41 protein-coding genes are annotated in these 45,430 nt (G+C 65.2%); 31 read left to right on the top strand and 10 right to left on the bottom strand.

Features of this window, described 5'->3' with window-relative positions:
• Positions 1-166: 166 nt before the first annotated feature.
• Genes GY937_01200 through GY937_01190 form a run of 3 tightly spaced genes read right to left on the bottom strand, consistent with a single transcriptional unit; the run spans position 167 to position 4,946 of the window.
• The gene (locus GY937_01200; protein ID MCP5055322.1) at positions 167-2,425 is read right to left on the bottom strand and encodes a hypothetical protein; all 2,259 of its coding nucleotides are present in this window, start codon (positions 2,423-2,425) and stop codon (positions 167-169) included.
• The gene (locus tag GY937_01195) at positions 2,422-3,372 is read right to left on the bottom strand and encodes a hypothetical protein (protein ID MCP5055321.1); all 951 of its coding nucleotides are present in this window, start codon (positions 3,370-3,372) and stop codon (positions 2,422-2,424) included. The genes GY937_01200 and GY937_01195 overlap by 4 nt, the downstream gene beginning before the upstream one ends.
• Positions 3,369-4,946, bottom strand: a complete 1,578-nt coding sequence (locus GY937_01190; GenBank protein MCP5055320.1) for a 2-isopropylmalate synthase — start codon at positions 4,944-4,946, stop codon at positions 3,369-3,371. Before GY937_01190 ends, GY937_01195 begins: the two co-directional genes overlap by 4 nt.
• A gap of 35 nt (positions 4,947-4,981) precedes the next feature.
• On the opposite strand from GY937_01190, the gene GY937_01185 reads away from it, so the two are divergent.
• Positions 4,982-5,926 (top strand): RluA family pseudouridine synthase, encoded by a 945-nt coding sequence (locus GY937_01185; protein ID MCP5055319.1) that lies wholly within the window; start codon positions 4,982-4,984, stop codon positions 5,924-5,926.
• 6 nt (positions 5,927-5,932) lie between these two features.
• Positions 5,933-6,469, top strand: a complete 537-nt coding sequence (locus GY937_01180; protein ID MCP5055318.1) for a hypothetical protein — start codon at positions 5,933-5,935, stop codon at positions 6,467-6,469.
• A 9-nt stretch (positions 6,470-6,478) separates the two neighbouring features.
• Here the strand turns inward: GY937_01180 and GY937_01175 are convergent, their stop codons facing one another.
• Positions 6,479-7,153, bottom strand: coding sequence for an O-methyltransferase (locus GY937_01175; protein ID MCP5055317.1), 675 nt, complete (start codon positions 7,151-7,153; stop codon positions 6,479-6,481).
• A gap of 11 nt (positions 7,154-7,164) precedes the next feature.
• Positions 7,165-7,494, bottom strand: a complete 330-nt coding sequence (locus GY937_01170; protein MCP5055316.1) for a tetratricopeptide repeat protein — start codon at positions 7,492-7,494, stop codon at positions 7,165-7,167.
• Between the two features lie 110 nt (positions 7,495-7,604).
• Here GY937_01170 and GY937_01165 point away from each other — a divergent pair, with 110 nt between their 5' ends.
• A complete protein-coding gene (locus tag GY937_01165) occupies positions 7,605-8,807 on the top strand; it encodes a metallophosphoesterase (GenBank protein ID MCP5055315.1) in 1,203 nt (400 codons plus the stop codon).
• A gap of 80 nt (positions 8,808-8,887) precedes the next feature.
• On the opposite strand, the gene GY937_01160 is transcribed toward GY937_01165, so the two are convergent.
• Positions 8,888-10,465 (bottom strand): hypothetical protein, encoded by a 1,578-nt coding sequence (locus GY937_01160; GenBank protein MCP5055314.1) that lies wholly within the window; start codon positions 10,463-10,465, stop codon positions 8,888-8,890.
• 71 nt (positions 10,466-10,536) lie between these two features.
• Here GY937_01160 and sppA point away from each other — a divergent pair, with 71 nt between their 5' ends.
• The 6 genes from sppA to GY937_01130 all read left to right on the top strand — a co-directional run bounded on the left by sppA (position 10,537) and on the right by GY937_01130 (position 15,394).
• A complete protein-coding gene (gene sppA / locus GY937_01155; protein ID MCP5055313.1) occupies positions 10,537-12,246 on the top strand; it encodes a signal peptide peptidase SppA in 1,710 nt (569 codons plus the stop codon).
• A gap of 17 nt (positions 12,247-12,263) precedes the next feature.
• On the top strand, positions 12,264-13,091 hold the full coding sequence (locus GY937_01150) for an alpha/beta fold hydrolase (GenBank protein MCP5055312.1): 828 nt from the start codon (positions 12,264-12,266) through the stop codon (positions 13,089-13,091).
• 77 nt (positions 13,092-13,168) lie between these two features.
• The gene (locus tag GY937_01145; GenBank protein MCP5055311.1) at positions 13,169-13,786 is read left to right on the top strand and encodes a sigma-70 family RNA polymerase sigma factor; all 618 of its coding nucleotides are present in this window, start codon (positions 13,169-13,171) and stop codon (positions 13,784-13,786) included.
• On the top strand, positions 13,783-14,418 hold the full coding sequence (locus tag GY937_01140; GenBank protein ID MCP5055310.1) for a hypothetical protein: 636 nt from the start codon (positions 13,783-13,785) through the stop codon (positions 14,416-14,418). The genes GY937_01145 and GY937_01140 overlap by 4 nt, the downstream gene beginning before the upstream one ends.
• On the top strand, positions 14,415-14,990 hold the full coding sequence (locus GY937_01135; protein ID MCP5055309.1) for a DUF3106 domain-containing protein: 576 nt from the start codon (positions 14,415-14,417) through the stop codon (positions 14,988-14,990). Before GY937_01140 ends, GY937_01135 begins: the two co-directional genes overlap by 4 nt.
• 20 nt (positions 14,991-15,010) lie before the next feature.
• Entirely contained in the window at positions 15,011-15,394 is a 384-nt protein-coding gene (locus GY937_01130) for a hypothetical protein (GenBank protein ID MCP5055308.1), read from the top strand.
• Between the two features lie 609 nt (positions 15,395-16,003).
• Here the strand turns inward: GY937_01130 and GY937_01125 are convergent.
• Positions 16,004-16,399 carry a PaaI family thioesterase gene (locus tag GY937_01125; protein MCP5055307.1) on the bottom strand — a complete coding sequence of 132 codons (396 nt, stop codon included), beginning with the start codon at positions 16,397-16,399 and terminating at the stop codon, positions 16,004-16,006.
• Entirely contained in the window at positions 16,396-17,880 is a 1,485-nt protein-coding gene (thiI, locus tag GY937_01120) for a tRNA 4-thiouridine(8) synthase ThiI (protein ID MCP5055306.1), read from the bottom strand. Before thiI ends, GY937_01125 begins: the two co-directional genes overlap by 4 nt.
• A 97-nt stretch (positions 17,881-17,977) precedes the next feature.
• On the opposite strand from thiI, the gene GY937_01115 reads away from it, so the two are divergent.
• The 3 genes from GY937_01115 to GY937_01105 all read left to right on the top strand — a co-directional run bounded on the left by GY937_01115 (position 17,978) and on the right by GY937_01105 (position 20,069).
• The gene (locus tag GY937_01115) at positions 17,978-18,556 is read left to right on the top strand and encodes a TetR/AcrR family transcriptional regulator (GenBank protein ID MCP5055305.1); all 579 of its coding nucleotides are present in this window, start codon (positions 17,978-17,980) and stop codon (positions 18,554-18,556) included.
• A 21-nt stretch (positions 18,557-18,577) separates the two neighbouring features.
• Positions 18,578-19,348, top strand: a complete 771-nt coding sequence (locus tag GY937_01110) for a glutathione S-transferase family protein (protein ID MCP5055304.1) — start codon at positions 18,578-18,580, stop codon at positions 19,346-19,348.
• 82 nt (positions 19,349-19,430) lie between these two features.
• On the top strand, positions 19,431-20,069 hold the full coding sequence (locus GY937_01105; GenBank protein ID MCP5055303.1) for a hypothetical protein: 639 nt from the start codon (positions 19,431-19,433) through the stop codon (positions 20,067-20,069).
• Here GY937_01105 and GY937_01100 read toward each other — a convergent pair.
• Positions 20,066-21,640 carry a gamma-glutamyltransferase family protein gene (locus GY937_01100; GenBank protein MCP5055302.1) on the bottom strand — a complete coding sequence of 525 codons (1,575 nt, stop codon included), beginning with the start codon at positions 21,638-21,640 and terminating at the stop codon, positions 20,066-20,068. The two genes, GY937_01105 and GY937_01100, sit on opposite strands and share 4 nt — an antisense overlap.
• 130 nt (positions 21,641-21,770) lie before the next feature.
• Between GY937_01100 and GY937_01095 the strand changes: the two genes are divergently transcribed.
• The 15 genes from GY937_01095 to map all read left to right on the top strand — a co-directional run bounded on the left by GY937_01095 (position 21,771) and on the right by map (position 41,494).
• Positions 21,771-22,556, top strand: coding sequence for an enoyl-CoA hydratase (locus GY937_01095; GenBank protein ID MCP5055301.1), 786 nt, complete (start codon positions 21,771-21,773; stop codon positions 22,554-22,556).
• Positions 22,557-22,798: 242 nt separating this feature from the next.
• Positions 22,799-23,350 (top strand): OmpA family protein, encoded by a 552-nt coding sequence (locus tag GY937_01090; GenBank protein MCP5055300.1) that lies wholly within the window; start codon positions 22,799-22,801, stop codon positions 23,348-23,350.
• 140 nt (positions 23,351-23,490) lie between these two features.
• Positions 23,491-25,137: a hypothetical protein gene (locus GY937_01085; protein ID MCP5055299.1), complete on the top strand. Its 1,647-nt coding sequence runs from the start codon at positions 23,491-23,493 to the stop codon at positions 25,135-25,137.
• A 29-nt stretch (positions 25,138-25,166) separates the two neighbouring features.
• Positions 25,167-27,944 carry a hypothetical protein gene (locus tag GY937_01080; GenBank protein MCP5055298.1) on the top strand — a complete coding sequence of 926 codons (2,778 nt, stop codon included), beginning with the start codon at positions 25,167-25,169 and terminating at the stop codon, positions 27,942-27,944.
• A 26-nt stretch (positions 27,945-27,970) separates the two neighbouring features.
• Complete coding sequence (locus tag GY937_01075; protein MCP5055297.1) at positions 27,971-28,741, top strand: SDR family oxidoreductase; 771 nt, start codon at positions 27,971-27,973, stop codon at positions 28,739-28,741.
• Positions 28,742-29,008: 267 nt separating this feature from the next.
• Positions 29,009-29,965 (top strand): SDR family oxidoreductase, encoded by a 957-nt coding sequence (locus GY937_01070; protein ID MCP5055296.1) that lies wholly within the window; start codon positions 29,009-29,011, stop codon positions 29,963-29,965.
• Positions 29,962-30,966 carry a ketoacyl-ACP synthase III gene (locus tag GY937_01065; GenBank protein ID MCP5055295.1) on the top strand — a complete coding sequence of 335 codons (1,005 nt, stop codon included), beginning with the start codon at positions 29,962-29,964 and terminating at the stop codon, positions 30,964-30,966. The genes GY937_01070 and GY937_01065 overlap by 4 nt, the downstream gene beginning before the upstream one ends.
• Entirely contained in the window at positions 30,963-31,694 is a 732-nt protein-coding gene (locus GY937_01060; GenBank protein ID MCP5055294.1) for a 3-oxoacyl-ACP reductase FabG, read from the top strand. The genes GY937_01065 and GY937_01060 overlap by 4 nt, the downstream gene beginning before the upstream one ends.
• Positions 31,684-32,148 carry a beta-hydroxyacyl-ACP dehydratase gene (locus tag GY937_01055; GenBank protein ID MCP5055293.1) on the top strand — a complete coding sequence of 155 codons (465 nt, stop codon included), beginning with the start codon at positions 31,684-31,686 and terminating at the stop codon, positions 32,146-32,148. The genes GY937_01060 and GY937_01055 overlap by 11 nt, the downstream gene beginning before the upstream one ends.
• The gene (locus tag GY937_01050) at positions 32,145-33,428 is read left to right on the top strand and encodes a beta-ketoacyl-[acyl-carrier-protein] synthase family protein (protein ID MCP5055292.1); all 1,284 of its coding nucleotides are present in this window, start codon (positions 32,145-32,147) and stop codon (positions 33,426-33,428) included. The genes GY937_01055 and GY937_01050 overlap by 4 nt, the downstream gene beginning before the upstream one ends.
• Positions 33,429-33,458: 30 nt before the next feature.
• Positions 33,459-33,704 (top strand): acyl carrier protein, encoded by a 246-nt coding sequence (locus GY937_01045; GenBank protein ID MCP5055291.1) that lies wholly within the window; start codon positions 33,459-33,461, stop codon positions 33,702-33,704.
• A gap of 11 nt (positions 33,705-33,715) precedes the next feature.
• On the top strand, positions 33,716-34,468 hold the full coding sequence (locus tag GY937_01040) for a 1-acyl-sn-glycerol-3-phosphate acyltransferase (protein MCP5055290.1): 753 nt from the start codon (positions 33,716-33,718) through the stop codon (positions 34,466-34,468).
• Entirely contained in the window at positions 34,455-35,072 is a 618-nt protein-coding gene (locus GY937_01035; protein MCP5055289.1) for a 4-phosphopantetheinyl transferase family protein, read from the top strand. Before GY937_01040 ends, GY937_01035 begins: the two co-directional genes overlap by 14 nt.
• Positions 35,048-40,636 (top strand): ATP-grasp domain-containing protein, encoded by a 5,589-nt coding sequence (locus GY937_01030; protein ID MCP5055288.1) that lies wholly within the window; start codon positions 35,048-35,050, stop codon positions 40,634-40,636. Before GY937_01035 ends, GY937_01030 begins: the two co-directional genes overlap by 25 nt.
• Positions 40,637-40,678: 42 nt before the next feature.
• Positions 40,679-41,494 carry a type I methionyl aminopeptidase gene (map, locus tag GY937_01025; protein MCP5055287.1) on the top strand — a complete coding sequence of 272 codons (816 nt, stop codon included), beginning with the start codon at positions 40,679-40,681 and terminating at the stop codon, positions 41,492-41,494.
• On the opposite strand, the gene GY937_01020 is transcribed toward map, so the two are convergent.
• The gene (locus GY937_01020) at positions 41,488-42,672 is read right to left on the bottom strand and encodes an aminotransferase class III-fold pyridoxal phosphate-dependent enzyme (GenBank protein MCP5055286.1); all 1,185 of its coding nucleotides are present in this window, start codon (positions 42,670-42,672) and stop codon (positions 41,488-41,490) included. The two genes, map and GY937_01020, sit on opposite strands and share 7 nt — an antisense overlap.
• Positions 42,673-42,740: 68 nt before the next feature.
• Between GY937_01020 and folB the strand changes: the two genes are divergently transcribed.
• From folB to GY937_01000, 4 genes are all read left to right on the top strand, one after another.
• Complete coding sequence (folB, locus tag GY937_01015; protein MCP5055285.1) at positions 42,741-43,109, top strand: dihydroneopterin aldolase; 369 nt, start codon at positions 42,741-42,743, stop codon at positions 43,107-43,109.
• Positions 43,106-43,546: a GNAT family N-acetyltransferase gene (locus tag GY937_01010; protein ID MCP5055284.1), complete on the top strand. Its 441-nt coding sequence runs from the start codon at positions 43,106-43,108 to the stop codon at positions 43,544-43,546. The genes folB and GY937_01010 overlap by 4 nt, the downstream gene beginning before the upstream one ends.
• Positions 43,547-43,665: 119 nt before the next feature.
• Complete coding sequence (locus tag GY937_01005; protein ID MCP5055283.1) at positions 43,666-44,247, top strand: ferritin-like domain-containing protein; 582 nt, start codon at positions 43,666-43,668, stop codon at positions 44,245-44,247.
• Positions 44,244-45,215 carry a lysophospholipid acyltransferase family protein gene (locus GY937_01000; protein MCP5055282.1) on the top strand — a complete coding sequence of 324 codons (972 nt, stop codon included), beginning with the start codon at positions 44,244-44,246 and terminating at the stop codon, positions 45,213-45,215. Before GY937_01005 ends, GY937_01000 begins: the two co-directional genes overlap by 4 nt.
• The last annotated feature ends 215 nt before the right edge of the window (positions 45,216-45,430 follow it).

The following is a 45,430-nucleotide window of genomic DNA, read 5'->3' as shown; positions in this document are numbered from 1 at the left end:
CCAGAGCCTGGAACCCGAAGAGAGAAACGAAAGTCGGAGACGAGGGAGGAACGACGCGCCCAAGAAACAACGCTGCTCCAAGAGGGCAGGCGTCAGGGGACGTCACTGCCTGTTGACAACCGGGGGCCTGATAGGTGTTAGGGGCTGGAACGCTTCCGCATCGTCTCTACCGATCCTTGTACAAGAACGCGTCCGGCGTCGTCTTTGGCATGCGCATCCGCGGGAAGGCGCCGAGGGCGAAGTCTTCGAAGCTGCCCTGGAGCACGAGTTGGACGGGGAGGATCGACTCGCGGCCACGCACCAGGCCGTAGCGTTCGCGCATGCCCAGGAAGGTGTAGTTGGACTGTGCATGGGAGCGGCCGTCGGCGCGTTCCAGGCTGTGGAGGCGGGCGCGTTCGAAGTAGAGATCCCGATCCGCGTCGTGTTCGACCCGGGCGTCCCGGTCGGTGAGGAGGGTATGCAGGGTCGCTTCTTCCAATTGCGCGACCAACCGGGCCATGCGCTCTTCCGAGACGCGTCGGCGCTTCCGTTGCGGTGGCTGGCTGGGGCGTCCGTCGAGAAGGGCGATCTCGAGGACACGTTCGCCGAGGAGGGTGACGCCCGCGGGATGGAGTTCGCCGTTGCTGGGTTCGTCGTCCAGCAAGGTGGGGCGAAGGGCGAGACCCTCGGGCCCGGCTACGGCTGGGTTTTCGAGCAGGAAGCCGCGGCTGATGCGGATGTTCTGGCTGGTGGCGGTTCGCAGCTCTTCGCGCGCGGCCTCCCCCGCTTTCTGCCCACCTTCCGTGCCTGCGAAACGCTGAGCGGCATCCTGGAGCAGGCGGATGCGGACGTCACGGCGCTTCTCTTGCAGGGAGGCCTCGTAGGCCTGCGTTCCGGCGGCGTCGAGTAGCTCCGCCATCTCCTCGGGGCTGCTGCCTGGCGCGGTTTCGAGCAGCGCCAAAGCTCCCACCGCGTTGCCCCGGCGGCGTTCGTAGTCGACGAGCCAACGCCGGGCTTCCTCGGTGTGGGCACCCGCGGGCTCGCGCTCCAGGGTGCGCCTGGCCAGGACGGCCGGCACGCCTAGCGGCGAAAGCTCGAACGGTGCCTGGAGCAGCCGCATCGGAAGTCCGATCAGGACGGTCACGGTCGTCGGGATCTCCACGACGTACTCGAGCCAGCGTGGCAGGTGTCGCTCCCGTGGTCCGTCCTTCAGTGGGCCGAGCAGCGCCGTCCGGATCTTTTCGCTGCGTACCTGGTCGAGCGCCACCTTGAAGCCGCGATAGGGGTTCGTCTCGAAACTCTCCCATTCTGTTCGAGCGAATCGGGCCATCGTCGAGTTCGAGTCGTCCTCGGCCGCGAGCTGCTCGATGCGCTCCCAACGTTCGCCCTCTACGCCGCGAGCACCCGCGGCTAGCGCAAGGACATAACGTGCCTCGCTAGCCAGGGGCGCATCTGGCCCTTCGGCCAGGATTTCCCGAGCCAGCGTCGCCGCGTGCGATAGTTTCCCATCCGACGGTGCGAGAAGTGCCCGGGCGATGGCGGCCTGTCGACTCTGTTGAGCGAGTGCGTCGGGTGCAGCCGTCTCGGCCCGGGAACGTTCGGCGCGCCATGCAACTACCCGCTCCGTTGCAATCGCCCCCAGCTCCGTCGCCTCGGGATCTTCCGGTGCGTGGCGCAGGGCCCTCTTGGCATAGGCCGATGCCAGGAGGGGTACACCAGCGTCGAGCGCATTCCATCCCTTCTGGAGGGCCAGGTCGCGTTGGGTCCTTCCCCAGCGCAGCTGGGCTGCGTTGATCCTGTCCAGCAGTTCTCGCGCCTCGGGTGCCTGGGGGTTCTCCCGGACGAAGCGCTTCCAATGGTCCAGGGCCTGACGTTCCCCGGTCGTCAGCTCGTCTTCCATATGCTCGGCAAGCGCGATGTTGATCACCGATTGCGCAAGCCGGTAGGGCAACAACACGCCGCCGACCGAGCGCCCCACCGATTCCATCATCTCGTTCGCCACCCTGCCGTAGCGAACGATGAAACGATCCCGCAGTCGTCGACTCGCCAGCGCCAGGGGGTCGTCTTCGACTTCTTCCTGGATGCGCTTGTGCAAGGCGGCCGGCACATCCGAGCGTTCGAGCAGGGCCCCGCTCGCCATGCGGCGAATGCGCGGGTTGGTGATGGTGGCATTCCGTGCGTCGAGCGCGTAGGGAAGCAATCCACTCGTTGCTTCGCCAGCGGTCGTCCGATCTTCGTCCAAGGAAGCGAGTCGGCCGAGCTCGCGCTCGAGGTCCGCGTCATCGCCTAGCAAGACCGCGGTCGCCAGATCCCGCGAACAGCGGTCGAGTTCGTCGGGAACATACGGGGCGAGGAGAGGCAACGGCTCGAGCGGATCGACCGACGGCGTGAGCGTCGAGCAACCCGCAAGCGTCAGGAGGAGAGGTGCAAGGAGGAAGAGCTTCACGGGGAGAACCGATCCCGGTCGATCTTCAGCATGAACGCCAGGAACGCTTCGAGCCGTCGGGCGGCCTCGATCTTCTCTGCTGCGCCGTCTTGGTTCGAGACCGCTTCGTACATTCTCGCCGCCGCCTCCACCAGCTCCTCGAAGTGGGGTGGATCGAAACTCAGGCTCTCGGGCGGATGATCCTGGACGTACTCGATGGCCAACTCGGCGTACAAGTCGCCGAGGGCGAGCAAGTGACTGTTGGTGTTCTTGCTTTCCCGGTGAGTGACGACGAGCTGTTGGATTGCGGCAAGCGCTCGGACATCGCCATCCGGATACAGGCGCCTCACATCTGCAAGGAAACGTGCTCGGGCCAGATCCGTGCGCTCGATTTCCTCCTGGATCACGGCGGCGTAGTGGCTGCTTCCGATATCTGCGAGCACCACTTCGAGCAGGGCTCGGCGGCTCTCGAAAGCGGCGAGCGCCACCTCCCGGCTTATCGCGGCCTCGGTGCTCGGGGGCTCGAGTTGAGTGGCTTCGTCAAGGGTCTCGCAGATGGCGGCGCTGCGGAGGGAGTCTTCCCGAAGCGAAGGATCGCTTTCTCTCGCCTGACGGTAGCTCACTGCGGCCAGGTCGAAAGCGCGGATCCGCTCGAGCGCACGCCCCTTCGCGAAGGCGATCACATCGTCCAAGGTGCCCGCACGCAGGGCATCCGCATGAGCCGCCTCGAGGTTTTCGAGACGCAGAAGGGATGCCCTGTAGACGTTTCGACCCGTGAAATCCCGCGCAGGAGCGAAGCGATAGGTGTCATCGGGGATGTGGCGCCGCAGGACGGCCACGACCTCGAGCACGCTCTGGCTCGGCAGGTAACGAGGGTCGGGTTCCGGTGTTCCGGCACAGCCTGTCATGAAGACGCCTGACAAGAGCCCCGCCGCGATCTTCAGGAGCGTCCCGCTCGCGCCTCTCACGTCTCCTGGCTTCGTGCGGCGACAACGTTGAGCATCTTCTCGGTGGCGATCACGGCGGCCGCCAGCTGGTCCGAATCCACGGCCAGCGTCGAAAAGGACTCTTCTCCTGGGCGCCCCTGCCAGGTGATCAGGGTTTCGACCAGGGCGCTGGTGCGTCCGCCAGGCGGAATACGCACACGGAAATCCTGCAGCTTCGGAACGACGAGTCCGAATTTTCGTGCAGCCTTCTTGAGCGCATTCATGAACGCGTCGTATCCGCCATCACCGCTGGCCTTGGCGGATACCGTGTCGCCTCGGAAGGCCAGTTCGACGCTCGCCTCGGGAGAACGATCGCTTCCGACGGAGACATCGTAGTGTTCGATTCGTAGCAGATGCTCCCTTGGCGTCTTGAGCACGTCCGCAATGATGAAGCGCAGGTCTTCCGGCACGACCGTGTGCTTCTTGTCGCCGAGGCTGACGATTCGCGCGAGCACGAGATCGCGCTCCTTCTCTTCGAGTTCGATGCCGAGCTGGGCCAGGTTCTGATCGAGGGAAGCCTTGCCCGAGAGCTTGCCGAGCGCATAGCGACGTTTTCGCCCGAAGCGTGCAGGGACGAGCCGGCTCTCGTAGAGGTCTCCCTTGGCGTCGCCGTCCGCGTGGATCCCGGCCGTCTGGGTGAACACGTCTTGCCCGACGATCGGAGTATTCGTCGCCACTTCTTTTCCGCTGAAGATTTCCACGAGACGGGAGACACCTACGAGCCGTGATTCGTTCACGCCGGTGATGAAGGGCCCATGATCGTGTAAGGCGGCGACGGATTCGGAGAGCCGCGCGTTGCCTGCCCGCTCGCCGAGGCCATTCACGCTGGTGTGGACGCCGCGCGCGCCCGTTTCCACCGCAGCCAGGACGTTCGCCGTCGAGAATCCGTAGTCGTTGTGGCAATGGTATTCGAAGTGCACATCGGGGAAGCTCGCAACCATCAGGTCGATTCCCCGCCGAACATCTCGTGGCGCCTGGGTGCCGAGTGTATCCGCAAGGAACACCCGATCCACCCGGTGTTCGCCGAGCGCGCGCAGCATGGCGAAGACGTAATCCGGGCTATCCACGACGCCGCTCGACCAATCTTCCAGGTAGACGTTCGTGCGTACGCGACGCTTCCGCGCGTAGACGAGGGTTTCGGCGACCTTCTTGCGATGCTGCTCCGGCGCCATTCGCAGCTGGGTCGCGCAATGATGCTCGGAGCCCTTGACCAGCAGGTTGAGTACACGCCCGCCGGTCTCGTGGAGCCAATCGACGCTCTTGTTGCCGTCGCAGTAGCCGAGCATCTCGATCCGACGCAGCATGCCGGCGCGTTTCGCCCAGCGGCAGATCTTCCGGGCTGCCTCGCGTTCGCCCTCCGAAACCCGGGTGCCCGCGATCTCGATGCGATCCACGCCCACATCGGCCAGCAGGGCCCGGGCGAGTTGGAGCTTTTCCTCCGGGGTGTATGCGACTTCCGGAGTCTGCTCGCCGTCCCGCAGGGTGGTATCCATCACCTCGACACGCCGTCGGTCAGCATGCCGGTTGTCGGTCTGGCGGCTCGGCGGCTCGCTCATTCGGTTGGATCCTCCGCGAACGGTAGACTCTACCCATGTCAGAAGACTCCCGCCCCGCGCCGGGCGGCTTCGAAGGTGTGGTGGGCCCGGACGAGGATGGCTGGCGGCTGGACGCGTTCCTGGCGGCCTCCCTGGGGATTTCCCGGGCAGGCGCACGGCGGGCCCTCTCCCGCGGCACGGTCACCTGGCGCGAGCGCCCCGTTGGGCTCGATGCCAAGGGTGCACCGATCGCCGAGGGCGATCGGATCCACGTGGTGCGGGAGCCGGATCCCAGCGAGGCCCCGCCCCGCGCCGAGCCCGATCTCCCGCTCGAGATCGTGGCTTCGGGTGACGGTTGGCTCGCGCTCGACAAGCCCGCCGGCACGCCCGTGCACCCCCTCCAGGTCGACGAGGGTGGCTCGCTGGCCAACGCGCTCGTGGCACGACATCCGGAAGTCGTCGGGGTAGGCGAAGGGGGCTTGCGCAGTGGGGTCGTGCATCGTCTGGATGTCGATACGTCGGGTGTCCTGTTGTTCGCCGTCCAGGAAGAGGCATGGCAGCGGCTTCGCGAGGCGTTCAGGAGTCACAAAGTCGAGAAGACCTATCTGGCGATCGTGGCGGGCCGGCTCGAGGGCGAGTTGGCCCTGCAGTTGAGTGTGGGGCGTCACCGGCCTGCGAAGGTTCGCGTGCTCTCGGAAGATGACGCTCGGCCTGGCCGCGGCCGTCCGACCCGAACGCGTTGGCGCTCGCTCCTGGCCACCGATGAAGCCAGCTTGGTCGAGGCTCGCCCGACCACCGGCTTCTTGCACCAGATCCGTGCCAGCCTGGCGCATCTGGGCCACCCGATCCTGGGCGACCCTCGCTACGGCGGGCCGGAGCACGAACTGGCGCCTCGTCAAATGCTCCACGCTCAGCGGGTTCGGTGGAAAGAAGTGGAGGCCAGTTGCGAGCCGCCGGCTGATTTTTCTGCCGCGTTGAACGGGCTCGGATTGGAGAGCTGAGCTGCGATGCAACCGACGAGTGTCCTGATCGTCGTCGCCTCCGAGACGGGCCGCACCCTGCGCATGGCGGAATCCCTCGCTGACGGCGCACGGGAGATCAGCGAGAGTGTGACCCTCACGAGTGCCGCGGAGGCAAGGAACGAGCAGCTGCTTGCGGCCGATGCGATCGTCCTCGGCAGTGGCGTGCATATGGCGGGCATGGAGTCGTCGATGCGCGGGTTTCTGGAGCGGACCGCACCGCTCTGGATGCAGGGCAAGCTGAAGGGAAAGCTGGGAGCGGTATTCGCCAGTGCAGGAGCGGGCGGGCGGGGTGGCGGCGAGCTCACCCTGATTTCGTTGCTGGCGACGTTGGCCGAGCATGGCTTGCTGCTCGTGCCGATGCACAACCGCCTGGATCAGTTCGCAGCCGCGGGCTGCCATTGGGGGCCCCTGGCCGAGACGAGTCCCAGCAAGACGGGCTCTGGGCCAACCGAGACGCAGTTGGCCTCCGCTCGGGCCCATGGGCGCTGGATCGCCGAATGTGCCGATCGGTGGAGTTCGTAGCGCAGGTTCTCAGCGCTTCGCCGGTTCTCGTTTTCGAATCAGTGTAAGGCCGTCGAAGCGGCCTAACATCGTTGCGTCCAGTCGTGGATCGGCTGCAACCTGGTCGTTGAACGACCGGATGGCTTCGGTGTCTGGGTCCACCCGCGCTGGATCGATGACGGCCCCGCTCCAGAGGACGTTGTCGACCAGGATCACGCCTCCCGTCCGCATCCGCGGAAGGAGATGCTCCAGGTAGCTGGCGTAGCTCGTCTTGTCCGCGTCGATGAAGGCGAGATCGAAGCTCTCTTCCATGGGCAGGGCTTCCAGGGTTTCGTTCGCCGGGGCGAGGCGAAGCTCGATCCGCTTGCTGAGCCCCGCTCTCTCCCAGTAGCGACGGGCGATACTCGTCCATTCCTCGCTCACATCGAGGCATAGGAGCGCACCATCCTCGGGCAGGCCGCGGGCGATGCATAGGGACGAGTAGCCGGTGAAGGTTCCGACCTCGATCGCCCGACGCACGCCGAATGCCCGCGTAAGCCATGTGAGCAGGGCGCCCTGCTCGGCGTCGATCTGCATCGCCGCGAGCAATCCGATCTCCGCCGTTTCTTCCTGGAGCGCCCGGAGCACACCATCCGGAGGCTCGCTTCCGTGGGCGACGACGTAGTCGTAGATCTCGGCGCTCTGGCCCAGGGATTTGGTGCCCAACGACGATCTCCCTACTTCTTTTTCAGCGCCGCCATCTGAAGACGCATCGCGATGGCCTTCTCCTCTTCCGCCTCGGGGATCATGCCCTTCTGCTGATAGAAGATGGAAAGGCTGGTGTGGCTGAGAGGCTCGTCGGGCTCGAGCTCGACGAGCTTCTTGCCTGCTTCGATGGCGGCATCGAGCTGCCCCAGCTTTTCGAGGCTCATGGCGAGCCCGTTCCAGGCCCGTGCGTGGCCGGGGTCGGCCTCTACACAGCGGCGGTAGGCCTCGATCGCCGGCTCGAGGCGCTCGTTCAGGTAGTGGTCGAAGGCTTCCTTGTAGTGGGCCACGGCATCACTCATCCGGGTAGAGTGGCCGAAGCGCGTGGAGGTCTGCAAGTCTGTCAGGATCAGCACCAGATTCTGGCGTGTCAGATGTAGGTTGTGAACGGGGTGGGTCCTTCGGAAGATCGATGAGTTTCTTGCGCACGTTCTTCATGGCGGAGGTCTTTCGTACCCTGGCGTTCCTGCTCGGGGCGATGCAGGCCCTCATCCTCCATTGGCTGTGGGTCGTGGTGCTAGGCCACCCGGTCCCCCCGTGGCCGATCGCCTTCGGAATCCTTGCGCTTCTGGTCGGCCTGAACGTGGCTTCATACGCACCCCTGCGCCGCGCCCGGCGCCGCGAAGGAACGATCGGTGTGGTTGCACGGAGCTATATGACGGCCGGGGTGGCGACGCTCCTGCTCGGCATGGCGGTGGTCGCGTTGTGGGCGTTTGCGCTGCCGACCCGGTTGGTGCTCGGCGCCGTCGGCATTGCGCCGAAGACCCAATGGGAGTGGCTTCAGCTCGGAGGCAACACGGCACTGCTGGCGGCTGCAGGCGTGATCCTCTGGGGCGCCACCCTCGGCCAGGCACGCTATGACCGGACCAACACCCGGCTGCCGCTTCCGGGCCTCGACCCATCGTTGGAAGGTCTTCGTGTCGTCCAGATCTCGGATCTTCATATTGGCAACAAGATGGAAAGCGAACGTCTGGATCGGCTCGTGGACGATGTCAACGCCATGCAGCCGGATCTGTTGGTACTGACGGGCGACCTCTTCGATTTCGATCCGGCGTTCGTCGAGGCCGGAGCGCAGGGGCTCTCCCGCTTGCGAGCGCGTTTCGGCGTGTTCGCCGTGCTGGGCAATCACGATATGTACACCGGTGCGACGGCGGTCGCCGAGGGTCTTGCGGCTCATGCACCCAACGTTCGATTGCTTCGCGAGGAGATCGTGCGTTTGTCAACGGATGCGCCCCTCTATCTTGCGGGCATCGATGACCCCGGGCGCTTGTGGACCGATCCGGAGCTGATCCTCGATGAACTGGAAGAGCTTGGGACGCATTTGCCCGACGATGGACCCACGATCCTCCTGAGTCATCGTCCCGATGCCGTGACCCAGGCAGCACGACTGGGCTTCGCGGCGGTACTCGCGGGCCATACCCACGGCGGCCAGATCGCATTGCCCGGCATGGCCGTCCGCGTGAACCTGGCCCGGCTGATTTCTCGCTATCCGCGAGGCCTGTTCCGGGTCGGAGAGACCAGCCTCTACGTGAACCGCGGCGCAGGTGTGGCCGGGCCGGCGATCCGCATCGCGGCGTCCCGTGAGATCGCGACCCTCGAACTCACATCCGCCTGACACGTCGCCCCTCGCGGGATGTCCATCGGGAGCGTATTCGTGGGAACACGGCGGCGGTTGCGCATGCCCTCGGGCACCGCTCAGCTCAGCGCGGCCCGAATCCGTGTGAAGAGCTGGCCGATACCGCCCCTGTCCCGATCCAGCTGGAAGTAGTGATCGCCGTCATCCTTGACGAGCAGGCGTACCCTTTGCCCGGCGAGAGCACCCTCGGGCAGCTCCTCCCCGGCCAGGTGATCGAGTCGGGCGAAGACCCGCGTGCCGTCGAGACTGACGACCGCAACATGAACCGGGCCTTCCTGGGGGCCCGCAGTGATGTGGATGGTCGTGGCTGCTTCCACCACCGCCCGGGCACCATCGAGTTGGGCCGGATCCGGTGTGGGTCGGGGCGCGCACGCTTCGAAATGCAGTCGCGGTTCAGGTACGGCCTCCGGCAGGCGAAGCGACTCGCTGCTCTCGAGGACGGTGACGAATACGTTGTTTCCCGGTCCGCCGATCGAATGCGCGATGCCGATCGTGGCCCCGTGCACCTGAGCGCGCGGATTGGGAAACCGACCCTGCAATTGGAGTGCACATTCAGCGATCTGGAACAGGCCGGTGCCGCCGACCGGGTGGCCTCGCGCCTTGAGGCCGCCCGATAGATTGGCCGGCACTCTCCCTGCGATTCCGGTCACCGGGTTCGCGATCGGATCTCCCGGGGTGCCATTCGTGTCGCCTACGAGCGCTTCGACGACTTCGTCGTCGCGCAGCAAGCCGAGATCCACCAGACCGATCGGGAGCAGGCTGTTGAAGGCGTCGTGGGCTTCGACGACGAGGCCGGCGAGGTGCCGCGGATCGCGGATGCCAGCGCGGTAGTAGGCGACACGGGCGGCTTGCCGGGTCGCGTCCAGATGATCGAGCGCATCGCGGTCGAGCACCGAGGAACTCTCCGTGGCGGAGCCCAGGCCGGCGACGCGTAGCCCGGCCGGTCGCGAGGTCAGGATCATCGCGGCTGCGCCATCGCAGATCGGCGAGCAATCCTTTCGCATCAGCGGCGTTGCGACGGGAAAGTTCTGGTCCGCGTCGAAGTAGGCTTCGAGTTTTTCTGGTTTGCCGTAGAATGCCGCCAGCGGATTCTCTGCGCCCAGGGCGTGAGCCCGCATCATCAACCGGGCCAGGGTCGCACGGGCTTCTTCATGGGAGATGCCTGCCTTGCCGAGCCAGGCCTGGGTGACCAGCGCGATCAAACCGGGCATGGTGAAGCCGAAGCGTCGCTCTTCCGGGTCGACGGTCTTCGACATGATGTGGGTCGCTACCTGGGTGGTCACCGTCTTCATGCGTTCGCCTGCCAACACGAGCACGCTCTCGCATTGGCCGGAGGCGATCTTGTGGTAGGCCTCGTGGAAGGCAGCCGCCCCCGTGGAGGATGCGGTTTCGCTGCGGACGGCGGGAACCCCACGAAGGCCCAACCGGTCGACCACCTTGGCAGCGATATTGGCCCGATTCTCGAATTCCTCGCTGTCCATGATGCCGATCTGCACGGCGTCGAAGCTTCGGACTCGCGAATCCTGGAGCGCCCGGGCGAACGCCTGCGCGAAGAGGTCGAAGATGCTGCCGAATACCCTACCGGTGAGATCCACCTTGGTGAGTCCGACGCCGGCGATATAGACGGGCTTGGGCATGGCTTGCTGAACGTTACCTTCGTCCCGCGCTGTCTCCCGCTGTAGGGGACAACCCACGAGGGACGAAGAACATGAGTCGAGCGAAAGGTTGGATTCTCGGTGTTCTGCTGGTGGCGGTACTCGCGGCCTTCTGGTTCGAGACCCGGCCGATGGGCGTCGAGCCTGGCAGCGTGGTGGTGATCCAACTCCAAGGCAGCTACGCGGACGCTCCGGCAAATCCGCTTCTGGCGCGGCTCACCGGCGGAGGTGAAGGCTCATTGACGTCGCTGCTCGGTGAGCTGGCGAAGCTGGAGCGGGACGACCGGGTGGATACGGTCGTGTTCCGCATTCGCAGTCTGGCGCTCGGCTGGGGCCGGGTGGAGGAGATCCGCGATGCCATCGCACGGCTTGCCGACGCCGGTCGCAAGACCGTCGCATACCTCGAGGTCGAAGGCTTCGGCAACGGGTCCTACGTGGTTGCGACCGGCGCCCAGCACATCGTGGCAGCGCCGGGCCATCGCAACCCCTTCGTCGGGCTTGCCGGTGAGTACCTCTTCCTGGGCGGCCTGTTCGAGAAGCTGGGCGTCGAGATCGAGTACGAGCGCATCGGGCGCTACAAGAGCGCAGTCGAGAGCTACGCCGCGAAGGAGATGTCGGGCCCTGCCCGCGAGATGCAGGAGGCCCTGGTCGATTCGATCCAGGAGCGCTTCCTCGCAGTCGTTGCAGAAGGCCGCGGGCTCGAGACCAGCGCCGTCGAGAAGGCGATCGATCAGGCACCCACCGGCGGCGGGCCGATGATTCAGCTCGGCCTGATCGACGAGGTCCAGACCTGGACGGCACTCATGGAGGGCTTCGCAGACCAGCCGATCGTCGAAGCTTCCGACTACGCCCAGGTCGGTCTGGACGCGCTCGATTTCGAGCCCGAGGCCACCTTTGCCCTGGTGCACGGCTCGGGCCCGGTGTTGATCGGCAAGGGCCAGTACGCCGCCGGCGGCTCGCCGGTGCTGGCATCGGATACGGTGGCGAAGGCTCTTCGCGAAGCCTCCGAGGATCCGGAAGTCCAGGCGATCATCTTTCGGATCAACAGCCCGGGCGGCTCGGCTCTGGCCTCGGATATCGTCTGGCAGGCCGTGCAGGACGTGCGCAAGACCGGGAAACCCGTGATTGCCTCGATGTCCGACATGGCTGCTTCCGGTGGCTACTACGTCGCGGCTGGCGCGGACAAGATCGTCTCCCACCATACGACCTATACGGGTTCGATCGGCGTGTTCGTGCTTCGCCCGGTGATCGGTGGCTTGCTCGAGAAACTCGGCGTGGGTGTCGAGACGATCACCCGCGGCCCCCACGCAGGCCTGCTGCTCGGATCGGAGCCACTCTCGGAGGAGACTCGTGCCGTGCTGCGGGACGATGTCGAAGGCGTCTACGAGCTCTTCCTGGAACGCGTGGCGGAAGGGCGCGACCTGGAACGGGACGCGGTCGATGCCATTGCTCAGGGTCGGGTCTGGACGGGCGCTCAGGCATTGGAGATCGGTCTGGTCGATTCGCTAGGCGGGCTACGTGACGCCGTGGTCGAGGGCAAACGACTCGTCGACCTGGAAGACGATGCGCCCGTGGTGCTCGTGCAGTACCCCCGCCCGCGTCCCCTTGCCGAGGAGCTGATGGAGCTCTTTGGTGGGATCCAGAGCGCTGTCACTCCCGAGCTGCCGCTACCGGGTACACTCGCCTCCCTGGTCCAGTTGATTCGCGTGCTTCCGGCGGGTGCACCGCTACTCGTGCCGCCGGGCCTGATGGAGGTTCACTAGATGCAAGCCAGGCCAACGTGGCGGAAGTAATCGCGAGCGACGGCGTGCGCCTCTACGCGGAGGCGACAGGCGTCGGGACGCCGCTCGTGCTCTCGCCCGGCTATTGCCAGACCCACGAGAATTTTCGTCCTCAGGTCGAGCCCTTCGTGGCGGCTGGCTACCGCGTCGTCTTGTGGGACTACCGTGGCCATGGCAAGAGCGAGGTACCCGAGAACGAGGCCGCCTACTCGATGGAGCAGGTGGTGGACGATCTCGGTCGGGTGCTGGCGTGGGCAGCACCCAACGAACCGGCGGTCGTGGGCGGGCTTTCGTTCGGTGGTCTCGCTTCGCAGCATCTTGCCCTGGCCCATCCGGAACGGGTGCGTGCGCTGTTGTTGATCGCCAGCGGGCCCGGTTTCAAGAAGCCCAAGGCCCAGGCCGGCTGGGAGGCTCAGGTGGACCGGATCGCCGGCCGTCTCAAACGCGTGGGCTTCGGGGGCTATACGAGCGGACGCGCCGCACCCAACTCGATCGGTCTCCGCCCGGAACTGCCCGCCGCCCAGTCCGCGGGCCGCGCGATCGAAGCCCAGGATCCTGTCGGTGTGGCGCACTTCGGCCGTGGAGTGGCCGGTCCGGCGACCTCGACCCTGGATCGACTCGCGGATATCCAGATTCCCGCATTGATCCTGGTAGGGAGCCTCGACGCTGCCTACCAGGCTGCAGCCGAGGTGATGACGGCCAAGCTCCCGCGCTCGAAGCACGTCGTCATCCCGGACGCCGGCCACTGCGTCAACATCGAGGAGACCGAAGCCTTCAACGCCGCGGTCCTCGCTTTCCTGGATGATCCCCCGGGGGCGAATGATTGAGTCGGGAGCCAAGCCGCCCACTTCACTGCGCAACTCGGAGGGTCGAGGCGGGTTGTAGACCTGGAGTGGAGACGAGCTTGCCGGAGGCGGTGGATGAGGATGTCCAGCTGATGCTGGCTTTCGCAGGTGGCGACGAAGCCGCCTTCGATGCCCTGTTCGATCGCTGGGCCGGGCGCCTGCTCCGCTTTCTGGAACGCATGGTGAAGGATTCCGCCGTGGCCGAGGAGCTGCTTCAAGAAAGCTTCTTGCGCGTGCATCGCGCGAAGGAGCGCTACCGCCCGGAGGCGCGTTTCTCGACCTGGCTGTATACGATCGCGGGCAACGTGGCACGCAACGAGCTGCGTCGGCCTTTCAGACGGAGTCACCATGAGAGCACCGGGGAGGATGCGGAGGGTGACTTCGCTCCGCTCGTGTTGGTGAGCACCGCGCCCGCAACGGATGATGTCGTCGAGGCGCGGCGCCAGGGCGACGCGGTCGAGGTGGCCCTGGCCGAGCTCCCCGAGCGCCAGCGCGCGGCCCTGTGGCTCGCGTCCGTCGAAGGCATGTCCTACGCCGAGGTTGCGGAGGCTCTGGGAACGAGTGAGAAATCGGTGAAGGCATTGGTGCACCGGGGTCGCACGACGTTGGTGCGCCGGTTGAGCAGTGCGGCCTCCGGGCAAGTCGGGCCGGGCGAAACCAAGGGAGGCGTGGCATGAACGCCGAATTCGAAGCTCAGCTCTCCGCCTATCTCGACGGTGAGCTGTCGGCCGAGGACGAGGCCCGCATGCGCGAGGCCATCGCTGCATCTCCCGAGCTGGCGCGCAGGCTCGCCGAACTCGAGAGCGTGGACGCAGCCCTGGCTGCGGTGCCCACTCCTGCCGTTCCTGCGGGAGCGCAGGCTCGCTTGCGGGAGCGGATCGCGACCGATGTGGCGTCGCCACGTGCGCAGACCGTTGGAGCCGCCGCCGCGCCCGGAGTTCGTGCACCGCGCCGCCGAAGCCGTGTTCTGGCGATGGCGGCGGCAGTCGCTGCTGCGGCCCTCCTGGCTTGGCTGATCCTTCCCCGCGCTGGAGAGGAATCCTCTCTCGTTGCCGAGCAACCGGCGCCTGTGGCACCGGCTCCTTCCCCGTCGACCACGGTGGAGCCTGATCCTGCCAGCGACCGCCAGGTGGCAGATGGGTCGATTCACGAGGCCGCCCCGGAGGAAGATCTTCCGGATCTTCTGGCTCCCGAGGAGATTGGCGAGGACTTCGACGGCGAACTCGATCCGGAAGATGTCGCCGTCGTCGAGGTGCTCGAGTGGCTGGCCGCGCTTGAAGCGCTCGAGCCGGACGAAGGCCGCGGGTGAAACGGGCGACGCGCAGCTTGCTTGCTTCGGCGGTCTGCGGGCTGCTCCTGCTGGCGTCTCCGGCGCGTGCCGAAGAGCCCCATCGCCCGACGCCCGAAGAAGTGCGCCGTGACGCGCCGCTGTCATTGCGTTCGTGGATCGCCGGTCTTCCAGAAGAGCAGCGTCGCGGTGCGATTCGACGCCTGCGCAACATGCCGCCCCGTCGGCGTGCGGAATTCTTCGAACGCTGGAAGGGGATGAGTGAAGGTGAGCGAACGGCGTTCACCCAGCGCATGGAGCGCCGGATCCGCCGGAACGATGCCAGAGCAGATGGCCAGCATCGCCGAGCGATGCGCGAACGCATGGCAGAGATGTCACCGCCCCGGCGGCGCCAGTTCCGACGCCAGCTGAAGCAATGGCAGGGGCTCGAAAGATCGGAGCAGGACAAGCTGCGTCGCCGCCTCCATCACTTCCGCAAGCTCACCGCCGAGGAGCAGAAGGCCCTGGTCGAAGAACAATTCTCCTCCCGGTCCACGGAGGAGCGCGCCGGAATTCTCGAAGGGCTGCGCGCCGCGTCGTCGGCCCTCGACTGAATTCCGGCTACGCTCCGCTCGTGACCCCCGAAGCGAGCCAGGTTCTGGCGCAAGACCTGTGTCGGATCTTCCTCGGCTGGAAGCTGCGCGACGATTACGAGGCGTTGCTCGCGATCGGCGAGGGCTCCCTTCGCCTGGATCTTCGAACGGGCGAGGCATGGTGCGACGGCGATCCGCTGCCCTCGCTCTTCATCGGCGAGGAACTACGCCGGGAAATCGAGAAGGCCACCGGCATCAGCAAGGCAATCGAAAAAGCAGAACTCGACGCGGAGTTCCAGACCCGCGGTCTCTGGCGCCGCGGCGAGCAGGTCCCCTCCCTGGAGATCGCCTGCCGCGTCCGCCTGCGCGTAGCAGGCCGAGAAGTAAGCGCAGAAGCGAGCACACAAGCGTCTTCGGAGCCTTGAGCCGCTTCGCTTTTCGTGCGTAGCGCGGAGCCGCCGGGGCTGGGCACAGGTCGGGCGGAATGGCTCGGCCGGGGGTCGGGTGGCCGCGTAGGGAGGTGGACGGGGTGTTGCCCTTCGCGGCTTTCGCCGCGGGCAACCTACGCGCACGCTTGGCCGCGCCTATGCCTGCGCTTGATTTCCGCCCGACCTGTGCCCAACCCCGGCGAAGCGGTTCTCATGAGGAAGGTCGCCGAACCCAGGAGGCACGGGCAGAGCAAGAGCCCGGTTCCTTGCTGAAACGGTGAAGCCAACGCGTGGCCCCTCCTTCGGCTGAAGCGCCCTAACGCCTCCACCCAAAATTCCCTGTTAGCGACGCGGTATCGTGTCACCTCCCACGCAAGATCGCGGGGCGGGGGGCGGTCAGCGCGGAAATAAAGCGCAGGCATCTCGTCGCGTGAGCGTGCGCAAGTTCGCTAGCGGCAAAGCCGCGTAAGCGAACCCGCGGCCAAGTCGAAAGCGGCCCCCCGATCCCCAGCCGAGCCATTCCGCGATGGCCGCCCCCCGCCCCGCGATCCACCACGAGAAGCGAAGCGGCCCCCGCCACGGTCAGCGACGTACCAGGGCCCGACGCTAGACCCGTTCTCGCTCGGATTGCTGCAGCGTATCGGTGAGCATGAAGGTCCCGGTCGATTTGGCGACGACGCGATCTTCTCCGTCGATCAGGCTTGCTTCGGCGTAAGCCGTGCGGCGGGAGACGTAGACACAGCGGGCTTCGGCGCGAAGGCTTCCCTTCTGTACGGGACGGAAGAAGTTGATCTTCGCCTCGATCGTTGCGCAGCCCCGTCCCTCGGGAAGATGGGAGATCACCGCGCGGCCCATGGCCGTGTCGAGCAGGGTGAAGAAGACACCGCCGTGGACTCGTTCCGCCGTGCTCATGTGGAACTCATCGACGACCATCTCGATGTGGCACTCGCCGTCGACGGCGCGCACGGTATGCATTCCCAATCGTTGGGTGAAGTCGTTCACGGCGCTTCCCGGATTCCCTTCTCTTCGGCCCAACGCCGCAGCGCGCGGGTGCCGCCGCGAAAATGCAGCGCCCGGTGGCCGGCGGAGCGCATCATTTCGGCCAGATGCGCGCTCTTCAGGCCGTACTCGCAATACAGAACGTACGGTTGGTCCTTGGCGAAGGAAGCGTATGCGTCGAGGGCCCGTGAGAAGTCGAGCTGAAGGGCACCCGGATAGTGCCAGCTCTCGTATTCGTGGCGGACACGCAGATCCACCACGCAAGCGCCCTCGGGAACCCGGTCGGTCTCGATCTCGGGCATCCCGCAGGCCTCGGGATCGAGGCTGCGAAGCGCGAGGATTTCGCGTTCCTCGATGGCGCGCTCGAGGACGGCAGTGTCCATTTCCTTCTCTTGCTCCAGGATGACATCGAGCTTCGCCGCCGTCGCAGGCCGCCTCGGGACAAGCGCGCAGTACTCGCCGACCACCGCCGAGAGTTCCGCCGTGCCGATCTGTTCCGCCCGCCGGATGATCTCGTCCTTGTTGCTGCCGATCAGCGGCCGCAGGATCGGAAAATCGGTGGCCTCGCTGATCGTACGCAGGTTGACGAGGGTCTGGGAGGAGACCTGGCCGACGGCTTCACCCGTGATGATGGCATGGGCACCGGCCTGCTCGGCCACTGCGTCCGCGGCGCGCAGCATCAATCGTTTCAGGATCACCTGCCAGTAGCGCGGCTCGGCGACCCGCTGGAGTTCTTGCGTGACCGCGCTGAAATCGATGGCGTGAAGCCTGGGTCGGGTGCCGAAGGACCAGTTCTGGGCCAGCACCTGCATCACACGCAAGGTTCCGAGCTGGTGGCTGAAGCCGCCGAGGTTGCAGAAGACGTAGTCGAGATTCACGCCGCGCCGAAGCATCTGCCAGGAGGCGACGGCGGAATCGAAGCCGCCGGAGACCAACGAAATCGCGCGATCGCCCGTGCCGAGCGGGAGGCCACCGGGGCAGGGCAGGTTCTCCCGGAAGAAATAGGCGGCGTTCCCGTAGAGCTCGATGCGAGCGGTCACCTCCGGAGCGCTCAGATCGACCCTCGCGGCTCGCGGCAAGAGCCGCGCACCCAGCGCCATCTCGACGTCGTGACCACGTACACCCGGTACCGCGTCCGTTCCGACGGTGCGTGCACGTACGGCGAATCGTCGTCCCTCCACGGCTTCGCCAAAGAGCCGTTCGCCGTGCTCGACGATCTCGTCGAGGGTGTGCACCTCGTGGCGTTCCGCAGGAGCCAGGGATTGCAGGCCGAAGAGTCGTTCAAGCCGCGGCAGATCAGAGGCATCTTTCAACTCGACGAGGATTCGCTCGTATCGCCGCTCGACGTGGTAGCCATGGCCGGTCTCATCGAGGGCATCGCGGAGGTTGCGCAGCAGGCGGGTGACGAATTGGCGGCGCGTGGCCTTGGCCTTCGTCGAAAGTTCGCCGGAGAGGCGCAGCAAGATGAGGGCGGGCTCGGGCATCCGGCGCAGAATAGCGCGCTGGGTTCTTACCGAGCGAGTCGGACTTGGCATGTCGATCGACATGGGATGTGCAAGGATCGCGTCCGAGGAGATCGTCATGCGCTACCCGCCCGAGCACAAGCAACGCACCCGGCAGAAGATCATCCGAAAGGCCGGGCGGCTCTTCAAGCGCAAAGGCTATGCCGGGGTCGGCATCGACACGATCATGGATGCGGCGGGGCTCACGCGTGGTGGCTTCTACGGATACTTCCGCTCGAAGGGCGATCTCTTCGCACAGGTCCTGGCGGGCGGTGAGAACGATTTCATCGCCAAGCTTCGCAATCGGCCTGGGCCGGATTCGGAGGCGTTGAACGAGCAGGCGATGGAAATCGTGACGGGCTACCTCGCCTACGAGAATCGCGACACGGTGGGCAAAGGCTGCAATCTGGCCTCGCTCTCGGTGGACGCCGCGCGAGCGGATCGTGGATCACGCCGCGCCTACACGGCCCACGTGAAGGATTGGGTGTGTGAATTCCAGCGCGGCCTGGAGCCCGGAAGCGAAGAGCAGGCACTTCGGGCCCTGGCACTCTGCGTGGGCGGCATCGTTGTGGGGCGTGCTCTCGACGATCCGAAGCTGGCGCGGGCTCTCCTTGCCGCCTGCCGCAGTCAGGTGGCGGAGGAGCTCGGAGAAGGTTGACGCCCAGGTCGAATGGATGGCATGATGAATGACATGCAATTGGATTTCGAGCTCTATCACTTTCCCATCTCCCACTTCAACGAGAAAGCTCGTTGGGCGCTGGATTGGAAGGGCATCGCCCATCGCCGGAACGCCCAGCTTCCCGGGCCTCACAAACTCGCGATGCAGCGCCTTTCCGGACAAGACCAGGTGCCGGTGTTGCGCCACGGGAAGAAGGTGGTCGCCGGCTCGAATCACATCGTTGCCTACCTGGAGGACCTGCAGCCCGAGCCGCGGCTCTACCCGGAGGATCCGACCCAACGAGCTCGGGCCCTCGAACTTCAAGCCTGGCTCGATGCCGATTTCGGTCCCGCCATCCGCCGGGCCCGTTTCGGGCTTCTGCTTCCGGAGAGGGACTACTTCGCCAAGCAGTTCACATGCGATCGCAGCCGGGCGGTACAGATTGCCTATCGCGCCATGCTGCCGGGCATCGCGGTGGTGATGCGAAAACAGATGGAGATCACACCCGAGAAGGTCGAGGAATCCATCCAGGTGACCCGCGACGTGATGGATCGTCTGCAGAAGGAGATCGGCCCGTCTGGCTATCTGGTTGGGGATGCCTTCAGCATCGCGGATCTCACGGCTGCGGCGCTGGCTTCGCCGGGTGTCCACCCGGACGGTGGGCCGATGCATCCGGAGCAGGCCCCCCCAGCCGTTGATGCATGGCTTGCCCGCTGGGCCGACCATCCGACTACCGCATGGGTGCGCGAAATCTATGCCAAGCACCGGAGCAAGAGCTGCGAGATAGCCTGATTCCCCGCGGGGTTCGCTTTCTTGCCACGAACCGCACTGTGGGGCCACTTACCCATAGGACTCATGCGGGAGTGGTTGGCACATGCAGTTGGTTCTTCGACGATCGCGCCGGACGGGTGCGGCTTTGTTCATCTTCTTGGTCGCAGCGCTGCTGTTCTCGGCCGCCTCGGCATCCGCGCTCACCATCCCCCTCACGCAAGAGTTCGATGGCGATCTGCCGGCCGCTTCCTATGCAACGGTCGATGTGGTCGCGAATTCCGGTGATCTCGAATTCACGATCACCCTCGGCGGCCTCCTCGGTGCCGGTGCCGACCTCCACGAGCTGTACTTCAATCTGGTGGGCAGCTTCACGGGCCTGTCGATCACGACGGACAACGCTCCGAACAGCGCCTACACCGCGCTGATCGGCCCGTCCGTCGCAGGAGGGGCCGGTAGCTCCTTCACTCATGGTGTGAGCTTCGGCAATGGCGGTGGCCCCCCCGGCAACGGAGTTCTCAAAGTGGCGACGTTCACACTCTCGGCGAATGAAGCACTCTCCGTGGACGACCTGTTGTTGAGCAGCTTCACGAGCTCGGGCATCGAAGCTCAGATCGCATTGCACATCCAGGGTACGAGTACTCCGAACGGTTCGGAAACCGTCGGGGGAGTGCCGGAGCCGGGAGCATTCGCCTTCGGAGCGCTGGCTGCATTGGCCTTCGCACTCCGTCGAGGTGGGCGCTAGGCGTCGGGGCCGCTGGCGCACCCGTCCTTGCGACGGTCGCTTCCACCAGCCCACAGCCCGTCCGGAAGACGCTGGATGGCCTGGCCGCCGCCGAAGGTATCCGCCATCCAGCCGCCGGGGTCCTGCACGTCGTGGCCACGGGCGGCAAGCGCTTCGCCTAACGTCGTGCCTTCCCTGACGGGTCTTTCCGGCTGCTCGATCCTTACGCTTCGGCCGTGTTCGAAACGGAATCGGGGTCGATCGAGGGCCTCCTGGGGGTTGAGGCCGTGATCGACGACGTTCGAGACGAAGCAGAGATGACCTTGGGGCTGGACGTGTCCGCCCATCACGCCGAAGGCCATCCAGGGTTCTTCGCCACGTAGCAGCATGCCCGGGATGATCGTGTGGAAAGGGCGTTTGCCGGGGGCGAGCACGTTCGGGTGGGTCGGGTCGAAACGGAATCCGGCGCCCCGACTCTGGAGCACGACACCGGTATCGCCGCAGCCGACACCACTACCGAAACCCGTGAACAGGCTCTGGATGAACGAGACGAGGTTCCCGTCTGCGTCCGACGTGCACAGGTAGACGGTATCTCCCGAGAGGCCGGGCGCGGGGGCTTCGAGGGCGTGTTCGCGTACGAGCGCCGCTCGCCGGCGCGCGTAGTCGCGCTCGAGGAGTGCCTCGACGGGCACCTGCGCATGCTCCGGATCCGCCACGTAGGCGTCGCGGTCCGCGAAGGCCAGCTTGATGGCCTCGATGCGCTGGTGCCATTCAAGAGCTGAGTCTCGAGGGTCGGCGTCGCAGTCGGGCGGCGGAGGAAGCTCTTCGAGGATGTTCAGGCCAATCAGTGCGGCAAGGCCTTGTCCGTTCGGTGGCAACTCGGCGACCCGCACGCCGCGGTAGGTCGTCTCGATGGGATCGACCCAGGTGCTCCTGTGCTCCTCCAGGTCGGAATGCGCGAAGCAGCCACCCATCTCGTCAGAGGTGGCAACGATGGCGTCCGCGATCGGAGAGGCATAGAACCCCTTGGCGCCATGGGCCGCGATACGCTCGAGGCTCGCAGCCAACGCCGGAACGCGAAACCAACTACCGGGCCGCGGCGCCTCGCCCCCAGGCGCCCAACACGCGCGGGCTGCATCGTTTTGGAACACCCCCATACGTGTCAGCGCAAACCAGTAGTGGCCAACGAGCTCGCTGACGGGAAATCCGTCCCTGGCGAGCCGGATGGCGGGTTCGAGGACGTCGGCAAACGCAAGCCGCCCAAGACGCTCGTGCAGGGTTTCCCAGGCATGCACTGCGCCGGGCACGGTGGCCGCCAGGATGCCGAGGCCGGGCACGTTGTGGTGTCCCAGGCTTCGATACAACTCGAGCGTGGCCGCACGCGGTGCCCGCCCACTGCCATTCAGACCGAGCAAGCGCTGTTCTTCAGCCGACCAGAGCAGCGCAAAGGCATCCCCACCGATTCCCGTCGATTGAGGTTCCACGACGCAAAGCGCCGCCGCTGCCGCGATGGCCGCATCGATCGCATTTCCCCCGCGCCGAAGCGTGGTAGTCCCTGCCGCCGTGGCGGCTGGCACGCTCGTACAAACCATCCCACTCCGCGACAGCACGCACGACCGCTCGGCGCGCTGCAAGTCCCCAGCTCGCCCTCGCCGTGTCGAGAATTCAGGAAGCTCCACCTCCCCAAAGTAGCCCAACACCCTGTTGCGTTACGTTTGGGGGATGGGTGGACGAATACAGGTTGAGCGCGATGGGCCGCTGGGGTGGTTGATCTTCGACCATGCGGAGCGACGGAATGCGATCTCGTCGGAAATGTGGGCGGCGATACCGGACGCGGCAAACGAGTTGGAAGAAGACGAGGATGTGCGCGTCGTCATCCTGCGGGGTGCCGGGGATGTCGCGTTCGTGTCCGGGGCGGATATCTCGGAATTCGAGGAGAAGCGTACCGGCGCGGCAAAGGCGGTTGCCTACGAGGGCGAGACCGGTCGTGCCTTCGCGGCGTTGATGCAGATCGGCAAGCCGGTACTGGCCATGATCCATGGCTTCTGCGTTGGCGGTGGGATGGCGACAGCGCTCGCTGCCGACCTCCGCTACAGCGCGGATGACGGTGTGTTTGCCATCCCGGCCGCCCGGCTGGGCCTCGGCTACCACGAGTCGGGCCTCCAGGCATTGGTCGATCTGGTGGGGCCCGCGGCCGCGAAGGAGATCTTCTTCACCGCACGCCGCTTCTCCGCCGACGACGCGTTGCGGCTCGGCATCCTGACCGAGGTGTTCCCAAAGGCGCAGTTGGAGGAGCGGGTGCGCGAGCGCGCCCTGGCGATCGCCGAGAACGCCCCGCTCACGTTGCGCAGCGTGAAGCAAATCGTCCGCGAACTCGGTCGCGATGAAGGCAGCCGGGATCGCGAGGCCATCGCCGGATCCATCACGCGTTGCTTCGAGAGCGAGGACTATCAGGAAGGCGTGCGGGCCTTCATGGAAAAGCGCAGACCGAGGTTTCGCGGGCGTTGACCGAGGGCCGGAAACGTGATCCGGCCCACAACCCCTTCCGAGACAGTGTTCTGGGATGAGTCGAAACCACTACGTTTCCGTCTAACCTACCGAAAGCTGAGCCGGAATTCCGCGCCGCTCCCTTGCGTGGCCTCGCCCGAGTTCCGACACTTCGCAGCGAAGGTTTGTCCGGCGCTGCTTGTAGGGTGGGCGGCCCGGAGTCTTTTCGAGTCCTTGGCGAATCCTTTGGGGGTGGAGTCTCTATGCAGCGACGATTCTTCGGACAGGTGATGACGACCTTGCTGACCGTGCTTCTGGCGGGTGCTCTTGGCACCGGCTGCGCATTGTTCGGTGGCGATGACGAGGCCATGGACGGTGCCGGCTCGGACAGCGGCTTCGACGATGGCAGCTCCGGCATTGGCGGCGGCGGCGATGTCGGCGGCGGAGGCATGAACGGCGGCGGAGATGGCGTCCGCGTGGCGGATCTCGAGACGGTCTACTTCGATTACGACCAGTCCGCGATCCGTGGCGATCAGCGTCCGACCCTTCGCGCCAATGCGGAAGCCGCAGCTCGCCACTCCGAGTGGCGGACCATCGTGGTCGAGGGCTTCTGCGACGAACGCGGCAGCGAGGAGTACAATCTCGCGCTGGGTGAGCGCCGGGCCAACGCGGTGAGGCGCTACCTGGTCGATTCCGGCGTGGATTCGACCCGTGTGGACACGGTGAGCTTCGGTGAGAGCAAGCCGGCGGTGCAGGGACACGATGAGTCGACCTACCGCTGGAACCGCCGGGCCGAATTCCGCGTCCTGCAGTAGTCAGGACTTCGCAGCGGGCCCGCTCTCGGGTCAGCAACGTGATTCAATGACGGGCGGGGGCCCTGGCCCCCGCCCGTCCGCGTTTCTGATACCGTCTCCACGGTTCGAATCAGCCCGCAATTCCGGTAGGAGGACCCCCCATGCCCGTTCACGGTGGCAAGCTCGCGGCTCGCGCTCTCAAAGAGGCTGGCGTCGAAGCCCTCTTCACGCTCTCCGGCGGCCATATCATGCCGATCTACGACGGCTGCATCGATGAGGGCATCAAGGTCATCGACGTCCGTCATGAGCAGGCTGCAGTCCACGCCGCGGACTCCTGGGCGCGTTGCAACCCGGGCAAGATCGGCGTCGCCGCCATCACGGCCGGCCCCGGCGTAACCGACGGTGTGACCGGCATCGCCAATGCATGGCGCGCCAATTCGCCCATCCTCGTCTTCGGCGGCCAGGGTCCTTTCGAGAACCTGCGCCGTGGTTCGCTCCAGGAAATGGACCATCTCGGCGTCGTCCGTCCCATCACCAAGTACTGCGATGCCATCTACCAGACCCACCGGATCCCCGAGTACATCGAGCTGGCAATTCGGCATGCGGTTTCCGGAACCCCGGGCCCGTCCTATCTGGAGATTCCCATGGATGTCTTCATGGGCCAGGCCGAGTGGGAACAGGCCCCGGTGCCGAAGATCCGTACCCAGGCGCCGCGCATCTCTCCCGACCGCGTCGAAGTGCGGGCGGCGATCGAGATCCTGAAGACTGCCGAGCGTCCGATGCTGATGGCAGGCACGAGCGTCAAGTGGTCGGATGCGTACGACGAGATGAATCACTTCATCTCCGAGACGCATATACCCACCTACACGAACGGCATGGGTCGCGGCAGCGTGCCGCCGGATTCGCCGGAATTTCTCGTCCGCTCGCGACGCGATGCTCTCCAGAAGATCGATTGCATCCTTCTCGCAGGAACGCTTCTCGATTTCCGCATGCGCTTCGGTCAGAGCATTCCGGACGATGCGAAGATCATCCAGCTGGAAATGGACAACACGCTGATCGGGCAGAACCGCCAGACCGACGTGCCGCTCGTCGGCAACCTGGCCTGCTCCTTCGAGCTCCTGCTCGAGGAGATGAAGAACGGCGGCGTGCAGCTCGACTACAGTAGTTGGCGAGACGAGCTGCGCGCGATCGAGAACGCAGCCGAGGAGAAGGTGCAGGCGGCGCTGAATAGCGACGAGGTACCGATCGATCCTCAGAGGATGTGCCGCGAGGTACGCGACTGGCTCGAGACACTCGATGACCCGATCGTGATCGGCGACGGCGGCGATATCGTCGCCACCGCCGCAAAGATCCTGCCTGTGAGGGGACGTGGCGCCTGGATGGATCCGGGCCCGCTCGGCACGCTGGGCGTGGGAATGCCCTTCGCGATCGCCGCGAAGCTCGCGAATCCGGACCGCCCTGTCGTGATCATCTACGGAGATGGTTCCTTCGGTTTCAACGGCATGGAATACGACACGGCTGCCCGATTCGGCCTGAACATCATCGGTGTCGTCGGCAACGACGCAGCTTGGGGCCAGATGATGCGTCCCCAGGGCGCCCTCTATGGATGGGACCGCCTGGAGGGCGTGCTGCTCAACCGCACGCGTTACGACAAGGTCGTCGAAGCCCTTGGCGGCCACGGCGAGCACGTGACCGAACCCGGTGACATTCGTGGCGCCCTCGATCGCAGTGTCGCCGCTGGCAAGCCGGCGCTCGTGAACGTCGAGATCCGTCAGGATCGCGAGTACAAGGGCGGCATCTACGTCTGAACGGAATGCTTGACGAACGGTCTGGCCCCTTGTCTGACATCGAAGAGCGAGAAGTCGCACCTGCCGAGCTCGGGCTCGACGGAGATGTGTTGGCGCGGTTCGCGGCGCGGGTGGGTCCGTTGGCGGTGGTCGACCTCGAAACCACCGGGCTGATGGATGATCCCGAAGCGGGGATCCTCGAACTCGGCGTCGTGCTGGTTGAGGGTGATCCTGGCTCGGTAAGGACGCTTTCCGCATTGGTCAAACCGTCCGGGGCTTTGCCGCGGGTCGTCAAGCGTTTGACCGGTCTGACCGACGCCGATGTCGAATCAGCCCCGCCTGTGGCCTCCGTAGCACCGGTATTTGCGAAGGCCCTCGATGGGCGCACCATCGTCGCCCACAACGCGGAATTCGAGCGTTCGTTCCTCTCGCGGCAGCTGCATTCCGGCCTGGCGGATGCGCAATACCTCGACACGCTCGATCTGTTGGCCCTCACCCACCCGGATGCTCCGGATCTTCGCCTCGAATCCTTCACCCGCATGCTGATGGGGACCGAGGAGAAGCATCGCGCCCTGGACGATGCGCTGGATACCGCGCGCGTCATGTCCATGGCAGGCCGCGGCGCGCTGGGCGGAGAGCTTCGTTATGCCACGGCCAGACGGGCGTTGGAGGCCTACGCACCTGAATCGCCATGGCTGGGCCTGCTCCAGAAGCCGCTGTCGGTGGATGCCGAAATCGAGGAGGAAAGCCTCGCGTTCGTCGCCATCGGCGAGACCGACGAAAAGCGGGTTCCATTCGACGAAGACGCGATCGCGGAGGCCCTGGCGGACGAGGCCCGCGGAGAGAGGCATTTCCCCGGTTATCGGGTTCGCCCCGAGCAGATCGAACTCGCGCGGCGCTTCGCGCGCAACCTGGCCGATGATGAAGTGCTGCTGATCGAAGGCGGAACCGGTGTCGGAAAATCCCTCGCCTATCTGGCTGCGGCGATCCCCTTCGCCCTCGAAAGAGGTGAAGGCATGCCCGTCGTCGTCTCGACGCGGACCAAGCTCCTCCAGGATCAGCTGTTGGATCGCGACATCGCCGCGACGGCACGTTTCCTCGGCTATCCGGATCTCGAGGCGCTTTCGATCAAGGGCAGGGCCAACTATGCATGCGCTCGTCGCCTGAGCGTGGCCCTTGCCGAAGGCCGCGAGCAGAGCATCTTCCCCGACGATCGGTTGGCTTACGCGGTGCTCGAAACCTGTGCGCGCACCCGTCGGCACGGAGAGATCGGAGCGGTTCCCGCCGCGTTGTTGCGTCGCTACGGGCCGCTGCGCGATCTGTTGCGCCGTTCGGTAGCCGCGCGCGCCGACCAATGCAGCCGCGAACAATGTGCGAAGGAACGCGATTGCCCGTTCGGTCGCCGACGCAAAGCGCTCTCAAAAGCCCATCTGGTGATCGCCAACCATGACCTGTTGTTGCGTTGGCCGCCGGACTACCCGGCCTTCCAGCACGTCATCGCGGACGAGGCCCACGAGTTGGCCGACGTTGCGGATGAAGCCTACGCGCTGGAGGTGCGGCCCGAAGGGTTGCTCGAACGCCTGGACGAGATCTTCGGTCGCCCGATCGGGCCGAGGCAACGAAAAGGCGATTCCCTGCTCGCCCGAGCAGCCCGTTCGCGCCTGGACAAGGACTCACGGGCCTGGCGTCGCGAGCTCGATCACCAACTGAAGGCGCTCGGTCGGGCCGTCGCCGAGTTGGCCGGCGAATGGGGCGAAGTGCAGATTCCCGAACAACCCGGTACGGAGTTCGAGGCAGCGAGCCAGATCGCGGCGGCGGCCGCCGATCGACTCGATGTCATCGCCGACCGGGTGCCGATGGAAGAGGAGCCGGATCCCGCCCTCGAACGTGCGGTCGAAGATCTACGCCAATCTGCACACGGCTTGCGGCTGGCCTTCGACGAGAGCGAGCCCGATTCCGTCTCCGCCTTCGAAGCTGTACTGCCGCCCTTCGACCGATGGCGGCTGGTCGTGCGCCAGGTTTCCCCGGCGGGCCCGTTTCACGCTGGCCTGATGGATTCGTTGCATTCCTTCGCCGGGGTCTCCGCGAGCCTCTTCATGGACGGCAACGCCTTCGCGGCCCTCGGCGAACTCGGGCTGGAAGAGCGTGCCGGGGAGCGCCTCCAAACCGTCTCGGTGCCGAGCCCGTTCCCCTACGAGCAACACATGCGGGTCGTCGCGATGCGTGGTGGCCAGGATCTGGTTTCCGAGACGGCTCTCGTTCTCGAGCTTCTCGCCAAGCAGCTTGGTGGGCGTTGTCTCGGGCTCTTCACCAGTCTGCGTCGGATGAACGAGGTGGGTGACGAACTCGTGGCTCGGCTGCGCCCGGAGGGAATCGACGTCATTACGCCGCGGCGCGGATCCGACGACCCTTCCGCCCTGGTGAGTCGCTTCGTGAATGGTGCCGCCGTGCTACTGGGTGCGCGCCGTTTCTGGCAGGGAATCGACATCCCCGGGGATGCGCTTCAAGCCGTGGTCATCGAGAAGCTTCCCTTCGAAGTGCCAACGGAGCTGCGCCAGCGTCGGGAGCAGCGTTTGAAGGATCGCGGCATCTCGCCCTTCCAGAAATCTTCGCTGGGCAAGATGTTGTTGAACCTCAAGCAGATGTCGGGCCGTCTGATTCGTACCGAAGAAGACCGCGGCATCGTGGTCATCGTCGAGGGACGCTCGGAGAAGCGTTACTTCAGCCGCTTGAATGATGCACTACCGCCTGGCTGTGAAGTTCGCGTAGTGCAATCGAGTGAACTCATCTCCGTGCTGGCCGAGGTCGGCCTGCCCGAGGATGGCTAGGGGTTTCTCATGCAGGATCCGTTCTCATGCAGGTTCTGAGTGGACGGGTGGCGGTCGTGACCGGTGCGGGCAGCGGGATCGGACGGGCCATTGCCCTTCAGCTCTCCGAGTGCGGTGCCAGCGTAGGTTTGATCGGGAGAACTGCCGAGCGCCTTCTCAGCGTCGCGAAGGAAGCCAAGGGAGAGACCTGCGTGGCCCCCGCGGACGTTGCGGATCGTGCGGCTCTCGATTCCGCGTTTTCGACGATTCGGGCGCAGCTCGGTCCCATGCATCTGGTCGTCGCGAATGCGGGTATCGGCGGCCCCAATCTTCCGGATGCGCGTGAGGATCGCTGGCACGAGATCGTTCGCACCAACCTGGACGGCGCCTACTTCACCCTCCGGGCCTTCGAGCGGCATCTGGCGACAGGCGACGAACCGAAGCACGCAATCGTCATCTCGTCGTGCGTGGCCCGTTTCGGCGTCCCAGGCATTTCGGCCTACAGCGCTGCGAAGGCAGGCCAGCTCGGACTGGTTCGCTCGTTGGCAGCTGAGCTGGCGCCCAAACAGGTGCGGGTCAACGCGATCTGTCCCGGTTGGGTCGAGACTTCGATGGCAGAAGAGCGCATGACCGAGCTCGGTGGCAACGAGGCCCGGAGCTACGCAGACATGCGCGAGCAACTCCTCGCGGAGGTTCCCCTTCGGCGCATCAGCGCGCCCGAAGAGATCGCCGGGCTCGCCCTGTTCCTGGTTTCACCGGCAGGTGTGGGATTTACGGGGCAGGCTCTGGATCCCAACAATGGCGCCTGGATGGGCTAGCTGTGCATCGGGTGCCAGTCCCCTTGGCCAGTTCACTCGGGTCGAGATCACGGAAAAGTGCATGGAATCCGCTACTTGGATACCGTGTCTTCCTGGGGGTCGAGGACGGCATGGGGCTTGCTGTTCCAGTTTGGGCAGGCCCAGAGCAGGTTGACAGGGCATGACTCTCAGTCATCTTTCTGATCCAAAGATGACCGAAAGTCATGACACATATAACGCATTGCGTTAGCGTCGGTTTTCATCGTGGTGACCCAAGGGAGGTTTTGGGTGAGCAATCTTGGTAACCAGTTCGGTTCAGACGACTGGGGCGTCATCCTCGGCGGCTCGAGCGGCTTTGGCCTTGCGACGGCCCACAAGCTTGCGGCCCACGGTATGAACCTCTGCGTCATCCATCGCGATCGGCGCGGTGCGATGAAGCGCATCGAACCGGAGTTCGAGAAGATTCGCGGCACCGGCGTCGAGCTCATCACCCACAACGCGGATGCCCTCTCTGCCGAGAAGCGCGATGAGCTCACCCAGACCCTCGCGCAGGCCATGGGCGAGGGCGGGCGGGTACGCATGCTGCTCCACTCCATCGCGTTCGGAAACCTGAAGCTCCTCGTACCCGAGAAGAAGCCCGAGCAATCCGGTGCGGCGCGTCTTGCGGCTGCCATCGGCGTCGACGAAGAGAAGCTACGCGAAGCCGCAGACCAGCTCTTCGAGGAAGGCGTCGACGAGATGGCGGAGATCGCCTCGGCGCCCGTCTACTCGGATCGTTGGTACCTGGATGCCGAGGATTTCGCGCGAACAATCTACAGCATGGGCACGAGCATGATCGACTGGGTGCAAGTGCTCCACGAGCGCTCGCTCTTTGCCGAGGATGCCCGGGTGTTCGGCCTGACGAGCGAAGGAAATGCCGTAGCCTGGAAAGGCTATGCGGCGGTCGCGGCGGCCAAGGTGGCACTCGAATCCGTCGCGCGTTCCGTTGCCGTCGAGTACGCGCCCTACGGAGTGCGCTGCAACGTGCTGCAGCCTGGAGTGACCCACACGCCGGCCCAGGCCGCCATCCCTGGCGACGTGCACATGCGCGCCCATGCCCGCTTGCGCAATCCCTACCGCAGGCTGACGACACCGCAGGACGTTGCGAACGTCGTCTACCTGATGTGTCAGCCAGAAGCCGCGTGGATCAATGGGGAAGTGATTCGCATCGACGGCGGAGAGCATATCTCCGGGGGGACGGCGTGAACCTCCAGGTTCATGGCTTCGGGCATTTCCATCCCGAGAACGAGATCTCGAATGCCTTTCTCGAGGAACTCGACATCGGAACCAACGACGAGTGGATCCTCGAGCGGGTGGGCATCCGGGCGCGCCGCACGGTGCTACCGCTCGACTATATCCGTGAGACCCGCAACAAGGATGTTCGTGAGGCATTCGAAGCGGCGGAGCTGGCCAACCACGAATTGGGTATACGCGCCGCCCGTCTGGCGATCCAGCGCGCCGGAATCGAGCCCGAGCAGATCGGCATGCTCCTCTCTGGAAGCTCTTGCCCTGATCACGTGACGCCGGCCGAGGCCGGCATGGTCGCCAAGGGGCTCGGCATCGATGTGCCGATCCTCGATATCAATTCCGCCTGTACCAGCTTCATGGCCCAGCTCTTCGTCGTCGCCGCCATGCGCCCCGAAGCCCTTCCCGACTACATCCTCGTCGTCTCGAGCGAGTCCCTCACCAAGACTGTCGATTTCACGGATCGCGCCAATGCCGTTCTGTTCGGAGATGGGGCTGCTGCCGCTGTGGTGTCACCGCGGATTCCGGGGCCTGCACAGTTGCTCGGTTCGGCGTTGGATTCGAATCCGGCCCAGGCCGAGAAGGTGGTGATTCCCCGAGCAGGCTATTTCGCGCAGGATGGGCGCGCCGTACAGATGTTCGCGATCAAGAAGACGATCTCAGGCGTCGATCATCTGCGGGCAGATTTCGCCGAGGACGACCGCACTTTCCAATTCGCGGGCCACCAGGCCAACATGCGTGTCCTGCAGCAGGTCTGTCAGCGCTGTGACATTCCACCGGAGTTCCACCATCACAACGTGGAGCTGCACGGCAACACGGGCTCGGCGAGTTGCCCTTCGGCCGTTTCGATGAGTTGGGAAAAGTTCGGTCCGCGGGACGATGTCGCCATGGTGGCGGTCGGTGGTGGCCTCAGCTGGAGTCGCGCGCTTCTCCGCTTCGGCACTTCGGGAGACGTATCGTGAACGACGAAGCAAGAGTCGCACTCGTAACCGGGGCGGGCACCGGTATAGGTGCCGCCTGTGCGCGCGCCCTGGCCGACGAAGGCTTTCGGGTTGCCGTGCACTATCGCTCGAGCGAAGTGAAAGCCAAGGAAGTGGCCGAGAAACTGCCTGGCGCTTTCACGCTTCGGGCGGACATCACCGATCCGGAAGAGGTCGACGCACTTCTCGTCGAGCTGAAAGAGAAGGCCGGGCGTCTCGATGTCCTGGTGAACAACGCGGGCTACAACCGCAACGGGCCCATGGCCTCGATGAAGATCGACGACTACGACGCAGTCGCCGCAGTTGCGCGGGGCACCTGGTATCTGACCAAACGGGTGATTCGCCGCTTCATGCTCCGACAGAAATCGGGCCGCATCATCAACATCACGAGCGTGGTCGGGCATACGGGAAACCGCGGCCAGTCGGTCTACACGATGGTGAAAGCCGGCCTCGACGCGATGACGAAATCCCTCGCCCAGGAACTCGCGGGTCGGCCGATCCTGGTGAACTCGGTCGCTCCGGGCTTCATCGCGACCGAGATGACCGAGGAACTGCCGGACGAGATCCGCCAGAACATCCTCGACAAGATCCCCCAGGGCAGGATGGGTGAGCCTGGAGAAGTCGCGGATGCCGTCGCTTGGCTCGCTACCCGCGCCAACTACGTGAATGGAAGCGTGCTCCATGTCAACGGTGGCATGTATGGCGGATAAGCGGATTCTCACTCCCGACGAGGTGCTTCAGCTGGTTCCCCAGCAACCACCCTTTCGGTTCATCGACGAGATCCTCGAGATGGACGACGAGCACATCCTCGCGTCCTATCGCTGGGATCCCGCCTCGGATTTCTATCGAGGGCACTTTCCCGACAACCCGGTGACACCCGGCGTGATCATGATCGAATCGATGGCGCAATGCGGCATGGTCCCGCTGGCGCTCTTTCTCACGTACAAGGAGTACGGCGAGTCCGAGGCGCAGAAGTTTCAGACGATCTTCACCGAGTGCAACGTAGAATTTACAGGAATGGCACGCCCCGGGGATCGCGTGCTCACCCTGACCAAGCGAGTCTACTGGCGTCGCAAGAAGCTGAAGGCTGACGTCGAGATGAAGCTCGAGGACGGCACGGTGATCTGTGCAGGCCAGCTAGCCGGCATTGGAGTGATGAAATGAGCGACTCGCATCGTGTCGTCGTGACCGGCCTGGGCGTGATCGCACCCAATGCCAACGGTGCCCAGGAATTCGAGTTGGCCCTGCGCAAGGGCAAGAGCGGCCTTCGGGTCGACGAGTCCATGCAGGAGGCCAAACTGGCCTGTCATGTCTCGGGTGTTCCGCAGGGGACCGACGAGCTGGTCGAGGCCAGCTTCGATGAGGAACTCCAGCTTTCCATGAACAGCGCCCACCGCTTCGCGGCGCTGGCATCCGTCGAAGCCTGGCAGGATGCCGGCCTGGCGGTCCCCGATGCCTCGGACGACATCGTCCATTGGGATACGGGCGCTGTGATCGGAACCGGTGTGGGCGGCATCGACACGATGGCCGAGCGTGTGGTTCCCCTGGTCAACGCCGGCAAGGTGCGGCGCATCGGCTCGACGGGTGTCGAGCAGGTGATGAGCAGCGGCGTTTCGGCGCGCGTGTCGGGCATCCTGGCCCTTGGCAATGCGGTGACGACGAATTCGGCCGCATGCGCTACCGGCGTGGAAGCCATCGTGATGGGTGCCGATCGCATCCGCCGTGGCCTGGCGACGCGAATGGTATGCGGCGGTGTCGAAGGTGCCAGTGTCTATATCTGGGCCGGGTTCGATGCGATGCGCGTCTTGTGCCGCGGCTTCAACGACGAACCCGAAAAAGCCTCGCGGCCGATGAGCGCTTCCGCCGCCGGTTTCATCCCCGGCTCCGGCGCCGGCATCGTCGTGCTCGAAAGCCTCGAGAGTGCCGAACAACGAGGGGCGAGAATCCACGCCGAAGTCCTCGGCGGCGCCACCAATTGCGGTGGTCATCGGATGGGCGGCAGCATGACATCGCCCAACCCGGAGAGTGTACGTCGCTGCATACGCGCAGCGCTCGAAGATGGCGGCGTCGCAAGGGACGAGATCGACGCGATCAGTGGCCACTTGACCGCCACGGGGGCCGACCCCCGGGAGATCGCTTGTTGGGCGGCTGCCCTCGAGCGGCAACCCGAAAGCCTGCCGGCCATCACGTCGACGAAATCGTTGATTGGCCATGCCCTCGGCGCGGCGGGTGCGATCGAGGCCGTGGCAGCCATCCAGATGGTGCGCGACGGCTTCGTCCATGCATCGATCAACTGCGAGGATGTCCACGCGGAGATCGAACCCTACGCCGCTTCGATCCCCCACGAGACCCTCGAAGCGCCTGGCCTGCGCACGATGATCAAGGCAGGCTTCGGCTTTGGTGACGTGAACGCGGCGCTCGTGCTGCGTCATTGCGAAATCTGAACCAGAACGAGAGAGAAGAAGGAGAGAACGATGGAGACGACCGAAATTCAGGAGCGTGTGGTGAAGATCCTGACGCCCTACGTGAAGGATCAGGATGCTCTGGCAAAGGTGTCTGCAGGCACCAACATCCTGGAGGATCTGAAAGTGAACTCGGCACGCCTCGTCGATGTCGTGCTCGCCTTCGAGGACGAATTCGATATCGAGATCGCGGATGAGGACGTCGATGTGGTGAACACCGTTGGCGATTGCGTTGGGCTGATCGCCGAGAAGCTCTGAACGAGTCGTCGGTGCCGAACGTGCTCGAGGCGAGTGATCGCCGCGCGCTACTGACCCAACTGGGGATCAGTCGAGGGCTCTCGCTCCTCTGGATCCCCATGTTCACAGGGATCATGGCTTTCGCGATGCGGTGGCGGCTGGTTGGGGCGGATCGCGTACGGCGGGAGTACGCCCGGCTGCGCAGCGAGTCGGATGCGCCCGTTCTCGTGTGCGCAAATCACCTGACCATGCTCGATTCCTTCGCGATCACCTGGGCCCTGGGTGGAATGGGCGCGTTCCTTCGCCACTTCAACTGGCTGCCCTGGAACACGCCGGAAGAAACGAACTTCGCCTCTACCTTGTGGAAGCGGGTTCTCGTCTACCTTCTGAAGTGTGTGCCCGTGAAGCGTGGTTCGGATCGTGCTGAGGTAGCGAAGACGCTCGACAGGGTCGGTTTCCTGCTGGCCCGCGGAGAATCCGTACTGATTTTTCCCGAGGGCGGACGCAGTCGAACCGGGCGTGTCGATCAGGAGTCGGCGGCCTATGGCGTGGGCCGGTTGGTGAGTTCCATCCCGGGCTGCCGGGTTTTCTGCGTCTACCTGCGGGGACGCAAGCAGGAGAGCTGGGCGGACTCGCCCCGTCCGGGAGACGTCTTCGACGTGTACAGCAGTGTGCTCGAGCCGAAGACCGATCATGAAGGTCTTCGCGGTTCTGTCGAGATCGCCCAGCAGATCGTAGGGCGATTGGCGGAGATGGAAACGAGGCATTTCGATGATCGGCAATGACGTCGTCGATCTCGGAGATCCCGAAGTACAGGCTGCGGGCCGTCACCCGCGTTGGGATGCGCGGGTGTTCTCGGCGCGGGAGCTGGAAACGCTCCGCGCCAGTGGCGCACCGGATCGTCTGCGATGGATCTTCTGGGCGGCCAAGGAAGCGGCCTACAAAGTGGCCCGAAAACTCGACCGCTGCACGGTGTTCTCTCCGCCTCGTTTCGAAGTTCAACTCGATGCAACGCTTCGGGGGCATGTGCATCATCCAGCGGGAACGCTCCCCGTCAGAGTCGACGAGGCGAAGGATCGGCTCCATGCCATTGCAAGCGATGAAGAACCCGGCGAGAGCGAATTGCTCGAGCAGGTTGTCGTATGGGATGGTGACGTCGCGTTGGCTGGCAAGGCCTTGCGCGCGCGGGTCCGTCGCGAGCTGGCGACGCATCTCGAACTCCCGGCGGAGGAACTCGAGATCGATCGCGTCGGCCGGATCCCCGTCGTCATGGCGGCAGGTCGGCCGGTCGATGTCGATCTCTCCCTCTCTCATCACGGTGGTTTCGTTGCCTTCGCCTGTGATCTGCGTGAAGGATCAGGCGATTGGTGGAGCGAGGCGCGCTCGTGAACCGCTTCGATCCTGTCACCCGGATCGCCATCGCGAACCGGGGTGAGGCTGCGATGCGATGCATCCGGGCCATCAAGGCGCTGCGTGCCGAGGAGGGTTCGGATCTTCGTGCCATCGCCCTGTATACGGAGATCGACCGGGACGCTCCGTTCGTTCGGCACGCAGATGACGCTGTTCTCCTTCCCTCACCGAACGGCGAGGTCGCGGCGTATCTGGACCACGATGGGCTGATCGCTGCATTGCGCCAGGTTCGGGCCGATGCCGTCTGGCCGGGCTGGGGCTTCGTGGCCGAGGACGCGCGATTCGTCGAGCGCCTGGTTGCGGAGAACCTGAAATTCCTGGGCCCCGATCCAGCAGCCATGCGTGCGCTCGGCGACAAGATCGGTTCGAAACGCCTCGCCGAAGAGGCAGGCGTTCCGGTGACTCGTTGGAGTGGCCGCGAGCTCGAGTCCCTGGAGGACGCAGAGAAGCAAGCGGAACGAGTGGGCTATCCGCTGGTGATCAAGGCGTCTGCGGGCGGAGGCGGCCGGGGAATTCGCGTCGTCGATACGCCGGACGTTCTGGCTGAGGCCTACCGCTCTGCGGGAGCGGAAGCCGAGAGCGCGTTCGGCGATGGCCGGCTCTTTCTCGAGAAGAAGGTCGAAGGCGGGCGCCATATCGAGGTGCAGATCGCGGCTGACCGGGATGGCGTGGTGCGCGCCATCGGTTGTCGGGATTGCTCCGTCCAGCGTCGGCATCAAAAGGTGATCGAAGAAGGGCCGCCGCCCCACCTGAGTGATGCCGAGGTCCAGAGGCTCGAAGGCTATGCCGTGAAGATGGCCCAGGCTGCTGGCTACGTGGGTGTCGGCACGGTCGAGTTCCTGGTCTCTTCCAGCGAGTTCTATTTTCTCGAGATGAACCCACGTTTGCAGGTGGAGCACGGCATCACCGAAGAGATCGCGGGCGTCGACCTCGTGCAAACACAGATCCGGATCGCTCGCGGTGAAACCATCGCGGAGCTCGACATCCTGAAGCGTGGCGCTGCGATCGAAGCGCGGGTCTGTGCCGAGGATCCGGACGCAGGCTTCCTTCCTGCTCCCGGACGGATCGCACGCTTCGATCCGGCGCTCGGGCCCCGTGTCCGTCTCGATTCCGGGGTGGCAGCGGGTAGCGAGGTTCCATCCTCGTTCGATTCCCTCGTCGCGAAAGTGATCGCAACCGGCAACACGCGCGAAGAAGCGCGGGCCCGGTTGGTCTCAGCGCTCCTGGATTTCGATCTGGTGATCGAAGGCGGGACGACGAACAAGGGCTACCTGCTCGAGATCCTCGAGCATGAGGATTTCCGGGCCGGTGGGGTCGATACGACCTGGCTGGATCGCCTCGGCGCAGCCCAGTTGGAGCGCGAGCACGCCGATGTCGCGTTGCTGGCTGCATCGATCCTCTCCTACCAACGCCACCGCGCCCTCGTAAGGCTCAACTTCTTTTCCGATCCAGGCAATGTGGCCTCGAGCAGGCTGGCGCCGCCCCAGGGTCAGGAGATCGATCTCACCCACGAGGGGGACCAATATCGCCTGGCGGTCTACGCGACCGGTGGATGGCGCTACAGGGTGCACCTCGATGGGCGCGTGCTGACGGCGACGCTTCGCGAAGAAGGCGAACATGCCGCACGGTTGGAGATCGGAAGCCGCACCTATCGTCTACTCTACGACCTGACCGAGACGGGCCTGCGGGTCGAGGTGGAGGGCCGCAGTCATCGGTTCGGCTCCCAGACAGCGGGCCAGGTTCGTGCGGCTGCACCGGCCATGGTCGTTGCGGTCCATGTCGAACCCGGCGATAGCGTGCGCTCGGGCCAGGCGTTGGGCCTGCTCGAGGCGATGAAGATGGAGGTGGCTTTCGAGGCTCCCGTCTCCGGCATCATCAGTGAGGTGCGCGTTCGCAAGGGCGAGCAAGTGGCGGCAGGTGACGTCATCCTCGTCATCGACGCATCCGCCGAGAACGGCAACGAGGATCATGGCTCTCGGCGCATCGTTTTCGAGGAATTGTCGGATCCGTTGGAACCGCTGTTCGCGGCCGAGAAGGATGAGCGGCTCGGCCGGCCCGACCTCGCGGCCGCCGATCAGATGCCCCGTGCGATTCGTCGCGACGCCATCGAGGCCGTGCGCGATGAGGTCCGGCGTGTCCTGCTCGGCTATGATGCGAATCCGCAACGCGCCGATCGGTTGGCCGCGTTTCTGGAGGCGCCGCTTCCCGACGAACTCTCTGACGGTTTCCACCGGGAGCTCGCGGAACTCAGTCACGAACTGGTTTACTTTGCTGATGTCGCGACGCTCTTCATCCGCTCTCCAGCCGCTTCGTTGTCCGGGACCGAAGGTCCGTCGAATGCCGCTCGCCTGCGAATGTTCGTGCGGCGCATGCGCGCTTCTGGCGCGGGGCTGACCGAGATCTATCTCGACCGCGTGCGACGCGCACTGGCCCACTATGGCGTGAATAGCCTGGATCCCTCGGATGCTCTCGAGCGCGCCGTATTGCGTCTGCTCGCGAGCCAGTTGGCCCCGGAGCGCCGCGATCGTCTGGTGCTGGCGATGCTGCGTCGTGTCGGCCAGCTCGCCCAGGCCGGCCTGCACCTGGGGGATGACGCGGCGCTTGCCGAAGCGCTCGACGCCATTGCTGGTATGCGCGGGTTCGTTTCCCACGCTGTCGCAGACGCCGCAACGTTGGCGCGCTATCAGCTCTTCGAACGGCCTGATATCGAACGGCTTGCCGAAAGCACGACCAAAGAGGTCAAGATCTGGCTCGAAGCCGCCGAATCCGCGCCCACGGCGCCGCCGGAGGAAGTGCTCTTTCACCTGGCCGACGCGCCGCGTGCCGTATTCGACCGGGTCGGCCACTGGCTCGGGGATCCGGACTCGAGGCGTCGCTCGATCGCCTTGGCCAGCCATCTCCGCCGCATCTACTCCCCGGCAGCGCCCCTCGACCAGGCCTCTCAACGGGCCGGCGACCATTGGGTGGAGAGAGTCGAGTTCCCTGGTGGACGGACCGTGCTAGCGGGAACTGTCGATGGGGATCGCGCCTCCGAGCTGGTCGGCGAACTGGTCAAGGCAGCAGCATCCCTGCGAGAAAGCCACGAATGGCCGGCGGTCCACGCGATCGAACTCTTCGTTCCCGTATCCGACGAAGGTAGTGAACTCGAAGCGTTGGGCCGGGCCGCGGAGGCAGTGCTAGGCGGCGGGCTTCCGGCGGGCCGTTTTACCTTGACCGGCGTACGCAACGAAACGGCGCCTCTGCATCGCACCTGGGTGCCAACCCCGACGGGCTTCCGCATCGATGAGTCGTACCACGGGATCCACCCCGAGGCGGCGACACGGATCGACCTGGACCGATTGGATCACTTCGAACTCGAGCGTGTCGAGGGGCCGGAGGACATCTACTGCTTTCACGGCCGCAGTCGAGAGGCCGAAGGTGACGAACGACTGATCGTGCTGGCGGATATGCGCAGTCGCTCTCCGGATGATGGCCGCGAGGCGGCTCTTCATATGGCCGCGTTCGAACACACGTTCTTCGAGGCGACCCGGTCGCTTCGCACCATGCTGACGGATCGCGATCCCAAGCGTCGGCTCCAATGGAATCGCATCCAGGTCTACGTGGCTCCGGAGGTCTTCCTGGACGCTGAGATCGCCGAACGGCTCTCTCGCCGGTTGGCCCCGGCCACGCGAAACCTCGGGCTCGAGAAGGTCGTCGTGCGGTTGCGGTTGCTCGATCGCGGCGCACCCGAGCTGCCGAGCCGCGGCACGGAGGTCGTGATCTCCGACATCACCGGCGCGAACATGACCATCTTGTGGCGCGAGCCGCGCGACGGTGCACTCTCGACACGCAACGACTACGAGCGTCGGGTGGTCGAGGCCCGGCGGCGGCGCCTGGTCTACCCCTACGAGATCATTCGCATGCTCACCGGCAGCCGTCAGGAGGATCGCCTGCCGGCAGGGAGCTTCGTCGAATACGATCTAGACCCGCAATCGGAAACGCTGCGGGCATTGCCCTGCTCTGGACGGCCGTATGGCCGAAATGTCTGTTCCGTCGTGTTCGGCGTGATGACGACGCCTACGGAGAAAGTTCCGGAGGGCATGAAGCGCGTGGTCGTGCTCTCGGATCCGACCCAAGGCATGGGATCGTTGGCTTCCGCTGAATGTGATCGCATCGTAGCCGCGATCGATCTGGCCGGGGAGCTACGTGTACCCGTCGAGTGGATCCCCGTTTCGAGCGGGGCGCGGATCGCGATGGATAGTGGTACCGAGAATCTGGATGCAACGGCACGGGTCGTGCGCCGCATCGTGGAGTTCACCCAGGCGGGTGGCACGGTGCATATGATCGTGGCGGGCGTGAACGTAGGCGCCCAGAGCTATTGGGATTCGCTCTCTACGATGTTGATGCACACGAAGGGCGTGCTCGTCATGACCCAAGGCGCATCGATGGTGTTGACTGGCCGTGCAGCCCTCGAGGCATCGGGGGCAGTATCTGCCGAGGACGAGGTGGCTATCGGGGGCTTCGAGCGGATCATGGGGCCAAACGGCGAGGCCCAGTACTTCGCCAACGATCTTGGCGATGCCTATCGAATTCTCTACGACCACTATCGCTACAGCTACGTCGTGCCGGGAGAGAAACGGCCCCGCTCGGTCGAGAGTGGAGATCCGGAAGATCGGGACGTCACGCTGGACCCGGCAAGCGTAGATTTCGCGACCGTTGGAGAGATCTTCGACGATGCGACCAATCCCGGACGCAAACGTCCCTTCCCCATGCGCCCCCTGATGGAGGCGGTCGTCGATCGCGACGGTGGGCACCTCGAGCGCTGGCGAGGATGGGTGGGCGCAGAGATGGCGGTCGTCTGGGATGCGCATCTGGGAGGGACGCCAGTCTGCCTGGTTGGCATCGAGAGCCAGGGGATCACGCGTGAGGGCTATCTGCCCGCGGACGGCCCGAATACCTGGACCGGCGGCACGCTGTTTCCGCTTTCGTCCAAGAAGATGGCGCGGGCCCTCAATGCGGCCAGCGGCAACCGGCCGGTCGTGATCCTGGCGAATCTCTCCGGCTTCGACGGGTCGCCGGAATCGATGCGCAAGCTGCAACTCGAGTACGGCGCGGAAATCGCGCGGGCCGTCGTGAACTTCGACGGGCCGATCCTCTTCCTCGTCGTTTCGCGCTACCACGGTGGCGCCTACGTCGTGTTCTCCCAGGAGTTGAATCCGCGCCTCCGGGCGGCAGCCCTCTCGGGCTCCTTCGCCTCGGTGCTCGGCGGAGGACCGGCGGCGAAGGTGGTTTTCGGCCGAGAGGTGCGGGCCCGGGCTCTCGCCGACGAACGGGTCCGGGCGTTGCGCTCGGGCCGGGGCAGCGAAAACGGCCGCGCCAACTACGACCAGACCCTCGCCGATGTCACCCTGGAGAAGCAATCCGAATTGGCCGAGGAGTTCGACGGGGTCCACTCCGTCGAGCGCGCTCTGGACGTGGGTTCCCTGGAGGCGATCGTCCAGCCGGGGGGCATGCGTCCCTACCTCATCGGGCTGTTGCGAGAAGAGCTGGAAGGCGAGCAGTAGGCAAGGGGGTTGGCGCCCCCTATCCTCCCTCCCCCGGTGCGCATGAAGAAGAACAAGAAAAAGGCCCGTTCGAGCCGCTCAAAGTCGCCCTGCCCCATCCTCTCGCCTGGGGAAGCAGACGGCATGCGCACCGCTGGGCGCTTGGCCTGCGAAATCCTGGACGGGGTGGCCGAGATGATCGGGCCCGGCGTGACGACCGCAGCGGTGGACCGGGTCGTGGACGAAATGACCCGCGCCGCCGGGGCGACCAGTGCGCCTTATGGCTACGTGAACCACGGCACGCCTCCCTTCCCGGGCCATTGCTGCACATCGGTGAATGATGTGGTTTGTCACGGCATTCCCGACGAGGGACGCGTGCTTCGCGAAGGCGATATCGTGAACGTCGATGTCACCCCGCTGCTGGACGGCTGGCATGGCGATTCGTCCCGCACCTTCATGATCGGCGACGTCTCACCCGTGGCACGGCGGTTGGTCAAGGACACATGGCATGCGATGTGGCTCGGCATCCGGACGGTGAAGGATGGCAGCCGGGTCGGTGATATCGGACACGCCATCCAGACGTTTGCCGAAGCTCAGGGCTACGAAGTCGTCCGCGAGTTTACGGGCCATGGCACGGGCCGCGTCTTCCATACTCCGCCATCGATTCTTCACTACGGCACCCCGGGCACCGGCATGCGCCTGCGCGCTGGCATGACCTTCACGATCGAGCCCATGATCAACCTCGGCCAGTGGAAGACCGAAATTCTCGACGACGGCTGGACCGCCGTCACCGTCGACGGAAAGCTCTCCGCTCAATGGGAGCACACCATCCTCGTCACCGACGACGGCGCCGAAGTACTGACCCGTCCCCGTTATTGACTTATCAGGGCTAGCAGGCTTTCGAGGGATTCGAAGAGGTCGTCTTCGGGAATGTTGAGGGCTGGGAAGAAGCGCATCACGTTGCCGGCGGTCACATTGATCAGGATGCCCTGTTCGAGGGCGCGTCGGGGGATGGTTCCGGCGTACTCGGTGTTGCGCAGCACGAGGCCCCGCAGGAGACCCTGGCCCCGTTCGCCTTCTGCTTTGTCCGGGTGGGCGTCGGCGTAGGCGCGTAGGCGGGCGCCCAGCTTTTCGCCGAGCTCGGCGGAGCGCTGCACGAGTTTCTCATCGTCGACGACCTTCAGCACGGCGTTGACCGCCGCGGTGGCCAGGGGACTGCCGATGTAGGTTCCGCCGTGGTCGCCTGGCGTGACCGTCTCGGCGACACCTTCGCTGCATAGGAACGCGGCGACCGGGAAACCTCCCCCGAGGCCTTTGCCAAGGGTCAGCGCATCCGGAACGACGCCTTCGTGTTCGAGGGCCAGCATACGTCCGGTGCGGCCGATGCCGGTCTGCACTTCGTCGAAGATCAACAGCGCGCCGGTCTCCGTACAGCGTTTCCGCAGCCGCGCGAGATAGCCGGCCGGGGGAGTGTTGACGCCTCCCTCTCCCTGTACGGGTTCGATGATGATGGCAGCCGTCTGCCCGTCGATCGCCGCGATGGCAGCGTCGCCATCCCCGAAAGGCACGGTGACGGGTTCCGGCAGGAGATCCTGGTAGGGGTCGCGATGCTTGGCCTGGCCGATCACGGCCAGAGCGCCGAGCGTCCGGCCGTGGAAGGATCCGGTCGTCGAGACGAATTTGCTTCGCCCCGTCGCCCGATGGGCGAGCTTGAGGATGCCCTCCACCGCCTCGGTGCCGGAGTTCACGAAGAAGACCCGGCTGAGTTCGGCAGGCGAGAGCCCGGTCAGGGCCTCTGCAGCGTCCAGCTGGGGCAGGGTGTAGAAGAGGTTCGTGGTCTGCATCAGCCGGCCGGCCTGTTCGGAGATGGCCTCCACGAGGACGGGATGGCAATGGCCGATCGAGCACACGCCCCATCCCGCGGTCAGATCGACGTATTCCCGGCCGTCGACGTCCGTCACGCGAGATCCACGCCCCTCTACCAACGCGACCGGCATGCGGTTCACGACCGGTAGGAAGTGGCGCGCCTCCCTCCGCTGGATCTCGTCGAGGGTCATGGGGTGCTCCTTGGGCCTTGGAAAGGGATACTTTGTACCCCTTCTCGTCAGCTCCCGCCGGAGGTCCCATGAGCGATCACCCCGATACGATTCTGTTGGAAGGCATCCAGGTGCCTGCTGCCCTGGGCGTGACCGCCGCCGAGCGAAAGATGCGCCGGCCGGTCCGCCTCGACCTGGAGATCGAGACGGATCTACGCGCCGCCGGCCGCAGCGATCGCATTCAGCAGACGATCCACTACAAGCGCATCTTCGAGATCGCTGCGGACGTGGCCTCGAACCAGGAGCACAAGCTGGTCGAAGCCCTGGGCCAGCGGATCGCCGACGCCGTGCTCGACAAATTCGGCGTAGACGCCGTGACCGTCACCGTGCGCAAGCCCTCGCCGATCGCCGCGGTGCTCGAGCATGCGGGCATCCGCATTCGCCGCGAAAGGGAATGATCGAGATCCGATCCGTCCCCGCCGAGCTGACTCGCGCTTTGCGTCAGCAAGTACTGCGCCCGAATCAGGCGCCGGAAGAATTGATCTATCCGGGCGACGAGGCGCCTGGCAGCTTTCATCTGGCGGCCTATCGAGGCGTTGATGTGGTCGGCACGATCACGCTCTCCCTGGAAGAGCGAGAGGAGAGCGGCAGGGCGCGCGGCTCCTATCGATTGCGCGGAATGGCCATCGCGTCGGACGACCGGGGGCACGGAATTGGAGCCCGGCTCCTGAAAGTCGCATTGGAGAAGATGTCTGCAGCCGGCGGCGAACGGGTCTGGTGCAACGCCCGGCTCTCTGCGGCCCGGTTCTACGACCGACACGGCTTCCACCGGATCGGGCCCGAATTCGATCTTCCGGGGATCGGCCCCCATGTCGTGATGGAGCGCGAGTTCTAGCGAGGTGAAAACCTCTCGGCTTGCTTCGACTGCCCCCAGCGGGCAGGCTATCGTCCCCTCAGCCGGTTCCCCCCGCACGGTCGGGGAACTTCCGGCCCAACGCGAGGCAGGTACGAGGCATGGCGGCTGCAAGTGAAACACTCCCGGCTCCCACGGACAGCGTCGATATGGAGGTCCGGATCTACTCCTACTACCGCGATGCCGAGCTACGCGGTTCCAACCTGGTCTATCGGCTCCTCCGCATCCTGAAGGACGACGAATCCCAGATGCTTCTCTCCGAGCATCTGTCCGACGAGACGCGCCACGCCTGGCTGTGGACCGAACGGATCAAGGAACTCGGTCGGGCGCCGGTGCCGATCACCGATGGCTACCAGGTGCGGATCGGCAAGCGCGCGGGTCTTCCCAGGAAGCCCATCGATCTCCTGTCACTCACGGTGGTCGTCGAGCAGCGGGCACTCAAGCGCTACCAGGAACACCTGAAGCTCGAGGGCGTTCCCGAGCGCACGCTCGAAGTGCTGCGTTCGGTGACCAAGGATGAGGGTTGGCATATCGATTGGGTACGGCAGAAGGCCCGCGAGATCGCCGAGGCCGAAGGCGCGCCGGATCGCTACGACGAGGCCATCGATCGCTACCGCGCCATCGATCGGGAAGTGTGGGGGGAACTCAAGGAAGTGGAACTCGGCTGGCTGGAGGCGCTGTGAGTCCAGCGGAGGCCGCACCTCCGCCCTCCAGCCCCAACGGCCACGGCGAACACCCGAGCCTCGCTGACCGCATGGCTGCAGTGCTGGTGAGGGCCGTCCTGGGGCTGCTTCGTCTCGTCCCGGATCGAGCAGCGCTGGGTTTGGCCGCAGCATTCGGAGCTGGCTACGCCCGTCTTCGGGGCCCCCGCACCGCAGACGCCATGTTGAACCTTCGCATCGCCTTCCCCGATTGGAGTGATGAGAAGCGTCGCGATGTGATGGTGCGATCCTTCGCGAATCTGGGCCGCGGCCTGGCTGAGTTCGCCCGCGTCGGCTCACTGAGCCGGGAAGCGCTGCGAGAGCGCGTGAGCGTCGAAGGCTTCGAGCATCTGGAAGCCGCTCGCAAGGCCTCGAGGAACGGAGGGGTCGTGGTCCTGACCGCTCATTTCGGATCCTGGGAAATTCTTGCGGCTGCGATGGTCGCCCGCGATGTGCCTGCTGCCGTGGTCCATCGTCCACGAGAAAACCCGATTCTGAATGCATTGTTAGGTCAGATGCGTGGTGATAGTGGAGCCGAGTTGCTGCCACGGGGCAACGCGGCTCGTGCAGCACTCACCGGTCTGAGGAATGGTCGCGTTCTCGCCATGCCCTATGACCAGAATTGCCGCCGGCGCGAGGGCGTGTTCGTGCCCTTCTTCGGGCGCCTGGCCTGCACCCGGGATGGCCCGCCGAGGATCGCCATGCGTACCGGTTGCCCCGTGATCCCGGTCTTCCTGTATCGGCAGCCAGATGGCATCCACCACGTTGCACGTTTCGGCCCGCCCATCGAACTCGTCGACGAGGGAGACGACAAAGCCGCTGCGTTGCACGAGAACGCACACCGCATGACCCGTCCCATCGAAGACGCCATCCGGGAGGCGCCGGATCACTGGATCTGGATCCACCGCCGCTGGCGCACCCAGCCGGAAGGCGAGCGGCACCCGTACTAGCGCGAATAATTCATGAAGAAGTCGTGGTCTTGAATTGAAGAAGGCCCCAGTTGCGGTAGAAACGAGTTGCGACACGCGTTTCCCCTCAACAAGGGCCCCTTCATGAAGCCGGATACTACCGCACAGACTGTCACCTTTCCCGACTTGATCTCGAAGCCCGTCGTGGCCGCCTTCGACCAGGAGCACAGCAGCTCCGACGGCGGAGCCTTGTTGCT

It is taken from the genome of bacterium (assembly GCA_024228115.1).
In the GTDB taxonomy this organism is placed as follows: Bacteria; Myxococcota_A; UBA9160; order UBA9160; family UBA6930.
The sequence above is the reverse complement of the archived record's forward strand: the minus strand, read 5'-3'. Positions and strand labels throughout refer to the sequence as shown.

What these genes read in the sequence shown, in the direction of transcription:
- GY937_01190 (MCP5055320.1), bottom strand. Translation starts at nt 4,946, where the DNA reads ATGAGCGAGCCGCCGAGCCGCCAGACCGACAACCGGCATGCTGACCGA.
- GY937_01185 (MCP5055319.1), top strand. Translation starts at nt 4,982, where the DNA reads ATGTCAGAAGACTCCCGCCCCGCGCCGGGCGGCTTCGAAGGTGTGGTG.
- GY937_01180 (MCP5055318.1), top strand. Translation starts at nt 5,933, where the DNA reads ATGCAACCGACGAGTGTCCTGATCGTCGTCGCCTCCGAGACGGGCCGC.
- GY937_01170 (MCP5055316.1), bottom strand. Translation starts at nt 7,494, where the DNA reads ATGAGTGATGCCGTGGCCCACTACAAGGAAGCCTTCGACCACTACCTG.
- GY937_01165 (MCP5055315.1), top strand. Translation starts at nt 7,605, where the DNA reads ATGAGTTTCTTGCGCACGTTCTTCATGGCGGAGGTCTTTCGTACCCTG.
- GY937_01160 (MCP5055314.1), bottom strand. Translation starts at nt 10,465, where the DNA reads ATGCCCAAGCCCGTCTATATCGCCGGCGTCGGACTCACCAAGGTGGAT.
- sppA (MCP5055313.1), top strand. Translation starts at nt 10,537, where the DNA reads ATGAGTCGAGCGAAAGGTTGGATTCTCGGTGTTCTGCTGGTGGCGGTA.
- GY937_01140 (MCP5055310.1), top strand. Translation starts at nt 13,783, where the DNA reads ATGAACGCCGAATTCGAAGCTCAGCTCTCCGCCTATCTCGACGGTGAG.
- thiI (MCP5055306.1), bottom strand. Translation starts at nt 17,880, where the DNA reads ATGCCCGAGCCCGCCCTCATCTTGCTGCGCCTCTCCGGCGAACTTTCG.
- GY937_01115 (MCP5055305.1), top strand. Translation starts at nt 17,978, where the DNA reads ATGCGCTACCCGCCCGAGCACAAGCAACGCACCCGGCAGAAGATCATC.
- GY937_01110 (MCP5055304.1), top strand. Translation starts at nt 18,578, where the DNA reads ATGATGAATGACATGCAATTGGATTTCGAGCTCTATCACTTTCCCATC.
- GY937_01105 (MCP5055303.1), top strand. Translation starts at nt 19,431, where the DNA reads ATGCAGTTGGTTCTTCGACGATCGCGCCGGACGGGTGCGGCTTTGTTC.
- GY937_01100 (MCP5055302.1), bottom strand. Translation starts at nt 21,640, where the DNA reads ATGGTTTGTACGAGCGTGCCAGCCGCCACGGCGGCAGGGACTACCACG.
- GY937_01095 (MCP5055301.1), top strand. Translation starts at nt 21,771, where the DNA reads ATGGGTGGACGAATACAGGTTGAGCGCGATGGGCCGCTGGGGTGGTTG.
- GY937_01090 (MCP5055300.1), top strand. Translation starts at nt 22,799, where the DNA reads ATGCAGCGACGATTCTTCGGACAGGTGATGACGACCTTGCTGACCGTG.
- GY937_01085 (MCP5055299.1), top strand. Translation starts at nt 23,491, where the DNA reads ATGCCCGTTCACGGTGGCAAGCTCGCGGCTCGCGCTCTCAAAGAGGCT.
- GY937_01075 (MCP5055297.1), top strand. Translation starts at nt 27,971, where the DNA reads ATGCAGGTTCTGAGTGGACGGGTGGCGGTCGTGACCGGTGCGGGCAGC.
- GY937_01055 (MCP5055293.1), top strand. Translation starts at nt 31,684, where the DNA reads ATGGCGGATAAGCGGATTCTCACTCCCGACGAGGTGCTTCAGCTGGTT.
- GY937_01050 (MCP5055292.1), top strand. Translation starts at nt 32,145, where the DNA reads ATGAGCGACTCGCATCGTGTCGTCGTGACCGGCCTGGGCGTGATCGCA.
- GY937_01045 (MCP5055291.1), top strand. Translation starts at nt 33,459, where the DNA reads ATGGAGACGACCGAAATTCAGGAGCGTGTGGTGAAGATCCTGACGCCC.
- GY937_01035 (MCP5055289.1), top strand. Translation starts at nt 34,455, where the DNA reads ATGATCGGCAATGACGTCGTCGATCTCGGAGATCCCGAAGTACAGGCT.
- map (MCP5055287.1), top strand. Translation starts at nt 40,679, where the DNA reads ATGAAGAAGAACAAGAAAAAGGCCCGTTCGAGCCGCTCAAAGTCGCCC.
- GY937_01020 (MCP5055286.1), bottom strand. Translation starts at nt 42,672, where the DNA reads ATGACCCTCGACGAGATCCAGCGGAGGGAGGCGCGCCACTTCCTACCG.
- folB (MCP5055285.1), top strand. Translation starts at nt 42,741, where the DNA reads ATGAGCGATCACCCCGATACGATTCTGTTGGAAGGCATCCAGGTGCCT.
- GY937_01010 (MCP5055284.1), top strand. Translation starts at nt 43,106, where the DNA reads ATGATCGAGATCCGATCCGTCCCCGCCGAGCTGACTCGCGCTTTGCGT.
- GY937_01005 (MCP5055283.1), top strand. Translation starts at nt 43,666, where the DNA reads ATGGCGGCTGCAAGTGAAACACTCCCGGCTCCCACGGACAGCGTCGAT.